Source organism: Actinophytocola sp., assembly GCF_035942955.1.
Lineage (GTDB): Bacteria > Actinomycetota > Actinomycetes > Mycobacteriales > Pseudonocardiaceae > DASYTH01.
This window is the reverse complement of sequence record NZ_DASZCQ010000132.1, coordinates 1-47,546: the sequence shown is the minus strand read 5'-3', so window position 1 is coordinate 47,546 and position 47,546 is coordinate 1. Positions and strand designations below refer to the sequence as shown.

Below are 47,546 nucleotides of genomic sequence, written 5' to 3'. Positions count from 1 at the left end.
CGGCAGGGACGACCACGACCGGTGGGAATTCCTCGTCCCGCGACACCTCACCGTTCTTGATCGACTTGCCGATCACGATCAGGTCGGCGAGATCGAACGCGGTCCATCTCGCCGTGGGCCGCCCGAGCTTGCGCGCCAGGTCGTCCTCGGTCACCCGCAGCTCGGCGAACGTGGCGATCACATCGGCGACACGCTGCTCGAGTGTCTTGCGCGGCTTGCCGTTCTCGTCGAGCGGACCGTCGGTCAGCGTCTTGCGGCAGCGCTCCTTGGCTTCCTCGATGAACCACGGAGGCAGCACGGCCTGGATGCACTGCCGCACGCGCCGGGCGCCGGCGTTGGCGTTGTTCTCGTAGATTGCCTGCAGATCGACCAGGGCTTTCGGCCCCTCGTCTTTCTGGTCGCGCTTGTGGGGGACGATGAAGATGGCTGAGGTGCGGGTGTTGGTCTGGACCTCCCAGGCCCAGGCCTGCATCTCCGACTGGCCGTGCTCATCGTCACGCCGCATTTCGGCCACGCCGTACTGGATGTTGCCCCACACCCGCGCCAGGTCCCGCGCCAGGTGTATAGAGATATCGGATCTGATCTTGCCGCCCCGGGGCACCCGGTAGAACGCACGTTCGGCCAGCGCGAATTGGGTGGTGGACTGGCGCATCGCGGCGATCGCCGCGGCGATGTCGCGCGGACAGCGCTGGGCGACCAGGATCGCCGCGTGCACCTCGGCCACCGCCCGGGACTGCTCGATCGCGGTGGCCTGCCCGATGCGAGTCGGTTGCTGCGGCAGGGCGATGTCGGTCATCAGCTGTCGCGCTCCCTCGAGGTGTAGTCGCACCTGGAGCAGCCGAAGTCACCGGTCGCTGTGTTGAACGTGCGCTCCGGCCAGCCGCACGACGGGCAGTCCGCGTCGATGCACAGCACCGGCGGTTGGCCGGTTACCGGATTGACCGGGATCGGACTGGGGGTCACCATGACCGGCCACTTTCGTCCACATCGGCCAGTGGTCCCGCCGGCTCGAGCTCCCAGCGTTGCACCGGGGCCGGCCGGCTGCCCTCCGCCAGCTTCCGCGCGATCTGCTCGGTAGTCGGGGTGATGCAGTAGACCGAGGCGGGGTTGTACAGCTGGGTGGCCCCCGGCGCTCCCGCTGCGCCGGGGACGTCCAACCGGAGAAAGCCCTTGCCGGCGATCTCCTGCTCGGTGAGGTAGCCGGCCAGGCGCCGGTGGCCCATCAGCTCGAGGATCACCCACTCGGCGAACGGCGCCGTCTCAGATTCGGTCATACCGCCACGTCCTGGACGCTCGCGACGGCCAACCAGGCGTTGTCGTCGGCCGGCGCCATGCCGTGGTCGTCGACACGTTGCGATCCCAGCGCGGTCGCGGCGGCCAGCGCGAGCGTGGCGTGCACCTGCGCGGCGGCGAGCGCGTTCGCGCAGGTGTCGACACCGTCCTCCTTGGCCGGGTAGTACTCGACGTCTTCCGGCAGATCAGACGACAACTGGCACGAGGTCAGCAGGGCCTCGGCCAGGCGGTAGTGCTCGGGTCCGGTCATCGCTGGCCCCCCAGGATCAGACCGGGCCGGTTGGTGGCCCCACCAAGGCCACAGTCGAAGAAGGTGGGCTTGATGTCCCGGGCGGCATCCAGGCATGCCTTGATCAGCGCCTCGGGGGTCAGACTCTGCTGACGGGCGGCGTTGGCCCGAGCCTCGGCAGCGGCGGCTTCCTCGGCCTTCTTGGCCACCTGGGTCTTGGCGTCGGCTTCCAGAATGGAGTTGATCCGGTCCTGCACTTCCTTGGGCAGGTGGTTGTCGCCGAGGGTGATCGACTCCAGCCGTACACCTTGCGGCCGCAGACGCCGGTCGAGTTCGCGGGTCACAGTGTCGGTGATCTTCGCCCGGTTGGTGGGCAGTTCCTCGGCGGCGTAGGCGCTGAACACCATGTTCACCGCGTCGTCGGTGGACCGGTCGACCAGGTCGGAGTTGAGCCGCTCGAAGCTGCCCCAGCCACGCCACAGGATCTCGGCGTTGTCCCGGTCGATGGTGTACAGCACGGTGAGGTCGATGCAGGCTGAGGCATTGCCGCGCAGCTTGACGGTGACGCAGTTGCCGTTGCCGTCGGCGGCGTCGCGGATCGACTTGTTGTTGCGGGTGGAGAACGTGTCCACCGACGACCACGGCGCCACCCAGCGCAGGCCGGAGTCGACGGTGCCCGCCCAGGCTCCGAAGTGGGTGACCACACCGACCTGGTTGGCGGGAACGACGGTCATCGAACTCAGCAGCAGCAGCAGGCCAGCGACCCCGCCGGCGATCACGGCGACGAACCCGGCGCCGCGCTTGACGTCGACGGGTTCATAGTAGCGCGATCCGCTGCCCCGGTGTGCGGATGGATGCTTGGCGACCATCCACACTGCGGCGGCGATGGCGGCCGCGAGGAACGTGATCAGGAACGCGATGAACATGGGTCAGCTGTCTCCTAGCTCGTAGTCGCCGCGCTCGAGCGCGATTTCGTGTTGGCGTTCCGCCCAGGGCGGGAGTCCAATGAGGACGATCGGTGTCGAGTTGCCCGGCCAGTCGCCGGTTTCCCGGTAGTGCCGGTATTCGGCGTAGTCGAGCCAGCGGTCCGTGGCGCGGCACTGCCGATACACGGTGAGTGCCTGCTGGTTGCGCAGCTGGCCGCGTTCAAGGGCGACCACGTCCAGCTGCACCACCGTGATCAGGTACGGCGGCGCCGTCTCCTGCACCACCAGCACCGCCGCCGGCTCGACGTCGCCGGCCAGGCCGAGGGCCTGGACGCCGTCGAGGTACCAGGCCAGCTGCTGGTCATAGCCGTACTGGTCGATCGCCTTGGAGATGGCGTCCGGGTCGGCGGACTTCGCGCTCTTGTAGTCCGGGACGATCAGCTGGCCGCCCGGTGGTGGGCAGCGCAGCCAGTCGACCAGCGCGCGCCGCCGGACGCCGTGCCGCTGGTCGAACCACACCAGGGTCTGCTCGGGTTGGCCGCTGCCCGGGGCGAACAGGGCGCTGGCGACCGGGTGCTCGCGCAGCGCGTCGGCCATCGCGTGCACCAGCTCGGCGTCGGCGGCCAGCAACGGCACCGCGCCAGCGGCGTAGGCCTCGTCCCGGGCCGCCCGGGCCGCCTTGGTGCGGTAGCCGTCGGCGTCGATGACAACCAGCTCCGGCCCGGTGCCCAGGACCAGGCGGTGCGCACCGTGCCCGATGTCGTACTCGCGGATGTGCTCGCTGCCCTCGTCGAGCCACTGCTTGAACTTCGCCGGGCAGGACGGGGGCAGCAGTTTCCGCGCACCGGACGACGACAGCGATCCCCCGGCGACCGGGTCGGCAAGGTATCGGTCAACCGGGATGTCGTACACACCCGGCTGGTCAATGGTTGCGGTGGCAGCATTCATCCCGGCCCCCGGCGGGCCAGCTCGACCACCGCGGTCGCGGCGACTGCCCGCACCTTCTCCTCCGGGGCGACCTGCAGCGTCGCGGCGATGAGCCCGGTGGCACGCTCAGGGCCGCAGACCCCAAGCAGGTGCCGCGCCTGCAGGACCATCCGCGCGACCCCGTCGCGGTACGCAGCCACCTGCTGGTCGAACTCCGCCATCTCGGCCGGGATGCTCATTCTGGCCTCCGAGCCGGCGCGTCCGTGGTCGGCTCGGCGACCGGGTCCGCGGCGATGTCGTTGGTCTCGGCAATCGCGTCGCGCAACGCGTCGGCCTCCCGTGTGGACAGGCCGAACCAAGCGCCGTCTCGACTGGCCAGCTTGACCGCGACCTGACGCCAGTCGATGTCTTCGGCGGGCAGGCCGGTGCGGACGAGCAGCTCGCCGCCGGCGCGGATGTCGGCCAGCCGGGCGTCCAGTTGGGACAGCAGCTCGTCGCGGTCGGCGCCGCCGATGATCCGGGCCCGCCACGCGGTCAGCTCGGCCGCCACCGCGCGGCGGGCGACCAGGGCGACCAACCGGGCGATCGCCGGCGCGTCGGCGGTGATCTCGATCCGGGCTTCAGCCATGGCCCCGGCGGAGGGTGGCGGTCCCGCGGAGCTCGATGCCCGGCGGCTGCCTCGGCCCTTAACGGTGATCACTTGCGTGCCGGTGCGCGGGTGGTCTTGGACATGGGTGATGTGGCAGGTGCCGTGGACGATCACGCAGACGTCGTTGACGATGGCGCGGGAGTCGGTTTCGCCGGTCTGCAGATCCTCGACGGTGATGCGCAGTCCCCGGTCAGCCATCGCGGCCACCTCGCGCCGTGCGTGGGCGTTGGGGCTTGCGGGCGCGCAGCTGGACGTGGGGGCCTGAGTCTGAGGGTGGGGTGCGGCGACGCCCGGCCGTAGTGCCCATGGCCGGCGTGCCGCCCGGATCGGGCTGGTGTTCGAAGATGCGGATGATGTCGCTGAGGTGCTGGTCGGTGAACCGGTAGGCGCCGCCCACCTTGGTGAACGGGATCCGGCGCTGGCGGGCCTGCTCGCGTACCCACCAGCCGGAGACGCCGAGCGCCGTGGCGATCGCGTCCGGGGTGTGGAGCTGGGGGAGACCGGCTCGTCGGTCTCCCGCAGGAGCTGTCATGCAACGCCCCCTCCGTCCACTGTGGACTTCAGCGTGCGCTCGAGCCGTCTGCGCCGCACCAGCCATGCGATCAGCCCGACCGTGACGGCGACGGTGAAGGCGCCGTACACCCACCAGGAGCCAATCCAGATCAACAGCGCCGCGATTAATCCGGCGGCGCACAGCACAGCCAGCGCGATGAAGAAGTAGCTGGCGAGGTCCTCGAGCAGGTCACTAACCGCGCTGGCGATGGCCCGCGATCCGCGGCGCCGGACACTCTCGACGGCCATCTTTTGGTCGATCACGAGGCCTCCTCCCGCGGCTGGCCGTCGACGGCCGGGACCGGCGGCAGCTCGAGCAGTCGCGCCGGATCCACGCGTACCGGGACCTCGGTCAGCTCCAGGCCCAGGCTGGCGAGCAGGTCGTACGCGGCCAGCGGATCCATGTGGTCCCAGATCCGCACCTGATGACCGTCGGCCTCGGTCCACACCGACACGTCGACGTACTGGTAGTCGGGGTGTCTGCGGAAGCGCACCGCCGTGTCCAGGGCGCGGGCCCAGATCGCGGCGTCGGCGACGTTTCCGCCGTCGCCGGCCAGCAGCAGTTCGATGTCGCCAATGACGTCGCGCATGCCGTCCTGCTGCCGGCAGTGGGAGATGGCCGGCAGGCTGGCGTGCCGGGTCAGGAAGCGGTGCGTCGCCGCGGCCAAGTCGGCCAGCCGGGCGTTGGGAGTCCGATCAGGACCGGGATTGGCCTCGGCGGTGACCGCTATGGCAGAGTTGTTGTCGTGCATGGAAGATGATTCCTTCCGTGTGTAGGGCGGCCGGCCCGCACGCTGGCCGCCTGTCCTATGTGGGGGGTTACTGCTGGCCGTCGAGGGCTGTGCGCAGCCGGTCGACGGCGTCCTGCGCCTCGTGGTCGGCCGTCTGCCGTACCGCCTCGTGAGCGGCCTGGCGGAGGTGGTCTTCGGCCGGCTGGGTCACGCCGACCTCCGGAGCCGGGGCCCGCGGCGGGTGATCACGCCACCTCATCCGAAATCACCAGCTCTTGACGATCCTCGACACCCAGCGCGGTGCAGATCGCGCCGAACACGCGAGGGGCGACCTTGGTGCGCTTGCCGGTCTCGATGTGGCTGAGGTAGGCCTCGGAGATCTGGCACTTCGCCGCGAACGGCGCCAGGTTGTAGCCCTGCATCTTCCGCCGGCGGCGTACCTCGCGACCGTTGATCGCGACCGACGGCGACTCGGTGATCGGCATGATCGAGAAACTACTGCTCTATACAGCTATAAGCAACACTTCTGCTAGATCGCGATTGATTATGTTGTGTTACCTACGAGACTTCACTAGACTTCACAGGACTTGACTGGAATCATCAGGCGTATGGGGATCACCCTCGGTACGCGCATCACGGCCCGTCGTGACGATCTCGGTCTCAGCATGAGCGCGGCGGCCCGGTCCGCCGGCGTCAACCGGTTGACCTGGCGGGCGTGGGAGAAGGACATGTCGGTACCGGAGAGCTACAACCACGTGAAGATCGAGCGGGTTCTGCGGTGGGAGCGTGGTTCTGTCGCCGAGGTCCTCAACGGTCGGCCGCCGGTCGAACTAGCCGACGAGGCAGATAGCCAGCCGGACTTGCGCGACGAGACCGAGCGGGAGATTTGGGCGATCACGGAACTCAGCGAGGAGGTCAGGTGGGCCTACATCATCCGGCGACGCCGGCGCCTGGAGGGCCGGAACGGAGATGCGAATGATGGTCGCGACACCGCGTAGCACAGCCGCCGATCGGGTGACGTTGCATAACGAAACGGGCACAAGATCGCACGTTGCATGGTGCACCGCCTAAGACCAGATCATGACCGATTGGGCGTGGGCGGTGATCTTCATTTTCGCTGGCACGATTGGGCTAGTCCTATGGGGACTGTGGCGAATGTTCGTTCGTCTGGACAGGAAACTAGCCGCGCATGAGAAAGCGCTGTGTCTGTCCAATCAGGATCCTGACCGTAGCTGGCGCGGGCGACAGTATCTGCGGGTCGTGCCCGCAGTCGCCGCGCTAGCCGGCGTGGCGGTGCTGTTGCGCGCGGCGGTCCGGTCATACCCGATGGCCACCACCGCCCGGGTGGGCGCGGCCGCCGGCGCGGCCGCCCTGGTCCTCGCCGCGCCGGCGTCGGACCAGGATGCGTCGCCGGCGCCGGCGGAGGCATTGCCGCCTCCGCCGGTCACCTCGGCGCAGCAACCCCCGCTGCCGCCATCCACAGCCGCGCCACCGAGCTCGTCGCCGGCGCCCCACGCAGCGCCGGCGACTCCGCGGACCATGGCGGCGCCGCGCGCATCGTCGGCGGTCACGTCGGCCGCAGTGCCGGCGACGAGCCCGTCGGTCGTCACCGCTTCGGTTACGCTGCCGCCACCCCCGGTCGAGGTCCGACTCGGCCCGGCCGAAACGGTCGACCCAGGCGGCACGACACACTCTGGCCCGCTGCTGCCACTGCTGTCGGCGCTGCTGGCACCGTAGACGCTTCACCACAACCCCCCTGTGCGGAGGGAGGTCACAGCCCATGGGCTACGCCGAGAAACGCGGCGACTACTACCGCGGCCGGTTCAAGATCGCGCCCGGCAAGTACGGCACCGTCTGCGATCCGGCGACCGGTGCGGCGCTGAAGTACCACACCCGGCGCGAGGCCAAGCAGGCCGCCGACGACGAGGAAGCCAAGGTCCGCGGCGGCACCTGGCGCGACCCGGCGGCCGGGCAGCTGACCTTTGGCGCCTACGTGTCGCGCTGGTACGCCGGCCAGGACCTGGCCGCCTCGACCATGCAGAACCTGCGCCACCACATCGAAGAGCATCTACTGCCCGAGTTCGAGCACCGGGCGCTCGCCGAGATCCTGCGGGCCGACGTCGATGCGTGGGAGCGCAAGGAGAAGGCCGCCGGCTACGCCGACAGCAGCGTCCGAACCTGGCGCGGCACCCTGCACGTGATCCTCGAGGACGCCGTCGAGGAGGGACTCATCGGCACCAACCCGGCCCGGCGGCGACGCGGCCGGGGCAAGCGGGCCGGCCAGACCCGGCACTGGGGCCCGGAGAAGGTCATCACCGATCCGGTGGGCGCGCTGCTGATCGCCGAGCGGGCGGCGCTGCTGGCTGGCCGCGACGACGAGTTCGTTGCCGTGACCACGCTGTACTACACCGGCATGCGGTGGGCCGAGCTGGTCGGGCTGGAGACTGAATATGCACGGCTGCGGTCGATCCGCGTCGAGCACCAGCTCTACGAGCTCGACACCGGCGAGCTGGTCCGCTGCCCACCCAAGGACGACTCCTATCGCACCATCGACACCCCGGCGTTCCTGGCCAAACTGATCTCCGAGCACATCGCCCGGACCGCGCCGCGTCCGTGTGCTTGCCACGGCCGCACCTACGTGTTCCGCGGCCTGGGCGCGCCGACCGGCGCTGCGCGCCGGCCGGGGGCCAAGCTCGTCGACGTCGCCCGCCGCGCCGGCGTGTCCACCGGCACCGTCTCCAACGTGCTCAACCACCCGCAGCGCGTCGCCGAGGCCACCCGCTTGCAGGTGCGCGACGCGATCGCCGATCTCGGGTTCGTCCGGGGCGGTACCGACGCCGAGCCGGTGGCGCACTGGCGCCGGGGCAGCTTCGGCGCCTGGTTGTTCCACCCGGCGGTGACCGGCTGGTACCCGCGCAAGGCGCCGCAGGACGCGCGGCCGGTGCCGCTGCTGGCCGAGCCGTGGCCGGGGATCCCGGTGCGCGGCCGCAACGCCGGCGGCCGCGCAGGCGCCAGCTGGACGCCGATCGCCCCGGGTCTGACCCCGCACGGACTGCGGCACTCGCACAAGACCCGGATGCGCGAGCTGGGCACGCCACCCAAGTTGATGGACGACCGGCTGGGACACCTCGACGGCTCGGTCCAGGCCCGCTACGACCACATCACCGCGCCGATGCGCCAGCGCCTGCTCGACGGCCTCACCGAGGAATGGGAGACGGCGCTCGACGCCCGCCGCGCGCTGTGCCCGCGGTCCCCGGTCACCGTGCTCGATGATCTGCTTCGCGGCCGGGAGCGCAGGACCGCCGACAGCACCCGACCCAGGCCACGTCGAGCCCTTCAGGAGGTGGCGCAGTGAATCGCCGAGCGCCGCAAATCAAGATCGTCTCCCAAATTTCTCCCAAAACGGGGAGAAATGCCCCCGGTGGGGCACCACATAACCCCTGTGAACAGGCCAAACAGTTGCAATTTAAGCAGGCGACCGCTTCGCTGATAACGAAGAGGTCGGAGGTTCAAGTCCTCCTAGGCCCACCAGGTCAGGCCCCGTCCACTGTGGAGCGGACGGGCCTTTCACTGCCCGGAGTGACTTACTGGGTGACTACGCGGCCGGTCTCGGGAAGATGCGGCCCATCTCGTCGGCCCCGTCCTCCACGACCGGCCGGATCTGGTGCCGGTAGATCAGCTCGGTCGTCTTGGTGTTCTTGTGCCCGACCAGGCGCGAGATGACCTCGATGGGCACCTTGTGGTCGGAGAGCAGCGACACGAAGCTGTGCCGCAACTCCCGGGGCGTCCAGTCCTTGGCGACCAGTCCAGCCGCCGTGGCGATCCGGCGGAAGCCCCGCCGGATGTTGGCCGCGTCCAGCTCGGTACCAACCTTCGACGTGAACACCAGGCCGTTCTCCCGCCACTTGTCCCCGGCCGCTCGGCGCATCGCATCCTGTCGTTCCTGCTGAGCACGCAGGGCGTCAACGCACCGTTGCGGGATCGCCAGCGACCGGCGGGACTTCGGCGTCTTGGTGTCGCCACCGGCCCGGACTGAGCGCCACACGTCAACGTGGGCTTTTGGTTCGTCGTCGTCGGATTCGCTCTGCCCGGCGTCGCCTACCGGCAGTAGGTGGACGTGCGGCCAGGCGAGTGGCCGAACCTCCTCGGTTCGCAAGCCGCCAAGCAGCGAGACGACGACGTAGGCACCCATTGTGGAGTCGTCGCGTTCGGCCACGAACAGCAACGCTTCCGCCTGGTCGAAGGTGAGCGACTTCGACGGCCGCCCCTTGCGGCCGACCGGGCATTCGCACAGGAGCAGGACGTTCCGCTTAACCTTCTCTCGCGCCTGAGCCCGCTTAATGGCACGGACAGCAATGGAGACGATGTCGCGCAAGGTTCGGGTACTCACGTGTTGGGCCCGGTCAGCTAGCCATTCGTCGCCTTCCTCAGCGGTCAGCTTGGGGAGTTTTCGCGCACCAATGAATGGGATCACGTGTGTATCAGCAAGGGTGCGCAACTTGGCGACCGTGGCGGGTCTCGTCCCGGCAAGCCGTACGTCAGCCAGTCGTTTACCGCATCGGCCACGGTGTAGCCGTGAGCACCTTTCGTGCTGGTGCCGTCCTCGATGTCGCGGAGAATCTCCCGGAGCTTGTTCATGGCGGCCGTCTTGGTCTTGCCGCTGGCCTTCCTGGTGATGCGCTTGCCGGCCGATGTGTAGCAGCCCCGCTCGGACGTTGTCACTCGGCGAGCGGAGCGCGGCGCTTGAGCGAGGCCGCTACCCCTCGCAGTCTGGCTCGCAGTTGTCTAGTGTGATCCTTGTGTTGATGTGGCGGGAGATAGCGGTCAGTGACTGGCGGAGTACCCTGGCGGAGGCTGTGGACCACCTCGACAGTGCGCTCGCACCAAGTGCGTTTGTCACCGAGGACGACCCGCCCAACAGGCGTGCGAACTCGATGTGGCTCGGGTCGGATCAGACACTTCAGCATCTGCGATTTAGGCGGGGTGCCGAGGTCACTATCGACCAGTTGGCGGCGGCGTTACGAAATACTCGCGGCGCGGTCGATCTCACGTTTTCCGCACCGCAGTCCGTGTCCTGGGTGTGGGCACTGGCCGGGGATGAACAGCGCGCTGGTCTGGAGCGGGCAATGTTCGTTGCCGCTGACAAGACACTCGGCTACCTCACGCAGACAGTAAACTTTGCTGCATCGGTCACCCTGCATGCGACTGCCCGCACAGCGGATATACCTGATCAGCCGGCAAGACCGCCGTTGCTACACACCCATTGCCACATGATCGGCGTCCTAGATGGCGACCGAGCGCTGCAGCCGCTCAACACAAGGCCGTTGAACAATCCGGACCGGATACGAGAGCTCGGTGCAGTGAACCGGGCGGTGCTGGCGGACGAATTGGTGATGCTCGGTTATTCGATCAAGGGGCAAGCCGGGCCAGACCGACGTTACTTCGAGATCGAAGGAGTGCCGACAGGGATGTTCCACCCGCGCCTCTGGGATTACGCCCAATGCGGCGGGTTGCTCGGTGACGACTTTCTGCGGGAGTGGGACGGCCCGTGCTTCTAACGGCCGTGTTGGCGCGGGGCCGGGGGTCGTCAGTGCGGCCGTGTAGGTATGCCGCGTCCGGGTAGTGGTGACCGGTAGCGGTGGTAGCGGCTGACGGATCGCATGCGCTACCGGTCTGACCTGCGCGGTAGCGGTGGTAGCGGCAGTAGCGCACAGAACCGGCATGTGCCAACGGTGGCCGGCGAGCCCGGGCCGGGCGGGGCGTTGGCGCTTGGCGAGCGGCGCGCGGCCTTCGAGCGGGCCGCTAGGACGGCCGTAGACGGCCTGGCAGGCGTCCCCTGGTGTGATTGGACCCGGGGGAGTGGGCCGATCTGTCGTCCGCCGGCGGATGCGACGCGTCGAGCTGGACACGACGCATGTTCCCTACCAGCCCAGGGCCCGTCGGGAGCCGGCGGTGCGCGGGGTCGCTCGGTGAGTCACGTATTGCGTGACAACCGGGTACGAGGAAAACAGGAGTAGTGCCCGCTGAGATGGTGTACGACGTTGACGCTGGTCAGCAGCGTGTCGTCGGGGTGTGAGACGGCCACCGCGTGATCCTTCGAGATGACTAGTTCGAGATCGAAGGAGACGCGATGGCCGCACATGACAGTGTGGACTCTTCTGGCTGGCTTGCCGAGCAGGTGGCCTCGGCGAGCCCGGATCTGCTGCGGCAGATGGTCACGGCGTTCGCCGATGCGTTGATGTCGGCGCAGGCCGATCAGCGATGCGGGGCCGACTACGGGGTGCGCAGCCCGGAGCGGGTGAACTCTCGAAACGGTTACCGGACAAGGGAATGGGACACCCGGGTCGGCACGGTCGAGTTGGCGATCCCCAAGCTTCGGTCCGGCAGCTACTTCCCGGAGTGGCTGCTGCAGCATCGGCGCCGCGCCGAGCAGGCGCTGGTGACGGTGGTAGCGACCAGCTACCTGCTGGGGGTCTCGACCCGGCGGGTGGAAAAGCTCGCCGAGCAGCTGGGAATCAAGCAGTTGTCCAAGTCGCAGGTCAGCGAGATGGCCGCGCATCTGGACGCCCAGGTGCAGGCGTTTCGCGAGCGGCCCTTGGATGCCGGCCCGTACACGTTCGTGGCAATGGACGCGTTGACGATCAAGGTGCGCGAGGGCGGGCGCATCGTCAACGTGCACGCCCTGATCGCCACCGGCGTCAACAACGACGGCCGCCGCGAGGTCCTGGGCCTCGACGTCGCCTCCGAGGAGGACGGCGCCGGGTGGCTGGCCTTCCTGCGCGGCCTGGTCGCCCGCGGCCTGACCGGCGTGCGCCTGGTGACCAGCGACGCGCACACTGGGCTGACCGCCGCGGTCTGCTCCGCCCTGCCCGGCGCGACCTGGCAACGCTGCCGCACCCACTACCTGCGCAACCTGCTCACCAGGGTCCCGAAGTCGGCCCAACCTGGCGTCGCCACCCTGGTCCGCACGATCTTCGACCAGGCCAGCCCCGAGGCCGTGCGCGAGCAGTTCGCCAAGGTCGTCGACAGCCTCGCCGAGAAGCTGCCCGCCGCGGCCGACCACCTCGACTCCGCCCGCGAGGAACTGCTCGCCTTCACCGCCTTCCCCCGCGAGATCTGGAAGCAGATCTGGTCGAACAACCCGCAGGAGCGGCTCAACAAGGAGATCCGCCGCCGCACCGACGTCGTCGGCATCTTCCCCAACCGCGCGGCCATCATCCGCCTCGTCGGTGCCGTGCTCGCCGAGCAGACCGACGAATGGGCCGAAGGCCACCGCTACATGGGACCCGAGATCCTCGCCCGCAGCCGCCTCCACCCCATCACGACCGGCGACACCACCGAACCCAAGGAAATCATGGCACCCGACGAACTAACCGCCTAAAGTCCAGTGGATCACGCGGAGCCGCCACATACACCACTCCAGCGGACGTGACCACGACAGGTGCGTACACTCCCGAACGTTGGTGGACGTCAAGATGCCCTGTGACCTGGGTGGGATCGAGGTCTCGAACACGGCGAGATTCCCTGATTACGAAGAGGTCGGAGGTTCAAGTCCTCCCAGGCCCACTCACTCCCGATCCGGCCGCCCGTGGCGTGCGCGCCCTCCAGCCCTCACCGTGACCACCACAGGGTCTGGGTTGGTGATCTTGGGGTTGTGGCAGACTGGGGTGCCTGCCAGCACTCCCGTTGGTCGGGCGTGCAACCGTGTCCGTGATGCCAAGGGAGGCATTGAAGGTGAAGAAGCTGCTCGCACTCGCGGTCGCCGCCGGTGGTGTTCTGCTGCTGCTCCGGAGGAGGAGCGCCGCCAAGGCCGAGTCCGACCTCTGGCGCGAGGCCACCGCCCCGGCCGGCGACGTGAACAACGCCAAGAAGGCCTGACCTGGTGCGGGATCCACCCGCACCACCACGGGGACGTAGCTCAATTGGCAGAGCACTGCCTTTGCAAGGCAGGGGTTAGGGGTTCGATTCCCCTCGTCTCCACCCATCTCCATACACGCTAAGGCCCAGGTCAGCGCGGTGGTCGCGCCGGCCCGGGCCGTTGGCGTCAGCTCGCCTTCTCACCCGTCGTGCCCCTTGTCCTGGACCCGCTGGGCCTTCGCTACGTTGCGGCTGATCTTGTTCGCGATCTCCTGATCACGCTCCCGCGACGCATGCTGGTAGATCAACGCCGCGCGCATCGTGGCGTGCCCCATGCGTGACATCAGCTCCTTGGTTGTCGCGCCGGCCCGGGCCGCCAGCTCGTTCCCGGTGTGCCGGTGATCGTGAAAGTGCACGTCCGTCTTCGTGATCTTCGCTGCTACCAGCGCGGCGAGCCACACCTTGCGGAAGTTGTGCCGACGTAGCCGGCCGCCCTTGGGACCGACGAACACGACCGCGTCGGTGCCTGCCGCGACGTACCGCGTCAGGTGATCGGCCAGCACGGGCAGGATCACCTTCGGAATCGCCACCTCCCTGACGCCAGCCTCGCTCTTCGGTCCCTTGATCACTCGCCGACCGCCGCGCAGCTCGGCTTGCGACTTCGACACCGACACCTCTCCGGACCTCATGTTGAGATCGCCGCGCGTCAACGCGGCCAGCTCACCGAACCGGAGACTCGTGAATGCGCCGAGTAGGACGAGCACCCGGTACCGCGGCTTGATCGCGTCAGCCACCGCGAATACCTCATCGACCGTGAGCGTCTTCCGCTCGGCCGAACCATCCTCGCCAGCCTTCGCGATCCGACACGGATTCCGCCGCGCGAGTTGATCGTCAACGGCCGTGTTCATGATCGCCCGAAGTACCCGGTAGGCCTTCGCCCGGGCCGCCCGGCCGACCTTCTCCTCTGCCAGCCGGTTCCACCAGGTTGGAACCCGTCCGGCCTTGAGATCCTTCACCGCCACATCGCCGATGTACGGCACCACATGTAGCCGGAACGCGAACTCATAGCGCTCCCGCGTGGTCTCTGCCAACGGCCGTTCCTTGATCCACTTAGCGCCGTAGTCGGCGAGCTTCACCTTGCCCGCGTCCGGATCGACAAGGACACCGGCCGCCCCGAGGAGAACGGCGCCAGCTACCTCCCGCTCGACGTCGCCGGCGGCACCTTCCTCGAAGAACCCACGGTCGTCCCCAAGGCCCTGTTCCTGTGCGTCGAGGACCTCACCGGCCGCCGCTACACCCGCGCCCGCGACCAATGGATCGCCCGCATGCCCACCGCCGAAGAGTCCGCCGTCCTCGAACTCCCCACCGGCGCAGCCGTCCTCCACGTCATCCACACCGCCCGCGACGAAAACGGCGACATCCTCGAAATCAGCGAATCCATCTGGCCCGCCGACCGCGTCGTCGTCATCGACGACTACGACATCGAACAGGAACCCGAAGAACCCTCCGCATCTGGCGAGGTCTAACCCACCCGCGCCACCATCGACAGGTGACCACCGAACACGCCACCCAACTCCGCAACCACTGGTGGTGGCGACCAGGCTGGCGAGCCGACCGCCAGTTCTACACCTGGCACCTCACCTTCACCGGACAGCGAGATCTACACCGCCTGGTCACCGCTTACCAACACGCTCTACGCGACGTCCCCGGACTCGACCTCATCCCCGTCGACTGGCTGCACCTCACCATGCAAGGAGTCGGATTCGTCGACGAGATCGCTCCGGCTGACATCCGCGCCATCGCCGACACCGCGACCCGCCATCTCGCCGAGCTTCCCCCCGCCAAAGTGACCTTTCACCGGCCAGTCGTTCGGCCCGAAGCTCTCGCGCTCCCGCCGACGCCCATCGAAACGTTGTTCGCAATCCGCGACGCGATCCGTGCCGGCATCGCCGCAGTCTGGGGCGACGACCACGTCCCCGAGACCAACAACCGCTTCCAGCCGCACCTGAGCATGGCCTACGTCAACACCGACGGCCCCGCCACGGCGGCCGTCGCGGCTCTCAATAGCGTCCAGCCCGAGCCAGCCCACGTCACGGTCACCGAAGCTTCACTCATCGTGCTCCACCGCGACGACCACCTTTACCATTGGGACACGTTCGCAAGCGGTCAGTTCGCCGCCCAGTCGTGAACCGGAACGCCATAGTAAGAAGGAGTGCTATCTGTGCCCCGCAGGGTGAGCGATAACTTCATCGAGCCATGGCTCGAGTACGAGAAGCGGGTACATGAAGAGTTCGGCCGCAATGGGTTTAAGAAGCGCTGCGTGTGGTCCGGTGTAGGGGAAGTCACAACGGCTGAGGTCAGCGATTTTCGAAAGATATTGGAGACCGCGCCCGACGAGAAGCCGCTGCAGCGCTACATCGCCGAGCATCCAGCTTTACTGGTGGGTGAGAGGGGGGTGCCGCACTGCCGCTGGGTTATCCCTCAACCGAGCCTGGCGGAGAGGTACTTCCCAGACTTCCTCGTCGCGCGCATCAACAGTGGTGGCGTGCGGTGGTCTTTTGTTGAGCTGGAAACGCCTGTCATTGACTCGCTGTTTACTCAGCATGGCCATGCGCGTAAGCAGCTCAGGCAAGGCATTAAGCAAATCGACGACTGGCGAGCGTGGTGCGAAGATAATTTGGACATCGCCCGTCGCCCGCGTAATAAGGGAGGTCTTGGCCTGACAGACATCTACCCGGCACCTGGGCTTGTCATTATCGGTCGCAGTGACGATAGAACCGACGAGGACCGGGCTGGGCGATTGCGTCGGTTTGAGGAAAGACACCAAGTAGAGATCTGGTCATATGACAGGTTGATCCGCGAGGCGGAGGATCGGGCACAGGAGCCGGGGAAGCATGGTTCGCCGAGCTGCGAGGAGTGTGGGATCGCATAGCGAAAGGCCCGTGTAGTGTTCGAACCTTCGTCAAAGTTGGTAACGCTGCGGGGCCGCCGCCGGGGATGCTGCCACGCGTCATGGCGTCCCATCTTTGCCCGGTCGGCCGCGAGTGTGTATCAGAAGCCACAGTCCAGCCTTCCGGACACTAGACGCACGAAGCCAGCGGCGCAGCCATGACGCTTTCCGTGGCACCCTACATCGAGCAAACGCATTGACGAACTCATACAGCTTTTCGGCGAGTTCGCGCTCCAGATTCCAAGCTTTGTGGAAGACGTCATCGTTGTAGCTCTTTCCTGCGGGTACCCAGAGTGTACAGAACCTACCGTGTAAGCCGTACTTCTCTGCCAGAATGAAGAACTCCTGTAGCCTGGCGTTATTAGCGTCGATATCCCGAATGCGATTGGCAAGCCAGTCAATTCGTGTGAGGGCCAGTGCCTTATAGCGGGCAACTGACTCGTTTGCCTTAAGTTCCAACTCACGGATTAACTCTTCGCGACGTTCAGCATCCACTTCAGTAGCGCTCTCCAGCCTGCGATGGACGGCGTTTAGGAGTGATTGATCACGCCTGGCGGCTGCGGCGCGGTCTGGTAACTCAGCGGAGAGCAACTCGCCGAGAGCAAGCACGTCACGCTCCCAGCGATCTTCTCTTCTTTTCCGGGCTTCTACGTGCGGCACCACGAACAGTTGAACCGCGATCTGAGCTAAGAGGGCAAGGCCTGCCCCGACGAGCACGGTCACGATTGGATCCGGGATCATTCGCCGAATGTAGTGGGATGCTGCCGAATTTGGCTCTATGGGATCAAGGCGCGCCGCCGCGCGGCGCGCTCGCAGGGCCGGTCGCGCTGGCACCAGCGCCACTCTTCGGACGCGGCACACGGCCGGCTGCCGCTCCGCTCACGCCGGCCGGCACCGCGCGGCACGGCTCCCGGCGAGCGCACCCACGCGCGCCGCGCGGCGGCACACCGAAACCAGGGCCAGCAACCCGACAGCAGCTCGAGCCAGCACCAGCGCGTCAACGAGACCGTTCCCTCTACCGCCCGAGATCGTCTGACACCGGGCCGCCGGCATCAAGGGCGCTGGCGCGTCGCTGCGCGATCGAGCTTCGCTCGACCCTTGACACCGACGACCCGGTGTTAGGCGCGGCAAGGGCGGGGAACGGCGGCGAGGAGGCACCCGAGCCGCGGACTTCGATCGTGTCGGCTCACGGTCCGGAGGTGGCCAAGATGGCTGGGCAGCTTGCTCTCTTCGATGGCGTGCAGCTCGTCATGTGGACGACGGCGCGGCTCATGGCCGTGCCCCCGGCGTGCCCCTCGCGTGCCCGGACGGAGGGGGAGTCATGGGGAATCACGGCCACTATCGGCCAGAATCTCACTCAACGTCTAGCAGATTGGGCCCCGAGGTCACTGCGGGTAGTCGGCCGTACATTTGCAAGGCAGGGGTTAGGGGTTCGATTCCCCTCGTCTCCACTCGACTTAGGCTGGGGTGGATTGGGCCGGTGGGCCTTCTGGGGTGAGGTGGGTGATGTCCGACTGGCGCACGCAGGGTTGGGCGCGGAGTAGGCGGATGAGGGCGACGGGGGAGGCTCCGGCGGGGGTGCAGGGTTCGGGGAGTTTGCCGGCGAGGATGGCTGGGCCGCGGACGGCTTGGATCTGGGGGCCGGGGCCGAGGCAGACGAGGACGTACATGTCGCGGTCGGCATGGGCGGGGCCGATGTAGAGCTCGGTGCCGAGGACGCGGACGCAGTGGGTGGGGGGGTCGGTGGGCTCGACGAGGATCGGCAGGGCGCTGGTGAGGGTCGGCTCCATGGGCGCGTCGCGGCAGGTGCTGGAGCAGAACTCGGTGTCCAACCAGGGTTGGACGGTCTCGGTGCAGCCGGGGCGCTTGCACCTCGCGGCAGAGTGATCGTTCATGGCCGGTCCTAGGGGTAGCCAACTTGACTGGCCCTACCCAAGTGCAGCAGTTGTCGAATGAGTCTCGCTTAAGTCTCGGTCTCGTCGGCACCGGTGCTCGGCCGAGAAATTCCCATGTAGAGCTGCGATCAAACAACCCTGACCAGGGCAAGCCGCGGGATGGTCCCGGTGTGTCGATCGACGACCGGTGGGCCGGCGAGCCGGGCAATCACCGACCGTCGGACGGGACTGAGTGCGGATCCCAAGGCACCGGCGCTCAACGGTGCCGGCGGGCGGAGTGGGGACACGCGTGTCACCGAGATCCGGCCGGCGACATCGTTCTGCACTGGCACAAGACGCTCGCTGAACCGCCCCGGGGTCTGATGGAGGCTCACTCGTTGAGTGAGGATGTGGATCACGGCTCGGAGGACGAGGTACTCGCGGGAGTTCCGTGAGGGTGAGTGGTCCGCGCTCGTGGGGTTGGTCCGAAGTGATCGGTCCGCAATCCGTGGAGATGGCGACACATGGATGCGCACGGCATGCATGGCCGGGCTCGTGGGTTCCGGCGACCGGGTCAGAGTGACGCATGGCGCCGGGTCGAGCCGGCGCCGTGGCTACGCCAAGCGGAGGAGCAGCTCGAGCGGAAGGTGCGCGGATCACCTGTACTTGGGTTCTTCTTCGCACCGGCCTGGCCCATACGAGCCGCGCAGGCATACCTGACGTGCCGAGCGCTCTGGCGACGCCGGGCGGTGGTTCGACCCGGCAACCGGCAGACATGTCTATCGGATCGGCAGTCGGCATCTGAGCGATAGCAGGCTCAGGAAGGCCAGCGAGCACCATGCGGTGAAGCGAGCTCGGCAGCGCTACGTGGACCGCGGTGCGACGGAGATCGTGGAGCTGGGCAAGCCCTGTGACCTCTGGTCGACGACCACGAGATCGGTGGGCGTGTGAACCTCGTTGAGGGTGAGCTCGATGCCGGCGGTCGCGACCGAGCTGATCGAGTTCTGGAGGGTGGGGGTGACTACGAGGCTTCTGGTGGCAGGTTTCGGATCTGGTCGGACTGGCGGCCGGAGCAGGACAGGCTGTCGCCGACGCAGTTGCGGTACGACTTGCCGCCCCTGCCGTCGACCGTGTCGGGCAACCGCTGGCTTACGTCGGGTCTGGTTGACTGTGCGGCGCTATGGGACGAGTGGTGGTCTTGGCTGGGGCGGTGTTGGTCGCGCTCGCGGGGTGTGGTGGGCAGGTGGCGGGGCGGGCGGTGGGGGTTGAGCGGCCCAGTGAGCCGGTGCCGACCAGTACCGTGCAGCCGCCGGGGAGTCCGGTGGCGGTGGGGGAGGGGCCGTGTCCCTATCTGGAGAGCGCGTTCGTGGCCGATGCGAACGGGCAGCGGGTGGGGAAGGTGCGGGTGTCGGCGGATGTGCCGCATCCGGCGTGCTTTTTCTATCGGGGGGACGGGAAGGTTCAGCTGACGGTGCAGGTGTACGTGGGGGATCCGGGGGCGGCGAAGGCGTTGGTTGATCGGGAGGCGCCGCGGAGCACGTCGAACCCGGCGGAGCTGCCGGGCGGCTGGGCGGGTGGGGCCCAGCCGACCGACAGCGGTGCCGTGTACGCCGTGGCCAAGGGTGGCGCGGCGGTCGTGATCACGACGAACCAGGCGCAGACCATCAAGGCCAAGCGGGTCGCCGAGAGGACGATCGCCGCGTTGGGGCTCTAGTTCGGGCGGCTGGCCGGCTTCTGCGGGGCGGACTGGCCGTTGCGCTGGCCGTCGCCCTCGGTGGATGCCTTGGCCGACTCCGCCTTCTCGGCCTTGTCGGCCCTCGGCTCGGCGGGCTTGGCCGGCGCTGGCGCCGGCGGGGTGGCCGGCGTGACCAGCTCGGACTTCGCCTTGCGCAGGTACGCGACCCCCGCGCCGATGGCCGCGATCAGGACGAGCAGCGGCCAGCGCCGGCGGCGCTTGGGGCGGGCCTTGGCTTCCGCCCGTGCCGCCTTGGCCGCGGCCTTCATCTGAGCCCTGGTCTCGGCCAGGTGCGCGGCGCCTTCCTTGGTGCGCGCCTTGAACCGCTCCGCCTCGGCGGCGAAGCCCTTCCTGGCCTCCTTGGCCTCCTTCTTGGCCCGCTTGAGCTGGGCCCGCGCGACCTTCGCCGGCCTGGACCGCTTCGCATCCTTGCGCGCCTGCTCGGCGGCCTTGGCCAGCTCCTTGCGAGTGTGCTTGGCCGTGCGCGCCAGCCTGCGCCGCGCACGCTTGGTCGTCTTGGCCATCTCATCCCGTGCGACCTGAGCACCTTCGGCCAACGCCGCGGAAAGCTGTTGGGGCGCGGCGCCGTGCTCGGTCAGTTTGTGCTCGGCAGCGGTCGCCGCCCGCGCGGTCGCCTCGGCGCCGGCAATCCCGGCCCGACGCACTGCGTCCAGGCTGGCCGCGACGGCCTTCCCCACCGTCTCTCCGGCCCGAGTCATCGCCTTCACCTCGTCCATCGTGTGTACTCCAGTACCTACAGGGACATATCCATCCTGCCCCGGAACCGCCGATCCCGCTGGAGATGGCAGGATGACCAAGTGGCAGACAGCAGTGGATCCCTCGTTGGAATGAAGGTTTCGGCCACCCTGCACACCACGCAGGGTGATATCCGGCTGAACCTCCTTCCCGATCATGCACCCAAGACCGTGAGCAACTTCGTCGGCCTCGCCGAGGGGACCAAGGAGTACTCCCCGGCCAACGCGAAGGGGGAACGGTCCGGGCCGTACTACGACGGGTCGATCTTCCATCGGGTGATCGATGGATTCATGATCCAGGGCGGCGACCCGACCGGGACCGGCCGCGGCGGGCCCGGCTACAACTTCGCCGACGAGTTCCACCCGGAGCTGCAGTTCAACCGGCCGTACCTGCTGGCGATGGCCAACCCCGGGCGGCCGAACATGAACGGCTCGCAGTTCTTCATCACGGTGGCGCCGACGACCTGGCTGAACTTCAAGCACACGATCTTCGGTGAGGTCGCCGACCAGGAGTCCCGCAACGTGGTCGACGCGATCGCCCGGACCAAGGTCGGCGCCGGCGACCGCCCCGTCGAGGACGTGGTGATCCAGCGCGTCACGATCGAGCGCTCGGAGAGCTGAGCCGGCATGACCACCCCGCCGGAGCCGCCCGACTCGTGGGGAACTCAGGCGGCCATGCCGAGCTGCGTGCGGCACCCGGACCGGCCGACCGGGTTGCGCTGCACCCGGTGTGACCGCCCGGCCTGCCCGGAGTGCCTGCGCGAGGCCTCGGTCGGCTACCAGTGCGTCGACTGCGTGAACGAGGGCCGCCGCACCGTCCGGCGGGCCAGGACGGTGGCCGGGGCCGAGCCGTCCCAGCGGCTCATCGTCGTGCCGGCGCTGATCCTGCTCAACCTCGTGGTGTTCGCGGTCACCGCGTACCAGGCCCAGAGCATCGGCAACAACCAGAACAGCGAGCTGTTCATCGACTGGCACCTGCGGCCGACGCTCGTCGCCTACGGCGAGTGGTGGCGCATGTTCACGTCGGGCTTCCTGCACCAGGGTCCGGTGCACATCGCGTTGAACATGATCGCGTTGTACGTGCTCGGCCGGGATCTGGAGCCGCTGCTCGGGCGGCTGCGGTTCGCGGCGGTGTACTTCGTCTCGATGCTCGGCGGCGCCGTCGCGATCATGCTGTTCGGCAACGCCAACCAGCCCGTGGCCGGCGCGTCCGGGGCGGTGTTCGGCCTGATGGGCGGGATCGCCGTGGTGTTGTTGCGGCTCAAGCTGAATCCGGGCCCGGCACTCGGGATCATCGCGCTGAACGTGTTCATCAGCATCACGCTGCCCAACATCTCGCTGCTTGGCCATCTCGGCGGTTTGGTGGTCGGGGCGGTCGCGACCGCCGCGATGGTGTATGCCCCGGCGCGGTCCCGGGCCGCATGGCAGACCGGCACGATGATCGGGTTGGTGGTCGCGCTCGTTGGCCTGATCCTGGTGCGGGACGCGCAGTTGGGCGAGCTGTTCTGCGATCCCCGGTTCGGCTGCATCCGGATCAGTGGCTGATCAGGTCCGCAGCGCGCGGATCGCGTCCACCACGTCGACCGGGTCCGCGCCGAGGTCGAACCAGCCGAGCACGACCAGGTCGTCCTCGGCGTCCAGCTCGACGGTCGCCAGGTCGCGGCCGAGCCGGCGGGTGTGCACCAGTCGCACGTTCACCTCGCCCCAGCCCCAGTGCCGGCGGCCGGTCAGGTTGCGCACGGTGACCCCGCCGGCGTCGGCGGTCAGCCGCGGCCGGGCGACCGTGCCGAACAACGCGAGCAGGGCGAGGCCGATCGCGGCGACTGCGAGCAGCACCCGACCGGGCAGGTCGTCGGTGAGGATCACCCACCCGGTCGCGGCCGCGGCGAGCACCCACGCCAGGCCGACCAGCGGCGCCCGCGGGGCCCAAGAATGCGCATCTGACCTGGTGGAGTTGTCCACAGCAGTTGTCCACACTGGGGATGAGTTACAGCCATGTGGTTCAGTCACGGTAGGCTGAACGGCGGTATCCGGATGAACACCGAGCGGCGCCGGGATGAACGGTCAGCGCCACCGCATGGTCATCAGCAGACCGCCGATCATCAGGGCGAACCCGATGGCGAAGTTCCAGTTGCCCAGATCGTTCATGATCGGGATCTTGGTGCCGGCGATGTAGTTGACGACCAGCCAGGCCAGGCCGAGCAGCATCACGCCGAGCATGACCACGACATAGATCGGGTGGGACGGTCCGGCCGACTTCACCTTCACCGGCGTGCGTCGATCGGCCGGCGCGGTGTAGACGGCCTTCTTCCGGACCTTGGACTTAGGCATCGAGAGTCCTCACCTGCTATGGAGCCAACCCAACACGTTAACGTAATCGAGCAGGCCGACGAACCACTAGAGCATAGGGTCTGACATTCGGCGGGAGGACGTGTGGGCAGTGTCGAGGACGTCGCCCGCGGCTCTGGGCGCATCTCCGGTGCGCTGACCGGGCCGGATGTTCCACCGCCGCGCCGGGATCCGGTGCGCACGGTGGTCCGGACCATCGGCGAGGTGCTGATCACCCTTGGCGTGGTCGTGCTGCTGTTCGTGATCTACGAGGTCTACGTGACCGACCTGATCTCGGCGGGCAAGCAGCGCGACGCCACCGCGGCGCTCGACGACCGCTGGAAGGGCGAGCAGGACCCGCAGCGGGTGGACCACTTCGAGGGCCTGAGGGAGGGGGAGGGCTTCGCGAAGATGTACATCCCCGCCTTCGGCTCCGACTACCAGTTCACGATCATCGAGGGCACCACGGAGAAGTCGCTGGAGATCGGGCCGGGGCACTACATCGACACCGCGTATCCGGGCGATCCGGGCAACTTCGCGGTGGCCGGGCACCGGGTGGGCAAGGGTGCGCCGTTCAACGACATCGACCTGCTCGCCTCGTGCGACGCGATCATCGTCGAGACCCAGAACAAGTGGTACATCTACCGCGTGCTGCCGATGGCCGACGAGGTGCAGGACTGGGCGGAGATCGCGAAGACCAAACCGCGATGCAACGTGACCGGATCGCAGGGCAGGAAGCAGGAGGTGAACCCGTTGCCGGGTGACTACGCCCGGACGGTCGGCAGGGAGATCGTGGCGCCGTCGCAGGGATCGGTGATCGCCCCGATCCCGCATCTGCCGCAGTCGATCGGCAGCGCCGGCGACCTTGAGCCGCTGATGACGCTCACCACCTGCCACCCCAAGTTCTCCGACCGGCAACGGTTGATCATCCACGCGATCATGGTGGACCAGTGGATCAAGGGAACCCGGGGAACCGGGCCGCCGCCGGAGATGAAGGAGGGCTGATGTACGCGTGGATCTGGCGGCACCTGCCCGGACCGCTCGCCGTGCGCATCGGCGCGGCGGCGCTCCTCGTCGCCGGCGTGGTCGCGCTGCTGATGCTCGTCGTGTTTCCGTGGCTGGAGCCCATGCTCCCGTTCAACAACGTCACCGCCGAATGAGCGCACGGCCGCCGAGGCCGATGGCGAACACCGCGAGGCCGATGAGCACCGACACGATCGGGAGCGCGGCGGCGAGCAGCAGGCAGGCGAGGAACCCCACCAGGTTGAGCCAGCGGGGCCAGCGGCGCGCCTCCTCGGGTTGGGTGAAGGCGCTGGCGTTGGCGATGGCGTAGTAGACCAGCACGCCGAACGACGAGAACCCGATCGCGTGGCGCAGATCGGCCACCAGGACCAGGCCGCACACCACCACGGCGAGCGCCAGCTCGGCGCGGTGCGGAACGCTGAACCGGGGATGCACGGCGGACAGCCAGTGCGGCAGGTCCCGGTTGCGCGCCATGGCCAGCATCGTGCGGCCGACACCGGCGATCAGCGCCAGCAGCGCGCCGAGGCTGGCCGCGGCGGCGCCGATCCTGGCCACCACGGTCAGGTTCGGGTGCCCGGCGGCGCCGAGCGCGTCGGCCAGCGGGACGGTCGACGCGGCCAGCCGGTCCGGACCCAGCACCAGCAGCAGCGCCGCGCCCACCAGAAGGTAGATCACCAGGGCGCCGGCCAGCGCGCCGATGATCGCCCTGGGGATGGTGCGCCGCGGGTCGCGCACCTCCTCGCCCATGGTGGCGATCCGGGCGTACCCGGCGAACGCGAAGAACAGCAGCCCGGCCGCCTGCAGCACACCGAGCGGCCCGCGGCCGAACCAGTCGCCGGTCAGCCGGTCCGCCGAAGCGTCCATAATGGACAAAGCGATCACCGTTGCCAGCACGAGAAGAACGACGCTCAGCAGGATCCTGGTCAGCAGCGCGGTCCGGGTGACCCCCCGGTAGTTCACCGCCGCCAGCAGCAGCACGGCGAGGACGGCCGCGGGTTTCTCATAGCCCGGCACGGCGTAGCCGGCGAACGTCATCGCCATGGCCGCGCAGCTGGCCGTCTTGCCGACCACGAAACCCCAGCCGGCGGTGAACCCCCACCACGGGCCGAGCCGCAGGCACCCGTAGACGTACGTGCCGCCCGATTCCGGATGCGCCGCGGCCAGCTGGGCCGAGGCGGCCGCGTTGCAGTAGGCGACGAATCCGGCAAGGGCCAAGGCGATCAGCAGACCGGCGCCCGCCGCGGCCGCGGCCGGGGCGAACACGGCGAACACCCCGGCGCCGAGCATCGAGCCGAGACCGATCGCGGTCGCGTCGAACGGACCGAGTCGCCGGGCCAGCTTCCCCCCGGTCAGGGGATCACTTCCCGGGCCGCTCCACGAGCTTCAGCGCCAGCATCGGGCACAGCGTGACGGCGCGCTTGGCGTGCTTGGACAGGTGTCGTGGCACCGGATCCGGCGAGACCACCGGGTATCCCCACTCGTCAAGTCCAATCAGCTCGGGCACCAGCTCGGCGCACATCCCGTGGCCGTCGCATTCAATCATGTTGACGTGCAGCCGTTGCGGAGTCATTTCCATCCCTCGCTTCGACTCGGCGGCGCCGGAACCGGAAGCATCGGCGGCCGGTACAGGCCGGGGCAGCCCTGGCCGGACAGGTGCTTGTCCACGCATGCGCCGAACACGCGCAGGGCGGAGTCGGCCAGCTTCACCACCCCGTCGGGATGCCCGCACGCGCCCCGCTTGTCGACCATGCGCATCCGGAACCGCAGCCGGTCGAGCGCCACCCGGTCCCGCCGCCAGGTCAGCCGGGCCAGGTCGTCGGCGATGGCCGGCAGGCCGTTGAAGCACGGGCCGCACTGCCGGGCGTTCTGCGAGGCCAGCCAGGCGGCCACCCGGACCGTCTCCACCAACCCGCACGCGCCGAGCGGCAGCGCGACCACCACGCCGGCACCCGGCGACGCCCCGTGCGGCCGCAGCGCCTCCGGGGTGAACGGGGTGGCGAGCACTCCCGGCGGCACCCAGGCGCCGCCGTAGCCGCCGAGCAGCAGGGCCTGAAGCGGCTCGGTCGGGCCGCCGGCCGCCCGGATGATCTCGTTGCCGGTGACGCCGACCGGGAACTCGTACACGCCGCGCGCCCGCACCGCCCCGCTCACCGTGAACAGCGCGGTGCCGGGGGCCTCTGCGGTGCCGGCCATCCGGAACCAGTCCGGCCCATGCCGCGCGATCAGGCCGAGATGGGCGAGCGTCTCGGTGTTGGACACCAGAGTCGGCTTGCCGCCGACGCCCTCGCGGTAGGCGGACACGTCGCGGGGCTTGCCCTCCCCGCCGCCGACGAAGTTCGCCAGCGCGGTGGACTCGCTGGAGACGTACCAGCGCGGCGGCTCCATGACCTCGACGGTCAGGCCGACCGCCTTGCCGCCCCAGCCGGCCGCGGCCCGCTCGGCCAGCGCGCCGGCGACGTGCTGCGCCAGCCCGGTGCCGCGGTGCACGCAGACCGTGACCCGCTTGGCCCCGATCGCCAGCGCCGCCAGCTCGGCGCCGTCCAGCACCAGGTGCGGGGCGGCGCGCAGCAGCAGCTTGTCCTTGCCCGCGGCCGGCTCGCTCTCCGCGCCGTTGACCACGACGTGGCACCCGCCCGCCGTCTGGCCGTTGCGGGCGACCGTGCCGAGCTTGCGGCCGGTGGGGAACCAGGCCCCGCCGCGGCCGCGCAGACCGGCCGCGACCACCATGTCCATCAGCCGGGACACCGCGCCGAGCGGCAGCGGCCCGTTGATCGCGGCGTGCTCGGCGAGCATGGCCGTCCGGTTCGTGGCCAGCCACGCCCCGATCAGCCGCGGCTGACCGTCGTATCCAACCAACTGCGGTGTGCTCATAGCGGTCTCCGGATCGCCACCCGACGCCAGCCGGCCACCCGGTACATCCCGGCGGACAGCACCATCACCACGGACACCGCCACCACGCCGAGCACCCAGAGCCGGTCGGTGCCGATGCCGATCGTGTGCGCGAGCGCCACCGGCCAGCCGAGATAGGCCAGCCAGTGCACCGCGCGCCACATGGACCGGCTCAGCCGCGTGCGCAGCAGGCTGGTCAGCACCAGCACGATGATCACGTCGAACGCGACGGTGCCGAGCCCGGTCCACAGCGGGACGTAGCCGGAGACGAACGGGACCACCGCGTCGACCAGGGTGATCTTCACGAAGCGGTCCAGCACGATCGTCACCACGTGCACGACCACCATGCAGACCGCGACCAGGGACACGCTGCGGTGCAGGCTTTCCGTGACGAACCGTGGCCAACGCGGCGACCAGACCCGGCCGGCGGTGAGCAGGCCGAGCGTGAACGCCACGGAGAACAGGACGAGCGAGATGAAGCCGCTGGCCCTGGTCAGGTACCAGTACGTGCTCTCGCTGAGCAGCGGCGCAGCGGTGGTCATGCCGCCTCCCGATGGTCGTGCGGCCAGCCGGCCACTGTGGTCACCGTGCCGTCCGCGGCGACGAGCCGGGCGGCGAGATCACGTTCGGCGAGCCAGTCCGGCGCCCGCCGGCCGAGCACGATCGCGGCGGTGGCGGCGGTGTTGGCCGTGACGCAGTCGGTCGCGGCCACCGATACGTACCGCCAGATCCGCTTGGCCGGCAGCCCGGTCGCCGGGTCCAGCACGTGGTGCAGCACCTGGTCGGCCCGCGTCCACGTGCGCACGGTGGTGCTCGAGGTGGCCAGGCCGCCGGAGCGCACCGCGACCACCTGCCCACCGCTGCTCACCGCGTGGTCGGCGGTGACCCGGACGCCCCAGCCGCCGGCCGGCGCCGCGCCCGCGATGGCGAGGTCGCCGCCGAGGTTGACCAGCGCGCCGCAGCCGAGCCGCTCGGCGATCTGCCGCGCGGCCACGTCGGCCGCCCAGGCCTTGGCGGTCGCGCCGAGATCCAGCCGGACGCCCGCGGGGAGCTTGATGGACCGGGTGGCGTCGTCAAGGACGATCTCCCGCCACGCCTGTCGCGGTCGGACGGGCGTCACCCGACGCGTGGATTTCGGTGGTACGTCGGCAAAGCTGCGGTCGTAGCCGATCGCGATCATGGACGTGCCCAGCGTCGGGTCGACCAGCCCGCCGGTCTCCTCGGCGGCACGCAGCGCCACCCGCACCGCCGCGTACAGCACCGGGTCCACACCGGATCCTTCGCCTTGACCGTTCACTTCGGACAGAGCGGAGTCGGAACGGAAGCGGCTGCAGGAAACGTCGAGATCGGTCAGGAAGCCGCGGAGCAACTCGGCCGCTTCGTCCAATCTGGACTGGTCGGTCACCAGGAGGTGGGCCGTGGTGCCGATGGTGGGGAACCGGACGCCGCTCATGATCCACCCGACGTGGTCTGCTCGTCGCCGCTGGAGCTTTCCGGCTTGTCGTTGGTCTGCGGCTGGCCGTTCTTCGTCGGCGTCGTCGCCGGCTTGGTCTTCGACTTCTGCCCGTAGTCGGTCTTGTTGTTCTGCTTGGGCGGGGGAGCGGCCATGGCGATGCCGGCGCCGAGACCGAGGGTGCCCGCGATGCTGGCGGCGATGATGCCCACGGTCAGGCGGTTGACCCGGCTCTGCGCCGCGTCACGCGCGTTGGGGTGCAGCTGCTTGACCATGACCTACCTCCGGTCCAGTGCCGCGCGGGCGGTCCGGGCGGCGTCGAGCCCCTCCTGTGCGGCCGTGCGGGCCGCGGCGAACTGCGCGTCGGTGGTCGCGCCGGCCAGCAGCGCCTCGGCCTCGCCGTGCCGGGCGGTCGCCTCGGCGACGGCCTCGGACACCGGGCCGGACCCGCCGTACGCGGGCAGCTCGGCGAGCTCGGCGCCGAGCCGGTTGACCAGCTCGATGGCCTGCTCCCGGTCCGTCTCGGCGCCCGACCTCGTGCGCCTTCGGGTCACCAGCACCATCGCGCCGGCGATCAGCACGATCCCGCCGGCGCCACCGAGCACCCACGGCAGCACGGTCGCCGTGTCGTCCGGCCCGGCGGCCGCGGCGCCGCCACCGGGCTCGTCGGCGTACCGGTCGACCCTGGCGACGTCGTCCGGGCACCGCGGCGCGGCCTTGATCTCCGTCACGAAGTCGATCAGCGGCTTGGTCAGGTCGCCGGGCGAGTCGGGGGTGTCGACGGCGTCCAGCGCGGCCTCGTTGGCGTTGATCGCGTCGGCCGCGGCCCGGCCGGCGACGCCCTTGCAGGTCACCTCGGAGCCGGCGTAGAAGTACCGGCCCGAGATCACGGCGATCGTGTGCCCTGGCAGGTCGGCGGCCATCCGGCGGGGCAGCGCGGCCACCTCGCTTACGCTTTCGATCTTCGGGATGATCGCGATCTTGATCGGCTCGGCGCCGATCGCCGCGCGGACCGCGTCGAGGTCGATCCTGCGGTTCGCCACGGGGGACACGTACACCGAGTCGGCGCGTAACGCCGCGGTGGCGTCCTCGACCGGCCCGGCGTCCGCCGAGGGCGCCGCGAGCAGCAGGCCGCCCAGCACCGGGAGGAGCACGGCCAGTCGCCGACCAACAGTCCTCATCACCACCGGATCCTCCTGCGAGCGGTTGCGGCGCGATTGCACGTTCAGCAAAAACACGATCGGAACGCGGCCCCGGTTCATTAGGGTTGCGGCCATGCGCGTTCTCGTGGTCGACAACTACGACAGCTTCGTCTACAACCTGGTCCAGTACCTGGCCCAGCTCGGCGCCGACTGCGTGGTGCGCCGCAACGACGACGCCGCGCTGACCGCCGCCGACGCGCTGACCGGCTTCGACGGGGTGCTGGTCAGCCCCGGCCCGAGCACCCCGGAGCGGGCCGGCGCCAGCATCGAGGTGATCAAGAGGTGCGCCGACCGCCGGCTGCCCGTGCTCGGCGTGTGCCTCGGCCACCAGGCGATCGGGGTGGCCTGGGGTGCCACCGTCGATCGCGCCCCCGAACTACGGCACGGCAAGGTGAGCCAGGTCCAGCACTCCGGCGCCGGCGTGCTCGCCGGCCTCCCCAGCCCGTTCACCGCCACCCGCTACCACTCGCTGACCGTGCTCCCCGAGACCATCCCCCTCGAGGCGTTCGAGATCACCGGCCGCACCGACGGCGGCGTGGTGATGGCCATGCGCCACAAGTCACTGCCGGTCGAAGGCGTGCAGTTCCACCCAGAGTCGGTGCTCACCGACGGCGGCCACCGGATACTCGCCAACTGGCTGGCCACCTGCGGCCACCCCGTGCCCGAGCACCGGGTCGTCGAGCTGGAGACCGCGATGCGCACGCTCGCCGAGGCGGCGCACGCCTGAGCGATCAGCGACGAGCAACCAGCGCGGGGATGTCGATCCTCATGGGGAACGGCTCCGGGACCACCAGCTCGCCTGTCACCGCGGGTGCTTCCTGGTAGAACGTGCCGGCCGGGTGGTATGTCGCGATGCTCGCCGGCGGGTCGAGGTCGACCACCCAGCAATGGGAATGCCGGCGTCGGCGTAGTCGAGCGGCTTCACCCGGGTGTCCGGGCGGCGAGAACCGGGCGAGATGATCTCGATCGCGAGCCGGACGTCGACCGGAGCCAGCCGGGGTACATCGATGTTGGCGGGAATTACGACCACATCCGGCACGCGCACGGTCGCGGGTTCCTGATCGTCGACGACGACTTCGAGTTCGCCGAGCGCCTCCCACTCCGCAGGTAGCTGCTGGATCAGGCGGTAGATCCACCCGCTGATGGGGTGAAGACCGACGCGGCGACACGATCAGGACGCCTTCGTCGAGTTCGTAGTGGCGACCGTTGTCTCGGGCAGCGCCGCGAACTCTTCCAAGGTCGGCAGGCGTGACGGCAACGGTGCGGCGGGCACAACCCGAACTTGTCGCCGGGTGTGCACGCCTGATCGGTCGTCAGCCGCTGGAGCAGTTGTCGTTGACCGTGACGGTGACCTGCTCGTCCCGCCTGATCTCCTCGTTGGCGTTGGGATCCTGGTTCACGATGGTGGAGTTGACGGCCTGGTCGCCGCGGCAGGTGTTGCCGGCGAGGTCGCGGACGGTCAGGTTGCCGTTCCAACCGGCGCTCTGCAGAGCCTGAACCGCTTCCCGGACGGTGGTTCGGCCGGCGCCGAAGTTGGGCATCCGGATCCGCTGCTGGTCGCCGTTCGACACGCTGAGCGTGATCGTGCTGCCGGGCTTTGCCTTGCCGCTCTTGGGACTCTGGTCGACGACGGTGTCCTTGGGCTGGTCGGAGGACACGTCCTTGCGCTCCACCTTGAAGCCGAGGCCCTCCAGGTTGGACTTGGCGGTGTCGAAGGGCTGGCCGACGAGGTTGGGCACGTTGACGGTGGCGGGAGCCTTGCCGATGCTCAGCGTGACGGCCGTGCCGGCCTGCACCGACTGGCCGGCCGGCGGGCTCTGGTCGGCCACCTTGTCGATCAGCTTGTCGTCGTCGACCTCGATCTGCTGCGGGTTGGGCGCGACGGTGAGCTTGGCGTCGGTGAGGGCCTTCGTGGCGTCCTCAAGGCTCTTGCCCCGCACGTCGGGCACCGAGACCTTCTCCGGCGGCGCCCCGACCTGCAGCGTGATCTTGTCGGACTTCCGGACACTGCTGTTGACCGGGGGATCGGTGTCGAACACCTTGCCGTGGCTGTCCGGGCCGCACGGCCCCGGCGTTCCGTCCGGCTTGGCCTGGCAGGGAATCAGCTCCGGCGTGACGTTGGTGAAACCCTGGTCGCGCAGGACCCGCAGGGCCTCCTCCTGCACCATGCCGATCACGTTGGGGATCGGGGCCGTGTCGCCCGGGGTCTCGTTCTTGCCGAACACCAGGGTCGCCAGCCACGCGATCACGCCAACCAAGGCAAGGGCGAGGAGCGTGATGAGGGCGATCGTCCAGCCCTTGCGGCGCCTGCGCCTGCGCTCCTCCTCCTCGTCGGCGTACGGGTCGTAGCCGTCGTAGTCGTCGGTCAGCGCGGTCGGCCGGTGCCGGCCTGGGCGCAGGTCCTGCATGGGCCGGCCGGCCGTCATCACCGCGGTGCGGACCTCGTCGGTCATCACCATGGGGGCCAGCGGCCGCTGCCCGGACAGCACGCGCACCAGGTCGGTGCGCATCTCGGCGGCCGACTGGTAGCGGTTGGCCGCGCCCTTGGCCATCGCCTTGAGCACGACGGCGTCCAGGGCCGGGCTGACCCGCGGGTTGAGCGCCGACGGCGGCTTGGGGTCCTCGCGGACGTGCTGGTAGGCCACCGCGACCGGGGAGTCGCCGGTGAACGGGGGCTCCCCGGTGAGCAGCTCGTAGAGCACGCAACCGGCGGCGTAGACGTCGCTGCGGGCGTCAACGGACTCGCCGCGGGCCTGCTCGGGCGACAGGTACTGGGCGGTGCCGATCACCGCGGCGGTCTGGGTGACCGCGGCCTGGCCGTCGGCGACCGCCCTGGCGATGCCGAAGTCCATCACCTTGACCGCGCCGTTGCGGGTGATCATCACGTTGGCCGGCTTGACGTCCCGGTGCACGATCCCGTGCCGGTGGCTGAAGTCCAGCGCGGCGCAGACGTCCGCCATGATCTCCATGGCGCGCTGGCCGGGCAGCGGGCCCTCGGTCTTGACGATGTCGCGCAGCGTCCGCCCGTCGACGTACTCCATCACGATGTACGGCAGCGGGCCGTACTCGGTGCGGGTCTCTCCGGTGTCGTACACGGCCACGATCGCGGGGTGGTTCAGCGCGGCGGCGTTCTGCGCCTCGCGGCGGAATCGCTCCTGGAACTGCGGGTCGCGCGCCAGGTCGGCACGCAGCACCTTCACAGCGACCTCGCGCCCGAGGCGGACGTCGCGACCTCGGTGAACCTCGGACATGCCGCCGTAGCCGAGCGTCTCGCCCAGCTCGTAGCGGTTGGAAAGCAGTCGCGGTGTGGTCATCGGTGCGCCGTCTCAACTCCTCGTCGTGGTGCGCGTCCCATCATGCCCGGTTCCTTGGCCGGGCAACCGCTGAATCAACCGGGTGGTCCGCCTTCGCGGCACCGGATCGTCACGTCGTGACCGATCGGCACCTGGTCGGACGGCGTTACGTCGGTGACGATGCACCGGTCCATCTGTCGCGGCTCCTCTCCGGTCGCCGTCAGCACCAGCGTGTTCAGGCCCGCGTTGGACAGCTCCAACTCGGCGAACGTCGCCGGGCGGCCCACGTACCGCGCGGGGTCCACGTCGACCACACGTCCCGGGTTCCCGTCCGGATCACGCGGGAACCCGGTTTTCCGGGACGGCGTTCCGCCCGGCTCCGCGTCCCCAGGTGGAGCGTTGACCGACGTTCCAGGCCGCGGCGTCTCCTGATTATCCGTGCCGCCACCGGAGTCCATCAGCGCGGGGATCCCGAACGCGGCGGCCAGGATCAATCCGGCCAGCAGGAGCACCAGCAACGCCCACAGCCAGCCGCGGCCCCGCCGGGGCCGCGGCGGCGGGCCGAGCGGGAACGCGCCGGTGCCCGGCGGCATCCCCGGCGGCGGCGTGGTGGGCGGGCCGATCACGATCCGCGGGTGGGTTCCGGTTGGCGGCCCCATCGCCTGGTGGTACGCCGGCGCCAGCGCCAGGCCGGACGGCGCCGGCAGCGGGTGACCGGCCCGCACCGCGGCCACCGCCGCGGCGAACTCCGCCCCGCTGCCGTAGCGCTGCCGCGGATCCTTCACCAGGGTCGCCTCGATCACCGCGCGGGCGTGCGGCGGCACGTCGGGCGGAAGGGGCGGCGGCAGGTCCCTGATGTGCATCATCGCCACGGTCACCGCGTTCTCCGACAGGAACGGGCGGCGCCCGGCGAGGCACTCGTAGCCGACCACGGCCAGCGAGTACACGTCGCTGGCCGGCTCGGCCTCGTGGCCGAGGGCCTGCTCGGGAGCGATGTAGTGCGCGGTGCCCATCACCATGCCTGATCGAGTGACCGGGGCGGCGTCGGCGGCCTTGGCGATGCCGAAGTCGGTGAGCTTCACCTGTCCGGTCGGTGCGATGAGGATGTTGCCGGGTTTCACGTCCCGGTGCACGAAGCCGCGCTCATGCGCGGCCTGCAGAGCATTGCCGGCCTGCTCGAGGATGTCCAGCGTGCGGTCGGCGGCGATGCGCCCCTCCCTGGCCAGGATCGCCGCAAGCGGCTCGCCCTCGACCAGCTCCATGACCAGGTACGCGGTGTCCTTCGGGCCGTCCACCACGGCCGCGGTCTCACCGTAGTCGTGCACCGCCGCGATGCCGGGGTGGTTGAGCGACGCGGTGGTGCGGGCCTCGGTGCGAAACCGGTGCAGGAACTCGGCATCGCCGCACAGCTCCGGCTTGAGCACCTTCACCGCCACCCGGCGGTCCAGCCGGGTGTCCGCGGCCTCCCAGACCTCTCCCATGCCGCCGACGGCGATCCGCCGCGCCAACCGGTAGCGGTCGGCGAGCAGCTGCCCCGACGTCAGCATGGTCAGATCCCCCCGGCCAGTGCGGCGTTGATCGTGGCCCGCCCGATCGCGGCGGACACGGTGCTGCCGGTGGCCGCCGCGCTCGTGCTCTCCACCACCACGGCGACCGCGATCTTGGGGTTGTCGGCGGGCGCGAACGCCACGTACCAGGCGTACGGCGGGGTGTTCTTCGGGTCGTTGCCGGTCTCCGCGGTTCCGGTCTTGGACGCGATCTGCAGACCCTGGACCTTCCCGGCGCCGCCGGCGTTGTTCTCGGCGCGCACCATCATGTCGCGCAGCGTCGTGGCGTTGCGCTCGGACATGGCCCGGCCCATCCGGTCGGACTCGAAATTGGCGATCTCGGTCTCGTCCGGAGCGGTGATCTGCTTGATCAGCTGCGGGCGCATCCGGGTGCCGCCGTTGGCGATCGTGGCCACGATCTCCGCGTTCTGCAGCGCCGTCAGCCGCACGTCGCGCTGACCGATTCCGGTCTGGTACATGGCGGCGTCGTCCACGACGTTCATGCAGTTGCCGTCCTTGCGGGGACCGATGCAGGACGGGACCACCGGCATGGGGACCGTCAGATCCGCCTCGCCGATGCCGAACTTCGCCGCCTGCGCCCGCACCTTCTCCTCGCCGAGCTCGTGGGCCAGCTGGGCGAAGGCGGTGTTGCAGGACCTCTCGAGGGCCAGCTCCATGGTCGCGGTGGCCCCGCCCCCGCAGGTCTGGTTCTTGAAGTTGGCCTGGCAGGTGGTCTCGCCCGACCCCGGCTGGCAGGGCTGCCCGGTGATCACGTTGATCCCGGCCGCCGCGGTCAGCTCGGTGCCCTTGTCCCTGCCGTCCTCCAGCGCGGCGGCCGCGATCACCAGCTTGAACGTGGAGCCGGGGAAGTAGTTCTCGGCGATCGCCCGGTTCAGCATCGGGTTGCGGGCGTCTCGGGAGAACTCGTTGTACGCCGCCTCCTGGGCGTCGGCGTCGTGCGCGGCCAGCCGGCTCGGGTCGAACGACGGCGTGCTGACCATGGCCAGGATCTCGCCGGTCTGCGGGCGCAGCGCCACCACAGAACCGACGTAGTCGTTCTTGGTCAGCTCGTCGTAGGCCGCCTGCTGCGCCTGCGGATTGATCGTCACCACGACGTTGCCGCCGCGCGGATCCCGGCCGGTGATCAGGTCGGACAGCCGGCGGACGAACAGCCGGTCGTCGGAGCCGTTGAGGATCTGGTCCTCGGTGCGCTCGAGGCCGGTGGCGCCGTAGCGGACCGAGTAGAAGCCGGTGATCGGGGCGTACAGCGGGCCGTTGGCGTACTGCCGAAGGTAGCGCAGCCGGTCGTTGGTCTCCGTGACGTTCGCGATGATCGCCCCGCCGAAGTCGGTCGAGATCTGGATCCGGCCGCGTTGGCGGGCGTACTCGTCGAGCAGCACCCGGCGGTTGCGGCCGTCGGAGCGGTAGTCGTCGGCCTTGACGATCTGGATGTACGTGGCGTTGGCCAGCAGCAGCACGATCATCGCGAGCATCGCGAGCCCGACCCGGCGCAGTGGTGTGTTCATGACTCGGGCCGCTCCACCATGACCGTGTGCGCCTCGGCGATCGGCGTCTGCGGGACGATCCGCGGCTTGGAGCCGCCGTGCGGCCGCCGGGCCGCGTCGGAGATCCGCAGCAGCAGCGCCACCAGCACGTAGTTGGCCAGCAGCGACGAGCCGCCTGCGGACAGGAACGGCGCGGTGATGCCGGTCAGCGGGATCAGCTTGGTCACCCCGCCGACCACCACGAACACCTGCATGATCAACGCGAAGGCCAGGCCGCCGCCGAGCAGCTTGCCGAACGTGTCGCGCACCGCGAGCGCGCTGCGCAGGCCGCGCATGGCCAGCAGCGTGTACACCAGCAGCAGCGCGGCCAGCCCGATCAGGCCCAGCTCCTCACCGATCGCCGCGGTGATGAAGTCGCTGTTGGCCAGCGGCACCATGTCCGGCCGGCCGGCGCCAAGGCCGGTGCCGCCGACGCCGCCGGTGGCGAACCCGAACAGCGACTGGGCGATCTGGAACCCGCCCCGGTCGTAGTCGGCGAACGGGTCGAGCCAGGTCTGCACCCGCTGCGCGACGTGGTCGAACACGTTGTACGCGATGATGCAGCCGCCGACGAACAGGCCGAGCCCGACCACCACCCAGATCAGCCGCTCGGTGGCCACGTACAGCATCACCAGCAGGATGCCGAAGAACAGCAGCGACGTGCCGAGATCCTTCTCGAAGACCAGCACGCCGACTGAGACCGCCCAGGCCACCAGGATCGGGCCGAGGTCCCGGGCGCGCGGCAGGTCGACGCCCGCCACCCGCCTTCCGGCCGCCATGAACAGGTCGCGTTTGGACACCAGGAAGGCGGCGAAGAAGATCAGCAGCAGGATCTTCGCGAACTCCCCCGGCTGGATGGAGAAGATGCCGAGGCGCAGCCAGATCTTCGCCCCGTTGATGGTCGGCGCGATCACACCCGGCAGCATCGCCGGCATGGCCAGCAGCACGAGGCCGACCAGACCGAAGGTGTAGCCGTAGCGGGTCAGCGTGCGGTGATCCTTCACCAGCCGCAGCACGACGAGGAACAGGATCAGCGCGATCGTCGTCCACAGGATCTGTTTGGGCACCTGGGCGCTGAAGTCGTTGTTGGTCTGCAGGGCCCGCTCGGAGTAGGCGAGGTCGAGCCGGTAGATCATCACCAGCCCGATGCCGTTGAGCAGCGCGACGCACGGCAGGATCAGCGGGTCGGCGTACGGCGCCCAGGCCCGCACCGCGGCGTGCGCGATGCCGAACAGCGCAAGGTAGGCCAGCCCGTACCAGACCAGGCGCCAGGTCAGCTGCTGCTCCTGGTTCGCCTCGACCAGCATCAGCGCCCCGGTGACCAGACCGGCGGCGAACGCGAGCATGGTCAGTTCGGTGCCGCGCCTGGTCGGAGCCGACCTGTCCGGCGGGGCACCGCCCGGGCCCGCCGCCACCGCCATCGGGGCTGCCGGCTGTGCCATCAGCCGCCGCCCTGATCCTCGGGGCGGGGCTTGCGGCAGTTGAACCCGGGAACGGGCTCGGCCTTACCCGGCGGCGGGACCGCGCTCGACGTCGGCTGCTGCACGGGCGGCGTGGCCGGCGGCGTCGTGGTGGTCGGCGCCCGCTCCTGCCGGCGCACGAACTCGTCACAGCTGGGCAGGCCGTACTTGGTGCGCAGGTCCTGAATGAACTGGCGGGCCTCGCGGATGCTCTCGAAGCTCTCCGTGCCGGACCGCACCGTGTCCTGGCCGGCCGGCTGCAGGTCGTCGACGTAGCGCTTGTCGCAGGTGGCCGCCGGGTCGCAGGAACCCTGCACCTGCTTGTTCAGCGAGATTCCCAGGATGCTTCCGCGCACCCCCTGGAAGATCGCGATCTCGCCATTGGCGCCCTCGCCGACGAAGTACTGCCGGTTCACCGCGATGATCGCCGCGATGGCCCCGGCCGCGATCAGCATGATCAGCACAAGCAGGATCACGAGCAGCCGGATTCGCTTGCGGCGCTTGGCTTTCGGATCCGGTGGCTCCTCCGGCGGCTCGACCCGGACCGGCTGCATCCGCGGCGCGGTCAGCGCCCCTGCCCGCGCGGCCGGCGAGTCCGCCGGGGTCTGCTCGTCGGAGTTGTTGCCCGCCGCCCCGCCGACGATCGGCGCGTCCTCACCGAAGTCGATGTCCACCACGTCGGCGACGATCACCGTCACGTTGTCCGGCCCGCCGCCCTTGAGCGCGAGCTCGATCATCCGGTCGGCGCACTCCTGCGGATCCGGGATCTGGATCGCCTCGCTGAGCGTCTCGTGGCTGACCACGCTGGACAGGCCGTCGGAGCAGAGCAGGTAGCGGTCGCCGGCCCTGGCCTCCCGGATGGTCAGGTTCGGCTCGATCTCGTGCCCGGTGAGCGCCTTGAGCAGCAGCGAGCGCTGCGGGTGGGTGGCCGCCTCGTCGTCGGTGATCCGGCCCTCGTCGATCAGCGACTGGACGAACGTGTCGTCGTGGGTGATCTGCGTGAACTGCCCGTTGCGGCGCAGGTAGGCGCGTGAGTCGCCGATATGGACCAACCCGATCCTGCTGCCCGCGAACAGGATCGCGGTCAGCGTGGTGCCCATGCCGTCCAGCTCCGGGTCGCCGGACACCAGCTCGGCGATCGCGCTGTTGCCGGCGAGCGTGGCCTCCCGCAGCTGGCTGAGCAGGTCCTCGCCGGGCTCGTCGTCGTCAAGCGGGGCCAGCGCGGCGATGACCACCTTGCTCGCCACCTCGCCCGCCGCATGGCCGCCCATCCCGTCGGCGAGCGAGAGCAGGCGGGGGCCCGCGTACACGGAGTCCTGGTTGGTGGAGCGGACCAGGCCCCGGTCGCTGCGGGCGGCGTAGCGAAGAACGAGGGTCATGAGCGCAGCTCGATCACCGTCTTACCGATTCGGATCGGGGCGCCTAACGGCACCCGCTGGGGTCCCGTGACCTTAGCTCGGTCCAGATAGGTGCCGTTCGTCGAGCCCAGATCTTCGACATACCAATCGGTTCCCCGCAGTGAGATGCGGGCATGCCTGGTCGACGCGTAGTCGTCGTCGAGCACCAGGGTCGAGTCGTCGGCGCGGCCGATCAGGATCGGCCGGCCGTCAAGCGCGATCCGGGTGCCTGCCAGCGCGCCGTGCGTCACGACCAGCTGGCGGGGGGCCTTTCCGCCCAGCTTCTTGCCCCCGGAGCGGCGGAAACCCGGCACCGACACGCGCAGTCCGGCGGCGGCGTAGAGGTCCGATCGGACCACCCGGAGCGCGGCCAGCACGAACAACCAGAGCAGGGCGAGAAACCCTGCTCTGGTCAGCTGCATGATGAGCTCAGGCACCTGTTGTGAACGCTCCCAGCCGTGTCTTTCGGACACCGGGCGACCCCCCACCGGCAGCGGCCGGCGTGGTGGTCGCCGCCGGTGTCAGCCCTGGGTGCGGAACACCAGTGAGGAATGGCCGATCCGGACGACGTCGCCGTCCGCGAGCTGCCACGTCTGCACCGGGGTGCCGTTCACCGTGGTTCCGTTGGTGGAGCCCAGGTCCGCCAGCGTGGCGCTCTGCCCGTCCCAGGTGATCTCCAGGTGGCGCCGGGAGACACCGGTGTCGGGCAGCCGGAAGTCGGCGTCCTGCCCACGGCCGACCACGTTGCCGCCCTGCTTGAGGGAGTACGTGCGGTTCGAGCCGTCGTCGAGCTGGAGGCTGGCCTGCAGCTGGCGCGGGCCGGTCTGCACCGCAGGCGGGGCGTAGCCCTGCTGCGCGTACGGGTCACCGCCGGGCGGCGGGTAGCCACCCGGCTGGCCGTAGCCACCGGGCTGGCCGTAACCCTGGTCGTAACCGCCCTGCTGGCCATAGCCCTGGTCGTAACCGGGCGGGGCGTAGCCACCTTGCTGGCCGTAACCCTGGTCGTAACCGGGCGGGGCGTAGCCACCTTGCTGGCCATAGCCTTGCTGGCCGTAACCGCCCTGCTGGCCGTAACCCTGGTCGTAACCGCCCTGCTGGCCATAGCCGTAGTTGGGATCGTTGCCGTATTGGCCCTGGCCGTACCCGTACTGTCCGTACGGGTCGCCATCTGGCGCGGGGCCGTGGCCGGGAGGCTGGCTCATGGATCGGTCTCCTGCGTTGCGAGGTGGTGCTGACCGCATGCCGGCCTGGCGGCCCGCACCCCTGACGCTGGATGCCTTGACGTCAGGGTCAACGGTCGAGCGGGTTCGAAACTGTCCGGTGTGCAGCGCGTCGGAGCGCTCCAGGGAGACTACGACGTCACCATAAGTGTCCCAACCGTGCTCGGCGAGATGCTCCGCCACACAGTCCGCGAGCAGCGCGGTGATGCGGTCCTCGTCGCCAGCGAAGTTCTGGTGGTCGGCCGGCCCCAGTTGCACTATGTAGTGGTTGGGGGCAAGCAGCCGGCCACCAGCCAGCTCGCGAATGTGGGCCTCTCCCTCGCGCTGCAGCGCCTGCGCCACTTCTTGGGGCACGACGTTGCCACCGAACACACGCGCGAAGGAGTTCCCCACGAGGTTCTCCAGCTTGCGGTTCAACCGCTGGCCGATGCCCATGGGTCCCTCCCTTCCAGCGTGTGCTCCTTGCTCGATCGTATCCGGGTGCGGCCGGGACGACATCGGGATGTACAAACCAGCCCCTACCCACCTGCTATGCTTCCTCGGTCGCTCGGGCGAGTGGCGGAATGGCAGACGCGCACGGTTCAGGTCCGTGTGTCCGTAAGGACGTGGGGGTTCAACTCCCCCCTCGCCCACGCAATCCCCTGTCCGCGGAAAGCGCGGACCGCTCGTGGGCTCGGATTTTGTTTCTGGGGGCGACCCCCAGAACCCCACGGTGCTAGCTCCTTCCGAACCGGCGCTGGGGCGTTGGCAGTGGACGAGCAAGGGTTGGCCGGTAGGGGCGTTACTGCATTTGGGTATGACCGGTCGGCTTGGCACTAACCCAGACGGCCGCACAGTGGGGGTGAAGTCGCAAGGGCGGTCGTCGACCGGTTATCGCTCGGTCTAGGCCGTCGGTCGATGGGGGCACTGTCGTGGGTGCGTTTGCTCTACCCATACCTGGTACGCCGGACATGTACGTCAGTGGGCGGCGAGGAGAGGGTCGACGGTGACAGGCATGTCAGGGCGGACGGCGGTTCCGGAGAGCGTCGGTGTGCTGGCGCCGCTTGTGCCCAGTGTCGAGCTGCCTGCGCCGGCCGACGAGCTGGGGGTGGCGGCCGCCAACGAGCTCGGCTGGTCGGGCATCGTGCTGCCCGAGATGCGGCTGCTTGGGCGGCGGGTGTGCCTGGTCGTCGAGCTGATGACCGAGGCGCACGCGGAGCGGATCTGTCTGGGGCAGGGCCCGGTGACGGACCGGGCCAGCGTGGCGACCTGGGTGTGGCCGGAGTTTGCCGGGCAGGTGCCGGAGCCGGCCGTGCGGGTCGTGGGGGTCATCGCAGTGGCGCGGCACTGGCGGACCGGGCTGGCGAACGTGGTGCCGTTCCTGCGGTACGGGGACGCGGCGATCGTGGTGCCGACGTCGGTGGTGCTGACCAACGACTACGTGGCCAACTGCTTGCCGCGGGCACGGGCCTACGGGGTGGCGGTGGTGCGGACCGAGCCGGACGCCCAGGTGGATCTGGATCTGCCGGGGCGGGCCGAGCGGGCGCACGCCGGGATCGACGGGATCCACCGGTGGATCAGCGAGCTGGCCTACGACAAGATCCTGACGACGCCCTAGTGAGGGCTTACCGGCACCGAGGGCTGGCCGGAGCGCCGCCCGAGGGGTCGGTGTCTGTCAACCGGCGGCCGACGACGATCAGTAGTGCCATCAGCCCTGCCCTCACATTGGATTGGAGCGGCTGAACGCATGCGGGTGGTGATCGCGGGCGGGCACGGGCAGATCGCGTTGCTGCTTGAGCGGCTGCTGGCCGAGCGGGGGGACGAGGCCGTCGGCATCGTGCGCAATCCCCAGCAGGTGGCCGATCTGAAGGCGGCCGGGGCCGACGCGGTGGTGCTCGACCTGGAGAAGGCCACCGTCGAGGACGTGGCGGCGGTGCTGGCCGGTGCGGATGCGGCGGTGTTCGCCGCGGGCGCGGGTCCGGGGAGCGGGGCCGCGCGGAAGGAGACCGTGGACCTCGGGGCGGCCCTGCTGTTCGCGGAGGCGGCCGGGATCGCCGGGGTGCGGCGGCACATCCAGATCAGCGCGATGGGGCTGGAGCGGGCCGACGACGAGCGGCTGGATGAGGTGTTCCGGGCCTACCTGCGGCCAAGGACGGCGCCGAGCGGGACCTTCGGGGCAGAGACCTGGACTGGACCATTCTGCGGCCGGGACGGCTCACGGACGGACCGGCGACGGGGCGGGTACGGCTGGCCGAGTCCGTTCCGCGGGGCGAGGTGAGCCGCGCCGACGTGGCGGCCGTGGTCGTCCAGTTGCTCCACGATCCGCAGACCATCGGGCGGACGCTGGAGCTCGTCTCAGAGTGAGCCGAGAACCCTTGTGATGTAAGGGTTCGCGAACAGACCGTTGGGGTCCACTTCGGACCGGACGCGGGTGAAGTCGTCGAACCTGGGGTAGAGCGCGCGCAGGGCGGCGGCGTCCAGGGAGTGGATCTTTCCCCAGTGCGGGCGGCCGCCGACCGCGGCGGCGATCGACTCGAACAGGTCGAAGTAGGTCCGGTAGGGCATGCCGACGTACTGGTGGATCGCGATGTAGGCGGAGTCGCGGCCGTAGGCGGTGGACAGCCAGATGTCGTCGGCGGCGGCGACCCGGATCTCGACCGGGAGCATCACGTGCTCGGACAGGGCGGGCACCCGGGCGCGCAGCTCGGCCAGCACGTCGCCGAGCGCCGCGCGGGGGATGGCGTACTCGGACTCGACGAACCGGACGCTGCGGGGGGTGACGAAGACCCGGTGTGAGACGTCGCTGTAGGAGCGCCGGGACAGCGCCGAGGAGGTCAGCCGGGCCAGCGGGCGGACGAGGCGGGGGACGCGGCGGCCGAGCCGGCACAGCGCGTCCAGCACGGCGTTCTCCATCACCCGGTACTCGTAGAAGCGGCGCACGGGACCGAGCGGCCGTGGGACGGCGCCGGGCGGCAGGCGGTTGTTGCGCTTGGTCAACGCCTTGCTGCCGTAGGGAAACCAGTAGAACTCGAAGTGGTCGTTGTCGGCGCAGTTGGCGTCGAGCGCCTCGAGGACGGCCTCGAGCGGCTCCGGTCGCTCCTCGGCGGCCAGGACGAACGACGGCTCGGTGCGCAGGGTGACGGTGCTGATCACGCCGAGCGCGCCGAGGCCGACCCTGGCGGCGGCGAACAGGTCCGGCCGCTCGGTCGGCGAGCAGGTGACGACGGAGCCGTCGGCCAGCACCAGCTCCAGGGCGGCCACCTGGGTGGCCAGGCCGCCGAAGGCCGCGCCGGTCCCGTGGGTGCCGGTGGAGATGGCGCCCGAGACGGTCTGCGCGTCGATGTCGCCGAGGTTGGTCATGGCAAGGCCGAGCCGGTCGAGCTCGGCGTCGAGCGCGCGCAGCGTGGTGCCGGAGCGCACGGTGACAAGGCCGGTGGCCACGTCGGCGGCGGTGATCCCGGTCCATCCGGACAGGTCGAGGGCGACGCCGTGGGCCGCGCCGACCGCGGTGAACGAGTGGCCGCTGCCGCGCGCCCTGACGGTCTGCCCGGCCTCGGCCGCCCCGGTCACGGCCTTGCAGATGTCGGTGACGTCGCGCGGCCGGACGATCGAGGTGGCCACGGCCGACTCGGTGTCGGCCCAGTTGCGCCATGCCAACGACATGGGAAGACAATAGGTGAAATAACTTCACATTACAACCGCGCTGCCGTACCGTGGACGGCGTGTCCCCCAAGCGCTCCCGGCTGGACACGGCCACCAAGCATCTCGACCCGCCGCTGGCCGTGGTCGACCTCGACGCGTTCGACCAGAACGCCGCGGATCTGGTGCGCCGTGCGGCAGGCCGGCCGGTCCGGGTGGCCAGCAAGTCGATCCGGTGCCGCTACCTGCTCGAGCGCGTGCTGCGCCGGCCGGGCTTCGCCGGGGTGATGAGCTACACGCTGCCGGAGGCGCTGTGGCTGGCCGCCGAGTGGGCCGGCACCGACCTGGCCGGCACGGACATCATGGTGGCCTACCCGACGGTCGACCACGGCGCGCTGCGCGAGCTGGCCGGCGACGAGCGGTACCGGTCGTCGATCTCGATCATGATCGACTCCACGGATCACCTCGACCTGGTCGGCGCGGCGCTCGGGGTCGATCACCCCGAGATCCGGGTGTGTCTCGAGCTGGACGTGTCCTGGCGGCCGCTGCTCGGCCGCGACATCGTGCATCTCGGCGCCCGCCGCTCCCCGGTGTTCACCGCGCGCCAGGCGGCCGCGCTGGCCGAGGCGGTGCTGAACCGGCCGGGCTTCCGGTTGGTCGGCCTGATGGGCTACGAGGGCCAGATCGCCGGCGTCGGCGACGACCCGGGCCGCCGGTTGGCCGGCGCGGCGCTGCGCTGGGCCCAGCGGCACTCGGCGGCCGAGCTGGCCCGGCGCCGGGCCGACGCGGTGCGGGAGATCTCCGCGCTCACCCCGCTGGAGTTCGTCAACGGTGGCGGCACCGGCAGCATCGAGACCACGAGGGCCGAGGACGCGGTCACCGAGCTGGCCGCCGGCTCCGGCCTGATCGGGCCCACGCTGTTCGACCACTACCGGAGCTTCTCCCCCCGGCCGGCCGTGCTGTTCGCGTTGCCGGTGGTCCGCCGGCCGCGCCGGGGCATCGCCACCCTGTTCGGCGGCGGCTACCCGGCGTCCGGCCCGGCGCGTCCCGACCGGCTGCCCCGCCCGCACCTGCCGGCGGGCCTGCGGCTGTCCCGCCTCGAGGGCGCCGGCGAGGTGCAGACCCCGGTGGTCGGGCGGGCCGCCGACGACCTGCGGGTGGGCGACCGGGTGTGGCTGCGGCACACCAAGGCCGGGGAGCTGGCCGAGCGGTTCGCCGAGTACCACGTGATCGAGGCCGACCGGGTGGCCAGGACCGTGCCGACGTACCGCGGCGAGGCCAGGTGCTTCGGCTGAGGGTCAGTTCGCCTTTGTGAGCTGGCCGGACAGGTAGGCGCGGACCACCGTGCGGGCCTCGGTGATCATTGCCTCGGCCGGGAACTGCTTGCGGCGGAAGGCGAGGTCGAGGATGCCGTCGGCGATCTCGATGGCCACCGCGACCGGCAGCCGCACCGCCTCGAGCGGGATGCCGAACTTGGCCACGATCAGCTCGGCCAGTCCGTCGGCGAGCACCGTGTTGTTGTCCCGCTCGTCGGCGATCAGCCGGAGGTCGACCACGTCCCCGAACCGGATCCGGCTGAACCCGGGCACCTCGCGGTACATCTGCACGTAGACGTCGAAGGCGATGTCCGCGCCGTCCCACCAGTGCTCGAGGTGCGCCTCGTCCAGCCGGCGCTCCATCTCGGCCAGGAAGTGCTCGAGGTTGCGCTGGGTCAGCGCCTGCACCACGGCGCGCTTGTCCGGGAAGAACTGGTACAGCGAGCCGACCGCCACCCCGGCGCGTTCGGCGATCAGCGTTGTGGTCACCCCGTCGTAGCCGAGCTCCTCGATGAGCGCCGCGCAGGCCTCGAGCATCTGCTCGACCCGTTTGGCGCTGCGCTGCTGCACCGGCCGGCGCCGGAGTGGAACTGGTGTTGCCACGCGATCTCCCCATGCGGAATCGGTTCTTCAAGCCTAGCGGGGAACGGCCCGAGGCGGGCTACGCTCCGCACATGAGCCTGCCGTCGCCGTCCGGCCCGTCCACCCCGTCGAAGCCACCGGCCAGCACCGACGACGGGTCGCTGGCCAGCCCGCTCGGCCGCGCCGCCGCCCTCATGGTGGCGTTCCTGGCGTTGCTGTGGGTGGTCGAGCTGGTCAACCTGGCCACCGACCGGGAGCTGGCCATCGCCGGCGGGATCCGCCCGCGCGACCCGGGCAGCCTGGTCGACATCCTCACCGCGCCGTTCCTGCACGGCAGCCTCGAGCACCTGGCCAGCAACGCGCTGCCGCTGTTCAGCCTCGGCTTCATCGCGGCGACGACCGGCTGGAAGCGGTTCCTGCTGGTGACCGCCGTGATCATCGTCGTCGGCGGTTTCGGGGTGTGGCTGTTCTCCCCGGCCAACAGCCTGTCGGTCGGGGCCAGCGGCGTCGTGTTCGGCTACTTCGGCTACCTGCTGCTGCGCGGCCTCGTCGACCGCCGGCCGGTGGACATCGTCGTGTCCCTCGGCGTCGCCCTGTCCTACGGCTATGTCATGTGGAACTCGATCGGCTTCGGCGTCCAGGGCATCTCCTGGCAGGGCCACATCGCCGGCCTGATCGGCGGCCTGCTCGCCGCCATCCTCTTCCGCGAAGCCCGCACACAGGCAAGGGCAGGCTCAAGCGCTGGTCCACAACCACCGCCACCAGCCCCGTCAACGTAGGGAGCTGGCACCGTGGGGGTTTGGGGGGCTCGCCCCGCAACACAATGCGGAACGACCCGGTTCGCGCTTTTCGCGAACACGGGTCGCCCGGAGTGGAGCCGCAGGCCGATACTGGTCGGGGGAGGGGGAGTGCAGCAGCACCGGCCCGCGGGGTCTTGGGGGGATTCAGTTGTGAGCGGCCGGCGATCCGGTTCGTCTCGCTCGGGGGTACGGGCGAACCGGACCACCGGCCTCGTGACGACTACTCGGCCGCGCTCCGTCCGGGGTAACGGGGGCCGAGGTCGTCGGTTTCACCTGGCTCCAGCCGGAACGCGACTGGTCGATCGGACGGACAGGGGCTCGTCTACCGCGTGACGCGCGGCTGGCTGAGGCGCGAGCCCGCCGGCCACCAGGTGTTCGTACGCCGCTCGCCACACCGAGCACGGGGCCTTCTGCTGGCGCCAGCGCGTGGAGCACGCCCGGCAGTTGCCACGGTCATCCGGCTCGTGTGCCGCGAGCATCGAGCGCCAGCCCTCGGTGAGCCTTGGCAGCTCGGAACGCGCTACTGACAGCAGGGACGGCGCGTCGGCGTGGTTCGCCAGCTCGGAGAGCATGTCGAGACGCTCCCACACCGCGTCGCGCAGTACCTGCCCGAGTATCTCGTCCACCGAATCGTCACCGTCACCTTTCCGCCTGTTCGGCGGCTTCGCGTAGGGCGGCCCGCAACTGGCCGAGCTGGCCGGTCGACAGGACCGCGGTCTCACCAGGGGGGCCGACGAGGACCACCTGGTTTCGTTCGACGAGCACGGTAAGGCATCGCTCGCGGTTGATCACATCGCCGCAACTGACCCGCCAAACTCGACGGCCGGCGACCGAACCTTGCAGCTCACCGCGGTGACCGGGGAACGTAAACTCGTCGGCGGACGTAGAAGCAGGGGATGCTGCCGTCGCCACTGCCGAACGGGCAAGCTCCACGGTCTCGGTTTCCCTCCGTGCTCGGACACTTACAACCAACTACATTGGTGGGCGACAAACGAGAATGGACCGTCACAGCGCCGATCGGCGGCCGTCCGACGGTAAGCGGTCGGCAAAGTTCGGTCCGGCCGATCAGGTTCGCCGATCTGCACTTCTCGAGCCATGTGAAGTGCGCATACTCTGCGGTTGACGCCCAGTGGACTGTGAGGGGGCGGCATGAACTCCACAGGATCTCAAGGATCTCCCATTCCTCCGGAGGAGTGGGAGAAGCCGGAGATGCGCAGCGCGCTCGCCGCGCGGGAGGTCAGCACCGTTTATCGGCTGTTGCGGCGCACTGGTGTCTCACAGCGCCAGATCGCGGCCCTGACCGGTCAATCGCAGTCCGAGGTGTCGGAGATTCTCAAGGGTCGTCAGGTCATGGCCTACGACGTGCTGGCGAGGATCGCCGACGGTCTGGGTGTCC

At 69.6% G+C, this 47,546-nt stretch carries 59 protein-coding genes, 2 tRNA genes and 2 pseudogenes; 22 read left to right on the top strand and 41 right to left on the bottom strand.

Annotation, left to right across the window (positions count from 1 at the left end; all coding sequences use genetic code 11):
* The 13 genes from VGX25_RS13455 to VGX25_RS13395 all read right to left on the bottom strand — a co-directional run.
* Nucleotides 1-796: hypothetical protein (locus VGX25_RS13455; RefSeq protein ID WP_326918070.1), on the bottom strand; the 796-nt coding region annotated here is incomplete at its 3' end.
* A complete protein-coding gene (locus tag VGX25_RS13450; RefSeq protein ID WP_326918068.1) occupies nucleotides 796-966 on the bottom strand; it encodes a hypothetical protein in 171 nt (56 codons plus the stop codon). The genes VGX25_RS13455 and VGX25_RS13450, both read right to left, overlap by 1 nt.
* The gene (locus VGX25_RS13445; RefSeq protein WP_326918067.1) at nucleotides 960-1,274 is read right to left on the bottom strand and encodes a hypothetical protein; all 315 of its coding nucleotides are present in this window, start codon (nucleotides 1,272-1,274) and stop codon (nucleotides 960-962) included. The genes VGX25_RS13450 and VGX25_RS13445 overlap by 7 nt, the downstream gene beginning before the upstream one ends.
* Nucleotides 1,271-1,543 (bottom strand): hypothetical protein, encoded by a 273-nt coding sequence (locus VGX25_RS13440; protein ID WP_326918065.1) that lies wholly within the window; start codon nucleotides 1,541-1,543, stop codon nucleotides 1,271-1,273. Before VGX25_RS13440 ends, VGX25_RS13445 begins: the two co-directional genes overlap by 4 nt.
* A complete protein-coding gene (locus tag VGX25_RS13435; RefSeq protein ID WP_326918064.1) occupies nucleotides 1,540-2,448 on the bottom strand; it encodes an SPFH domain-containing protein in 909 nt (302 codons plus the stop codon). The genes VGX25_RS13440 and VGX25_RS13435 overlap by 4 nt, the downstream gene beginning before the upstream one ends.
* A gap of 3 nt (nucleotides 2,449-2,451) precedes the next feature.
* On the bottom strand, nucleotides 2,452-3,396 hold the full coding sequence (locus tag VGX25_RS13430) for a PD-(D/E)XK nuclease-like domain-containing protein (RefSeq protein ID WP_326918063.1): 945 nt from the start codon (nucleotides 3,394-3,396) through the stop codon (nucleotides 2,452-2,454).
* Nucleotides 3,393-3,614: a hypothetical protein gene (locus VGX25_RS13425; protein WP_326918062.1), complete on the bottom strand. Its 222-nt coding sequence runs from the start codon at nucleotides 3,612-3,614 to the stop codon at nucleotides 3,393-3,395. Before VGX25_RS13425 ends, VGX25_RS13430 begins: the two co-directional genes overlap by 4 nt.
* Nucleotides 3,611-4,222: a hypothetical protein gene (locus VGX25_RS13420; RefSeq protein WP_326918061.1), complete on the bottom strand. Its 612-nt coding sequence runs from the start codon at nucleotides 4,220-4,222 to the stop codon at nucleotides 3,611-3,613. Before VGX25_RS13420 ends, VGX25_RS13425 begins: the two co-directional genes overlap by 4 nt.
* Entirely contained in the window at nucleotides 4,215-4,556 is a 342-nt protein-coding gene (locus VGX25_RS13415; RefSeq protein ID WP_326918060.1) for a hypothetical protein, read from the bottom strand. Before VGX25_RS13415 ends, VGX25_RS13420 begins: the two co-directional genes overlap by 8 nt.
* Nucleotides 4,553-4,840: a hypothetical protein gene (locus VGX25_RS13410; protein WP_326918059.1), complete on the bottom strand. Its 288-nt coding sequence runs from the start codon at nucleotides 4,838-4,840 to the stop codon at nucleotides 4,553-4,555. Before VGX25_RS13410 ends, VGX25_RS13415 begins: the two co-directional genes overlap by 4 nt.
* The gene (locus VGX25_RS13405) at nucleotides 4,837-5,328 is read right to left on the bottom strand and encodes a hypothetical protein (RefSeq protein ID WP_326918058.1); all 492 of its coding nucleotides are present in this window, start codon (nucleotides 5,326-5,328) and stop codon (nucleotides 4,837-4,839) included. The genes VGX25_RS13410 and VGX25_RS13405 overlap by 4 nt, the downstream gene beginning before the upstream one ends.
* Nucleotides 5,329-5,395: 67 nt before the next feature.
* Nucleotides 5,396-5,566, bottom strand: coding sequence for a hypothetical protein (locus VGX25_RS13400; protein WP_326918056.1), 171 nt, complete (start codon nucleotides 5,564-5,566; stop codon nucleotides 5,396-5,398).
* A complete protein-coding gene (locus tag VGX25_RS13395; RefSeq protein WP_326918055.1) occupies nucleotides 5,553-5,792 on the bottom strand; it encodes a helix-turn-helix transcriptional regulator in 240 nt (79 codons plus the stop codon). The genes VGX25_RS13400 and VGX25_RS13395 overlap by 14 nt, the downstream gene beginning before the upstream one ends.
* A gap of 123 nt (nucleotides 5,793-5,915) precedes the next feature.
* Here VGX25_RS13395 and VGX25_RS13390 point away from each other — a divergent pair, with 123 nt between their 5' ends.
* The 3 genes from VGX25_RS13390 to VGX25_RS13380 all read left to right on the top strand — a co-directional run bounded on the left by VGX25_RS13390 (nucleotide 5,916) and on the right by VGX25_RS13380 (nucleotide 8,662).
* On the top strand, nucleotides 5,916-6,305 hold the full coding sequence (locus VGX25_RS13390; protein WP_326918053.1) for a hypothetical protein: 390 nt from the start codon (nucleotides 5,916-5,918) through the stop codon (nucleotides 6,303-6,305).
* Nucleotides 6,306-6,567: 262 nt separating this feature from the next.
* The gene (locus VGX25_RS13385; RefSeq protein WP_326918051.1) at nucleotides 6,568-7,044 is read left to right on the top strand and encodes a hypothetical protein; all 477 of its coding nucleotides are present in this window, start codon (nucleotides 6,568-6,570) and stop codon (nucleotides 7,042-7,044) included.
* A 43-nt stretch (nucleotides 7,045-7,087) separates the two neighbouring features.
* Nucleotides 7,088-8,662: a LacI family DNA-binding transcriptional regulator gene (locus VGX25_RS13380; RefSeq protein WP_326918050.1), complete on the top strand. Its 1,575-nt coding sequence runs from the start codon at nucleotides 7,088-7,090 to the stop codon at nucleotides 8,660-8,662.
* Between the two features lie 240 nt (nucleotides 8,663-8,902).
* On the opposite strand, the gene VGX25_RS13375 is transcribed toward VGX25_RS13380, so the two are convergent.
* Together VGX25_RS13375 and VGX25_RS13370 are read right to left on the bottom strand one after the other, a co-directional pair.
* On the bottom strand, nucleotides 8,903-9,805 hold the full coding sequence (locus VGX25_RS13375; protein ID WP_326918049.1) for a site-specific integrase: 903 nt from the start codon (nucleotides 9,803-9,805) through the stop codon (nucleotides 8,903-8,905).
* Nucleotides 9,778-10,029: a hypothetical protein gene (locus tag VGX25_RS13370; RefSeq protein ID WP_326918048.1), complete on the bottom strand. Its 252-nt coding sequence runs from the start codon at nucleotides 10,027-10,029 to the stop codon at nucleotides 9,778-9,780. Before VGX25_RS13370 ends, VGX25_RS13375 begins: the two co-directional genes overlap by 28 nt.
* 134 nt (nucleotides 10,030-10,163) lie before the next feature.
* Between VGX25_RS13370 and VGX25_RS13365 the strand changes: the two genes are divergently transcribed.
* The 4 genes from VGX25_RS13365 (at nucleotide 10,164) to VGX25_RS13350 (ending at nucleotide 13,287) form a co-directional block, all read left to right on the top strand.
* Nucleotides 10,164-10,865 (top strand): relaxase domain-containing protein, encoded by a 702-nt coding sequence (locus VGX25_RS13365; protein WP_326918047.1) that lies wholly within the window; start codon nucleotides 10,164-10,166, stop codon nucleotides 10,863-10,865.
* Between the two features lie 572 nt (nucleotides 10,866-11,437).
* Nucleotides 11,438-12,688 carry an IS256 family transposase gene (locus VGX25_RS13360; protein WP_326918046.1) on the top strand — a complete coding sequence of 417 codons (1,251 nt, stop codon included), beginning with the start codon at nucleotides 11,438-11,440 and terminating at the stop codon, nucleotides 12,686-12,688.
* A 353-nt stretch (nucleotides 12,689-13,041) separates the two neighbouring features.
* On the top strand, nucleotides 13,042-13,185 hold the full coding sequence (locus VGX25_RS13355; RefSeq protein WP_414635793.1) for a DLW-39 family protein: 144 nt from the start codon (nucleotides 13,042-13,044) through the stop codon (nucleotides 13,183-13,185).
* 29 nt (nucleotides 13,186-13,214) lie between these two features.
* Nucleotides 13,215-13,287 (top strand) — tRNA-Ala (locus VGX25_RS13350).
* Nucleotides 13,288-13,364: 77 nt separating this feature from the next.
* Here the strand turns inward: VGX25_RS13350 and VGX25_RS13345 are convergent.
* On the bottom strand, nucleotides 13,365-14,300 hold the full coding sequence (locus VGX25_RS13345; protein ID WP_326918075.1) for a tyrosine-type recombinase/integrase: 936 nt from the start codon (nucleotides 14,298-14,300) through the stop codon (nucleotides 13,365-13,367).
* On the opposite strand from VGX25_RS13345, the gene VGX25_RS13340 reads away from it, so the two are divergent.
* Genes VGX25_RS13340 through VGX25_RS13330 form a run of 3 tightly spaced genes read left to right on the top strand, consistent with a single transcriptional unit; the run spans nucleotide 14,229 to nucleotide 16,096 of the window.
* On the top strand, nucleotides 14,229-14,690 hold the full coding sequence (locus VGX25_RS13340) for a UTRA domain-containing protein (protein WP_326918074.1): 462 nt from the start codon (nucleotides 14,229-14,231) through the stop codon (nucleotides 14,688-14,690). The genes VGX25_RS13345 and VGX25_RS13340 overlap by 72 nt on opposite strands.
* Before the next feature lie 23 nt (nucleotides 14,691-14,713).
* Complete coding sequence (locus tag VGX25_RS13335; protein ID WP_326918045.1) at nucleotides 14,714-15,352, top strand: 2'-5' RNA ligase family protein; 639 nt, start codon at nucleotides 14,714-14,716, stop codon at nucleotides 15,350-15,352.
* Nucleotides 15,353-15,397: 45 nt separating this feature from the next.
* Nucleotides 15,398-16,096, top strand: a complete 699-nt coding sequence (locus tag VGX25_RS13330; RefSeq protein ID WP_326918043.1) for a Shedu anti-phage system protein SduA domain-containing protein — start codon at nucleotides 15,398-15,400, stop codon at nucleotides 16,094-16,096.
* Between the two features lie 78 nt (nucleotides 16,097-16,174).
* Here VGX25_RS13330 and VGX25_RS13325 read toward each other — a convergent pair whose 3' ends face one another.
* Both VGX25_RS13325 and VGX25_RS13320 read right to left on the bottom strand, forming a co-directional pair.
* The gene (locus VGX25_RS13325) at nucleotides 16,175-16,837 is read right to left on the bottom strand and encodes a hypothetical protein (protein ID WP_326918041.1); all 663 of its coding nucleotides are present in this window, start codon (nucleotides 16,835-16,837) and stop codon (nucleotides 16,175-16,177) included.
* Nucleotides 16,838-17,571: 734 nt separating this feature from the next.
* Nucleotides 17,572-18,009 carry a hypothetical protein gene (locus tag VGX25_RS13320; RefSeq protein WP_326918040.1) on the bottom strand — a complete coding sequence of 146 codons (438 nt, stop codon included), beginning with the start codon at nucleotides 18,007-18,009 and terminating at the stop codon, nucleotides 17,572-17,574.
* A gap of 1,264 nt (nucleotides 18,010-19,273) precedes the next feature.
* Here VGX25_RS13320 and VGX25_RS13315 point away from each other — a divergent pair.
* Nucleotides 19,274-19,702 (top strand): DUF2020 domain-containing protein, encoded by a 429-nt coding sequence (locus VGX25_RS13315; protein ID WP_414635792.1) that lies wholly within the window; start codon nucleotides 19,274-19,276, stop codon nucleotides 19,700-19,702.
* Here VGX25_RS13315 and VGX25_RS13310 read toward each other — a convergent pair.
* Nucleotides 19,699-20,442, bottom strand: coding sequence for a hypothetical protein (locus VGX25_RS13310; protein ID WP_326918037.1), 744 nt, complete (start codon nucleotides 20,440-20,442; stop codon nucleotides 19,699-19,701). The genes VGX25_RS13315 and VGX25_RS13310 overlap by 4 nt on opposite strands.
* A gap of 129 nt (nucleotides 20,443-20,571) precedes the next feature.
* On the opposite strand from VGX25_RS13310, the gene VGX25_RS13305 reads away from it, so the two are divergent.
* Nucleotides 20,572-21,099 (top strand): peptidylprolyl isomerase, encoded by a 528-nt coding sequence (locus tag VGX25_RS13305; protein ID WP_326918035.1) that lies wholly within the window; start codon nucleotides 20,572-20,574, stop codon nucleotides 21,097-21,099.
* 6 nt (nucleotides 21,100-21,105) lie between these two features.
* A complete protein-coding gene (locus VGX25_RS13300; RefSeq protein ID WP_326918034.1) occupies nucleotides 21,106-22,023 on the top strand; it encodes a rhomboid family intramembrane serine protease in 918 nt (305 codons plus the stop codon).
* Here the strand turns inward: VGX25_RS13300 and VGX25_RS13295 are convergent, their stop codons facing one another.
* On the bottom strand, nucleotides 22,024-22,440 hold the full coding sequence (locus VGX25_RS13295) for a PH domain-containing protein (protein WP_326918033.1): 417 nt from the start codon (nucleotides 22,438-22,440) through the stop codon (nucleotides 22,024-22,026). It lies immediately after the preceding gene.
* A gap of 102 nt (nucleotides 22,441-22,542) precedes the next feature.
* Nucleotides 22,543-22,809 carry a cell division protein CrgA gene (crgA, locus tag VGX25_RS13290; RefSeq protein WP_326918032.1) on the bottom strand — a complete coding sequence of 89 codons (267 nt, stop codon included), beginning with the start codon at nucleotides 22,807-22,809 and terminating at the stop codon, nucleotides 22,543-22,545.
* A 102-nt stretch (nucleotides 22,810-22,911) separates the two neighbouring features.
* Here crgA and VGX25_RS13285 point away from each other — a divergent pair, with 102 nt between their 5' ends.
* Nucleotides 22,912-23,811 carry a class E sortase gene (locus VGX25_RS13285; RefSeq protein ID WP_326918030.1) on the top strand — a complete coding sequence of 300 codons (900 nt, stop codon included), beginning with the start codon at nucleotides 22,912-22,914 and terminating at the stop codon, nucleotides 23,809-23,811.
* Nucleotides 23,811-23,966, top strand: coding sequence for a hypothetical protein (locus VGX25_RS13280; protein ID WP_326918029.1), 156 nt, complete (start codon nucleotides 23,811-23,813; stop codon nucleotides 23,964-23,966). The genes VGX25_RS13285 and VGX25_RS13280 overlap by 1 nt, the downstream gene beginning before the upstream one ends.
* Here the strand turns inward: VGX25_RS13280 and VGX25_RS13275 are convergent.
* From VGX25_RS13275 to VGX25_RS13245, 7 genes are read right to left on the bottom strand one after another with little or no spacing between them, the layout of a single operon-like run.
* The gene (locus tag VGX25_RS13275; RefSeq protein ID WP_326918073.1) at nucleotides 23,953-25,182 is read right to left on the bottom strand and encodes an APC family permease; all 1,230 of its coding nucleotides are present in this window, start codon (nucleotides 25,180-25,182) and stop codon (nucleotides 23,953-23,955) included. The genes VGX25_RS13280 and VGX25_RS13275 overlap by 14 nt on opposite strands.
* 4 nt (nucleotides 25,183-25,186) lie before the next feature.
* Entirely contained in the window at nucleotides 25,187-25,399 is a 213-nt protein-coding gene (locus VGX25_RS13270; RefSeq protein ID WP_326918028.1) for a ferredoxin, read from the bottom strand.
* Entirely contained in the window at nucleotides 25,396-26,700 is a 1,305-nt protein-coding gene (locus VGX25_RS13265; RefSeq protein WP_326918027.1) for an NADH-ubiquinone oxidoreductase-F iron-sulfur binding region domain-containing protein, read from the bottom strand. The genes VGX25_RS13270 and VGX25_RS13265 overlap by 4 nt, the downstream gene beginning before the upstream one ends.
* Complete coding sequence (locus VGX25_RS13260; protein ID WP_326918026.1) at nucleotides 26,697-27,260, bottom strand: ferric reductase-like transmembrane domain-containing protein; 564 nt, start codon at nucleotides 27,258-27,260, stop codon at nucleotides 26,697-26,699. Before VGX25_RS13260 ends, VGX25_RS13265 begins: the two co-directional genes overlap by 4 nt.
* The gene (locus VGX25_RS13255; protein WP_326918025.1) at nucleotides 27,257-28,171 is read right to left on the bottom strand and encodes an FAD:protein FMN transferase; all 915 of its coding nucleotides are present in this window, start codon (nucleotides 28,169-28,171) and stop codon (nucleotides 27,257-27,259) included. The genes VGX25_RS13260 and VGX25_RS13255 overlap by 4 nt, the downstream gene beginning before the upstream one ends.
* On the bottom strand, nucleotides 28,168-28,446 hold the full coding sequence (locus VGX25_RS13250; protein ID WP_326918024.1) for a hypothetical protein: 279 nt from the start codon (nucleotides 28,444-28,446) through the stop codon (nucleotides 28,168-28,170). The genes VGX25_RS13255 and VGX25_RS13250 overlap by 4 nt, the downstream gene beginning before the upstream one ends.
* A 3-nt stretch (nucleotides 28,447-28,449) precedes the next feature.
* The gene (locus tag VGX25_RS13245) at nucleotides 28,450-29,352 is read right to left on the bottom strand and encodes a hypothetical protein (RefSeq protein ID WP_326918023.1); all 903 of its coding nucleotides are present in this window, start codon (nucleotides 29,350-29,352) and stop codon (nucleotides 28,450-28,452) included.
* Between the two features lie 94 nt (nucleotides 29,353-29,446).
* On the opposite strand from VGX25_RS13245, the gene VGX25_RS13240 reads away from it, so the two are divergent.
* Entirely contained in the window at nucleotides 29,447-30,100 is a 654-nt protein-coding gene (locus tag VGX25_RS13240) for an aminodeoxychorismate/anthranilate synthase component II (RefSeq protein ID WP_326918022.1), read from the top strand.
* A 4-nt stretch (nucleotides 30,101-30,104) separates the two neighbouring features.
* On the opposite strand, the gene VGX25_RS13235 is transcribed toward VGX25_RS13240, so the two are convergent.
* The 9 genes and pseudogenes from VGX25_RS13235 to VGX25_RS13200 form a co-directional block, all read right to left on the bottom strand.
* On the bottom strand, nucleotides 30,105-30,254 hold the full coding sequence (locus tag VGX25_RS13235) for a hypothetical protein (protein ID WP_326918021.1): 150 nt from the start codon (nucleotides 30,252-30,254) through the stop codon (nucleotides 30,105-30,107).
* A gap of 65 nt (nucleotides 30,255-30,319) precedes the next feature.
* Nucleotides 30,320-30,493, bottom strand: a pseudogene (locus VGX25_RS35665) (Uma2 family endonuclease); the annotation flags it as partial.
* Between the two features lie 193 nt (nucleotides 30,494-30,686).
* Nucleotides 30,687-32,687, bottom strand: coding sequence for a Stk1 family PASTA domain-containing Ser/Thr kinase (pknB, locus tag VGX25_RS13230; RefSeq protein WP_326918019.1), 2,001 nt, complete (start codon nucleotides 32,685-32,687; stop codon nucleotides 30,687-30,689).
* Between the two features lie 74 nt (nucleotides 32,688-32,761).
* Nucleotides 32,762-34,213, bottom strand: a complete 1,452-nt coding sequence (locus VGX25_RS13225) for a serine/threonine-protein kinase (protein WP_326918017.1) — start codon at nucleotides 34,211-34,213, stop codon at nucleotides 32,762-32,764.
* A 2-nt stretch (nucleotides 34,214-34,215) separates the two neighbouring features.
* On the bottom strand, nucleotides 34,216-35,739 hold the full coding sequence (locus VGX25_RS13220) for a penicillin-binding protein 2 (protein ID WP_326918016.1): 1,524 nt from the start codon (nucleotides 35,737-35,739) through the stop codon (nucleotides 34,216-34,218).
* Nucleotides 35,736-37,199, bottom strand: coding sequence for an FtsW/RodA/SpoVE family cell cycle protein (locus VGX25_RS13215; protein ID WP_414635791.1), 1,464 nt, complete (start codon nucleotides 37,197-37,199; stop codon nucleotides 35,736-35,738). Before VGX25_RS13215 ends, VGX25_RS13220 begins: the two co-directional genes overlap by 4 nt.
* Nucleotides 37,199-38,596 (bottom strand): PP2C family protein-serine/threonine phosphatase, encoded by a 1,398-nt coding sequence (locus VGX25_RS13210; protein WP_326918015.1) that lies wholly within the window; start codon nucleotides 38,594-38,596, stop codon nucleotides 37,199-37,201. Before VGX25_RS13210 ends, VGX25_RS13215 begins: the two co-directional genes overlap by 1 nt.
* Nucleotides 38,593-39,051, bottom strand: coding sequence for an FHA domain-containing protein FhaB/FipA (locus VGX25_RS13205; protein WP_326918013.1), 459 nt, complete (start codon nucleotides 39,049-39,051; stop codon nucleotides 38,593-38,595). Before VGX25_RS13205 ends, VGX25_RS13210 begins: the two co-directional genes overlap by 4 nt.
* An 84-nt stretch (nucleotides 39,052-39,135) precedes the next feature.
* Nucleotides 39,136-40,269 carry a DUF3662 and FHA domain-containing protein gene (locus tag VGX25_RS13200; RefSeq protein ID WP_326918012.1) on the bottom strand — a complete coding sequence of 378 codons (1,134 nt, stop codon included), beginning with the start codon at nucleotides 40,267-40,269 and terminating at the stop codon, nucleotides 39,136-39,138.
* A 114-nt stretch (nucleotides 40,270-40,383) separates the two neighbouring features.
* On the opposite strand from VGX25_RS13200, the gene VGX25_RS13195 reads away from it, so the two are divergent.
* The 3 genes and pseudogenes from VGX25_RS13195 to VGX25_RS13185 all read left to right on the top strand — a co-directional run bounded on the left by VGX25_RS13195 (nucleotide 40,384) and on the right by VGX25_RS13185 (nucleotide 42,177).
* Nucleotides 40,384-40,466, top strand: a tRNA-Leu gene (locus tag VGX25_RS13195).
* Nucleotides 40,467-40,828: 362 nt separating this feature from the next.
* Nucleotides 40,829-41,431: a hypothetical protein gene (locus VGX25_RS13190; RefSeq protein ID WP_326918011.1), complete on the top strand. Its 603-nt coding sequence runs from the start codon at nucleotides 40,829-40,831 to the stop codon at nucleotides 41,429-41,431.
* A gap of 129 nt (nucleotides 41,432-41,560) precedes the next feature.
* Nucleotides 41,561-42,177, top strand: a pseudogene (locus tag VGX25_RS13185) (NAD(P)H-binding protein).
* Here the strand turns inward: VGX25_RS13185 and VGX25_RS13180 are convergent.
* Nucleotides 42,169-43,476, bottom strand: coding sequence for a D-arabinono-1,4-lactone oxidase (locus VGX25_RS13180; RefSeq protein WP_326918010.1), 1,308 nt, complete (start codon nucleotides 43,474-43,476; stop codon nucleotides 42,169-42,171). The pseudogene VGX25_RS13185 and the gene VGX25_RS13180 sit on opposite strands and share 9 nt — an antisense overlap.
* A gap of 59 nt (nucleotides 43,477-43,535) precedes the next feature.
* Between VGX25_RS13180 and VGX25_RS13175 the strand changes: the two genes are divergently transcribed.
* Nucleotides 43,536-44,747: an amino acid deaminase/aldolase gene (locus tag VGX25_RS13175; RefSeq protein WP_326918009.1), complete on the top strand. Its 1,212-nt coding sequence runs from the start codon at nucleotides 43,536-43,538 to the stop codon at nucleotides 44,745-44,747.
* A gap of 3 nt (nucleotides 44,748-44,750) precedes the next feature.
* Here the strand turns inward: VGX25_RS13175 and VGX25_RS13170 are convergent, their stop codons facing one another.
* Entirely contained in the window at nucleotides 44,751-45,371 is a 621-nt protein-coding gene (locus VGX25_RS13170) for a TetR/AcrR family transcriptional regulator (protein ID WP_414635790.1), read from the bottom strand.
* A 71-nt stretch (nucleotides 45,372-45,442) separates the two neighbouring features.
* Between VGX25_RS13170 and VGX25_RS13165 the strand changes: the two genes are divergently transcribed.
* The gene (locus VGX25_RS13165; protein WP_326918008.1) at nucleotides 45,443-46,129 is read left to right on the top strand and encodes a rhomboid family intramembrane serine protease; all 687 of its coding nucleotides are present in this window, start codon (nucleotides 45,443-45,445) and stop codon (nucleotides 46,127-46,129) included.
* A gap of 290 nt (nucleotides 46,130-46,419) precedes the next feature.
* Here the strand turns inward: VGX25_RS13165 and VGX25_RS13160 are convergent, their stop codons facing one another.
* A complete protein-coding gene (locus tag VGX25_RS13160; RefSeq protein ID WP_326918007.1) occupies nucleotides 46,420-46,776 on the bottom strand; it encodes a hypothetical protein in 357 nt (118 codons plus the stop codon).
* A 13-nt stretch (nucleotides 46,777-46,789) separates the two neighbouring features.
* On the bottom strand, nucleotides 46,790-47,083 hold the full coding sequence (locus VGX25_RS13155) for a hypothetical protein (RefSeq protein ID WP_326918006.1): 294 nt from the start codon (nucleotides 47,081-47,083) through the stop codon (nucleotides 46,790-46,792).
* Between the two features lie 216 nt (nucleotides 47,084-47,299).
* Here VGX25_RS13155 and VGX25_RS13150 point away from each other — a divergent pair.
* Nucleotides 47,300-47,546 (top strand): helix-turn-helix transcriptional regulator (locus tag VGX25_RS13150; protein ID WP_326918005.1); only part of this gene is annotated, 247 nt, incomplete at its 3' end.

Coding starts and splice junctions, on each gene's coding strand:
- VGX25_RS13450 (WP_326918068.1), bottom strand. CDS start 966: ATGGTGACCCCCAGTCCGATCCCGGTCAATCCGGTAACCGGCCAACCG.
- VGX25_RS13445 (WP_326918067.1), bottom strand. CDS start 1,274: ATGACCGAATCTGAGACGGCGCCGTTCGCCGAGTGGGTGATCCTCGAG.
- VGX25_RS13440 (WP_326918065.1), bottom strand. CDS start 1,543: ATGACCGGACCCGAGCACTACCGCCTGGCCGAGGCCCTGCTGACCTCG.
- VGX25_RS13435 (WP_326918064.1), bottom strand. CDS start 2,448: ATGTTCATCGCGTTCCTGATCACGTTCCTCGCGGCCGCCATCGCCGCC.
- VGX25_RS13430 (WP_326918063.1), bottom strand. CDS start 3,396: ATGAATGCTGCCACCGCAACCATTGACCAGCCGGGTGTGTACGACATC.
- VGX25_RS13425 (WP_326918062.1), bottom strand. CDS start 3,614: ATGAGCATCCCGGCCGAGATGGCGGAGTTCGACCAGCAGGTGGCTGCG.
- VGX25_RS13420 (WP_326918061.1), bottom strand. CDS start 4,222: ATGGCTGACCGGGGACTGCGCATCACCGTCGAGGATCTGCAGACCGGC.
- VGX25_RS13415 (WP_326918060.1), bottom strand. CDS start 4,556: ATGACAGCTCCTGCGGGAGACCGACGAGCCGGTCTCCCCCAGCTCCAC.
- VGX25_RS13405 (WP_326918058.1), bottom strand. CDS start 5,328: ATGCACGACAACAACTCTGCCATAGCGGTCACCGCCGAGGCCAATCCC.
- VGX25_RS13400 (WP_326918056.1), bottom strand. CDS start 5,566: ATGAGGTGGCGTGATCACCCGCCGCGGGCCCCGGCTCCGGAGGTCGGC.
- VGX25_RS13395 (WP_326918055.1), bottom strand. CDS start 5,792: ATGCCGATCACCGAGTCGCCGTCGGTCGCGATCAACGGTCGCGAGGTA.
- VGX25_RS13390 (WP_326918053.1), top strand. CDS start 5,916: ATGGGGATCACCCTCGGTACGCGCATCACGGCCCGTCGTGACGATCTC.
- VGX25_RS13380 (WP_326918050.1), top strand. CDS start 7,088: ATGGGCTACGCCGAGAAACGCGGCGACTACTACCGCGGCCGGTTCAAG.
- VGX25_RS13360 (WP_326918046.1), top strand. CDS start 11,438: ATGGCCGCACATGACAGTGTGGACTCTTCTGGCTGGCTTGCCGAGCAG.
- VGX25_RS13320 (WP_326918040.1), bottom strand. CDS start 18,009: ATGAACGATCACTCTGCCGCGAGGTGCAAGCGCCCCGGCTGCACCGAG.
- VGX25_RS13310 (WP_326918037.1), bottom strand. CDS start 20,442: ATGACTCGGGCCGGAGAGACGGTGGGGAAGGCCGTCGCGGCCAGCCTG.
- VGX25_RS13305 (WP_326918035.1), top strand. CDS start 20,572: ATGAAGGTTTCGGCCACCCTGCACACCACGCAGGGTGATATCCGGCTG.
- VGX25_RS13300 (WP_326918034.1), top strand. CDS start 21,106: ATGACCACCCCGCCGGAGCCGCCCGACTCGTGGGGAACTCAGGCGGCC.
- crgA (WP_326918032.1), bottom strand. CDS start 22,809: ATGCCTAAGTCCAAGGTCCGGAAGAAGGCCGTCTACACCGCGCCGGCC.
- VGX25_RS13280 (WP_326918029.1), top strand. CDS start 23,811: ATGTACGCGTGGATCTGGCGGCACCTGCCCGGACCGCTCGCCGTGCGC.
- VGX25_RS13270 (WP_326918028.1), bottom strand. CDS start 25,399: ATGACTCCGCAACGGCTGCACGTCAACATGATTGAATGCGACGGCCAC.
- VGX25_RS13265 (WP_326918027.1), bottom strand. CDS start 26,700: ATGAGCACACCGCAGTTGGTTGGATACGACGGTCAGCCGCGGCTGATC.
- VGX25_RS13260 (WP_326918026.1), bottom strand. CDS start 27,260: ATGACCACCGCTGCGCCGCTGCTCAGCGAGAGCACGTACTGGTACCTG.
- VGX25_RS13255 (WP_326918025.1), bottom strand. CDS start 28,171: ATGAGCGGCGTCCGGTTCCCCACCATCGGCACCACGGCCCACCTCCTG.
- VGX25_RS13250 (WP_326918024.1), bottom strand. CDS start 28,446: ATGGTCAAGCAGCTGCACCCCAACGCGCGTGACGCGGCGCAGAGCCGG.
- VGX25_RS13245 (WP_326918023.1), bottom strand. CDS start 29,352: ATGAGGACTGTTGGTCGGCGACTGGCCGTGCTCCTCCCGGTGCTGGGC.
- VGX25_RS13240 (WP_326918022.1), top strand. CDS start 29,447: ATGCGCGTTCTCGTGGTCGACAACTACGACAGCTTCGTCTACAACCTG.
- pknB (WP_326918019.1), bottom strand. CDS start 32,687: ATGACCACACCGCGACTGCTTTCCAACCGCTACGAGCTGGGCGAGACG.
- VGX25_RS13225 (WP_326918017.1), bottom strand. CDS start 34,213: ATGCTGACGTCGGGGCAGCTGCTCGCCGACCGCTACCGGTTGGCGCGG.
- VGX25_RS13220 (WP_326918016.1), bottom strand. CDS start 35,739: ATGAACACACCACTGCGCCGGGTCGGGCTCGCGATGCTCGCGATGATC.
- VGX25_RS13215 (WP_414635791.1), bottom strand. CDS start 37,199: ATGGCACAGCCGGCAGCCCCGATGGCGGTGGCGGCGGGCCCGGGCGGT.
- VGX25_RS13210 (WP_326918015.1), bottom strand. CDS start 38,596: ATGACCCTCGTTCTTCGCTACGCCGCCCGCAGCGACCGGGGCCTGGTC.
- VGX25_RS13200 (WP_326918012.1), bottom strand. CDS start 40,269: ATGGGCATCGGCCAGCGGTTGAACCGCAAGCTGGAGAACCTCGTGGGG.
- VGX25_RS13190 (WP_326918011.1), top strand. CDS start 40,829: ATGTCAGGGCGGACGGCGGTTCCGGAGAGCGTCGGTGTGCTGGCGCCG.
- VGX25_RS13180 (WP_326918010.1), bottom strand. CDS start 43,476: ATGTCGTTGGCATGGCGCAACTGGGCCGACACCGAGTCGGCCGTGGCC.
- VGX25_RS13165 (WP_326918008.1), top strand. CDS start 45,443: ATGAGCCTGCCGTCGCCGTCCGGCCCGTCCACCCCGTCGAAGCCACCG.